Origin of the sequence: Bradyrhizobium sp. G127, from assembly GCF_021502575.1 — a bacterium.
GTDB lineage: Bacteria > Pseudomonadota > Alphaproteobacteria > Rhizobiales > Xanthobacteraceae > Afipia.
Window position 1 is genome coordinate 2,104,654 of sequence record NZ_JAKFGN010000001.1, and the last position, 56,135, is coordinate 2,160,788.

The following is a 56,135-nucleotide window of genomic DNA, read 5'->3' on the forward strand; positions in this document are numbered from 1 at the left end:
CGAAAACGATCAGAGGAGAGGATGTCATGCCGGATCGCTACCGGGCGCCGGGCGATCATGCAAGCACCAAGGCTGTGGGCATTTCATGTGTTTTTGGGGCAGTTTAGGCAGCAAAATGCGTATCCTTGGCCGCGGAATACGCGCTATATGCCTCGCGTTCCGGAGGTCCGGGCGTTGAGGGTAGTCATGTCGATGGACGATCTGAAAAGACAGGCGGCGGCGCGCGCTCTCGAACAGGTGCGCGACGGCATGAAACTCGGACTCGGTACGGGGTCCACGGCCAAGCATTTCGTTGAGCTGCTCGGCGAGCGCGTGCGCGGAGGATTGAAAGTCATCGGTGTGCCGACGTCTGAAGCGACGCGCGCCGATGCCGAGCGTTGCGGCGTGCCGCTGACGACGCTCGACCAGGTCGACCGGCTCGACCTCACGGTGGACGGCGCCGACGAAATCGATCCCAATCTCGAACTCATCAAGGGCGGGGGCGGGGCGCTGCTGCGCGAAAAGATTGTCGCGGCGGCTTCGGACCGGATGATCGTGATCGCCGACGAGACCAAGTGGGTTCAGACGCTGGGGCGTTTTCCACTTCCGATCGAAGTCATTCCGTTCGGTCTCGGCGCCACCCGCCGCGCCATTGAGATGGTCTTTGCGGAAAATGGCGTTTCCGGGCAAATGGATGTCCGCAAGGCCAAGGACGGCCATGCTTTTGTCACCGATGGCGGCCACTGGATTGTAGATGCTCACCTTGGGCAAATACCGGATTCCCCCAGACTGGCGGCGGCATTGAATTCAATTCCGGGCGTGGTGGAGCATGGCTTGTTTATCGGTCTGGCGCGCGCCGCTGTGCTGGCCGGACCGCAGGGTATTCGTGTTGTTGAGCGGCCATCGCGCCGCAATTGAGGAGAATTGAAATGAAGAAGCTCTTGAACGTGTTGCTGGCGGCCGGTGCGGCGCTGGGCCTGATGCTGGGCAGCGCCACCGCGCAGACGCCGGCTGCGAAACCGCCATCGGCGGCAGCCATCGGCTATGCCAAGGACATTCTGACATCCAAGAATGTCAGCACGATCTATCAGGGCGCAGTCCCGGGCCTCGTGCAACGGACCAAGGACGTGCTGTTGCAGTCCAACCTGAACTACCAGAAGGATCTCAATGAGGTCGCGGTGCAAGTTGCGAAGGATCTCGCCGGCCGCGAAAAGGAAATCGGCGAGGAAATGGCGCGGATTTACGCCACCGTCTTTACCGAGCAGGAGCTGAAGGAGCTTGCCGCGTTCTACAAGTCGCCGCTCGGCACCAAGGTCATTGCGCAGGAGCCGGTGGCATTCAACCAGGCGCGTCAATATATGGACCAGTGGGCGCAGAAGTTCGGCGAAGAAATCAACGGCAAGTTTCGCGCTGAAATGAAGAAGCGCGGCAAAGAGATTTGAGCATTAGCGGACATTCCTGATGGCGGAGCTGGATGTTGACCTGTTCGTGATTGGCGGTGGTTCGGGCGGCGTGCGCGCCGCCCGGATCGCAGCCGGATACGGCGCTAGCGTCCTCGTCGCCGAGGAATACCGGATGGGCGGCACTTGCGTGATCCGCGGGTGCGTTCCGAAGAAGCTGATGGTCTATGCGTCCCATGTTCGTCACGAACTGGACGATGCGGCAGGGTTCGGCTGGACCATTCCGGAAGCAACCTTCGACTGGGCGACCCTGATCGCGAACAAAGACAAGGAAATCGCGAGACTGGAAGCGGCCTACGCGTTCAATGTCGAGAAGGCTGGTGCGAAGATCGTCAAGACCCGCGCGGTGTTTGAGGATGCGCATACGCTGCGGCTTGGCACCGGCGAGACAGTCAAGGCGAAACATGTCCTGATCGCGACCGGCGGCGCGCCCAATCATGGCGATATGATTCCCGGCATCGAGCATGTCATCTCGTCCAACGAAGTGTTTCATCTGCCGCAGCTTCCAAAGCGGATCGTGATTCAGGGCGGCGGCTACATCGCGCTGGAATTCGCCTGCATCTTTGCCGGGCTCGGCTCCGATGTCACGGTGGTCTATCGCGGCGAGAATATCCTGCGCGGCTTCGACAACGATGTGCGCGCGCATGTGCGCAAGGAGATGGAGAAGTCCGGCATTACGGTGCTGACCGGCTGTATCGTCACCAAGGTCGAAAAGCACGGCGAGGCTTTCACGACGCATCTGTCGAGCGGATCGAGCATCGCGTCCGATCAGGTCATGTTTGCCGTCGGCCGGCACCCGAATATCAAGGGCCTTGGACTGGAACAGGCCGGTGTTGAGCTGAACCCGATGAATGGCGGTATCGCGGTTGATGGGTTCTCGCAGACCAATGTGCCGCACATCTACGCGGTGGGCGACGTCACGCATCGCCTGAATCTGACTCCCGTCGCCATCCGGGAGGGGCATGCCTTCGCCGACACCGTGTTCGGCAACCGCCCGACTCGGGTCGATCATGCCAATATTCCGACGGCGGTGTTCACGCAGCCCGAGGTCGGCACGGTCGGGCTGACCGAGGCGGAAGCGCGTGCGCAACATACCCATGTCGACATTTACAAGACCGATTTCCGGTCGCTGAAATCGACGATGTCGGGAAGCGAGTCCCGCGTCATGATGAAGCTGATCGTTGATGCAACCACGGATCGTATCCTCGGCTGCCATATCGTCGGGCCGGAGGCGGGCGAACTGATTCAGATTGTCGGCATCGCGGTGAAGATGAAGGCGACCAAGGCGGACTTCGACGCCACCATGGCGGTCCATCCGACCGCGGCGGAAGAGCTTGTGACGCTTCGCACTCCCAGCGCGCGCCACGTCCGGCAGGCGGCCGAATAGTGGCCTGCACGCCGGTCTGCGGACGGGCCGCGGCCAGCCCCGTCAAGGCCTTAGTCTCCTGAAGGCAGCGCGGAACGACCTCCGGCCGGCCAAGCCCCTGATCCGTCATACCGATTTGCAACTGGCAAGACCGGGACCACCTGTGTATAACCCCCGGCGCTATCACCAGATTGCCGTTTCCTAAGGAGTTTCAGTCATGTCCGAGCGGTGGACGCCCGACAGCTGGCGCAAGAAGCCAGTCCTGCAAGTGCCCGAATATCCCGATGCGAAAGCGTTGGCTGATGTCGAGGCGCAGCTTGCGACGTTTCCGCCGCTGGTTTTCGCAGGTGAAGCGCGCAACTTGAAGAAATCGCTGGCGCGGGTCGCGGCCGGTGAAGCCTTCCTGCTGCAGGGTGGCGATTGCGCCGAGAGCTTCGCCGAGCATGGCGCCAACAACATCCGCGATTTCTTCCGGGTGTTGCTGCAGATGGCCGTGGTGCTGACCTATGCCGGTGCATTGCCGGTGGTGAAGGTCGGCCGTATCGCGGGGCAGTTCGCCAAGCCGCGTTCGTCGCCGACGGAAAAGATCAACGGTGTCGAACTGCCGAGCTATCGCGGCGACATCGTCAACGACATCGCTTTCACGCCTGAAGCGCGCACGCCAGATCCGCAGCGCCAGTTGATGGCTTACCGGCAGTCGGCGGCGACGCTGAACCTGTTGCGGGCGTTCGCAACCGGCGGCTTCGCCAATCTCGGCAGTGTGCATCAGTGGATGCTCGGCTTCCTGAAGGATTCGCCGCAGTCGCGCCGTTACAAGGAACTGGCAGACCGCATTTCCGATGCGCTCAATTTCATGCGGGCTTGCGGTCTCGATCTGGAGAGTCATCCGGAACTGCGCGCGACGGATTTCTACACCAGCCACGAAGCGCTGCTGCTTGGCTATGAGCAGGCGCTTACCCGTGTCGATTCCACAACGGGCGACTGGTACGCGACCTCGGGCCACATGATCTGGATCGGCGATCGCACCCGGCAGCTCGATCACGGTCATGTCGAATATTTCCGTGGCATCAAGAATCCGATCGGCCTGAAGTGCGGCCCGTCGCTGAAGCCCGATGAACTGCTCAAGCTGATCGACGTGCTCAACCCCGACAACGAGCCGGGACGCCTTACGCTGATCAACCGCTTCGGTTCGGACAAGATCGACGCTCACCTGCCGCAATTGATCCGCGCTGTGCAGCGCGAGGGACGCGTGGTGGTCTGGTCGTGCGATCCGATGCACGGCAATACCATCACGTCCACGAGCGGCTACAAGACCCGGCCGTTCGACCGCGTGCTGTCCGAAGTCAAATCGTTCTTCACCATTCATGCGGCTGAAGGCACCCATGCCGGCGGTGTCCATCTGGAGATGACCGGGCAGGACGTCACCGAATGCATCGGCGGTGCGCGCGCGATCACCGACGAGGATCTCAATGACCGCTATCACACGGTCTGCGATCCGCGTCTGAACGCCGAGCAGTCGATCGACATGGCTTTCCTGATTGCCGAACTCCTCAAGCAGGATCGTTCCGGCAAGGTGAAGCCGATGCCGGCCGTCGCGGGGTTCTAATGGTCCGTGTGGTGCTGTCGCGGATGTGGCGCGCCACCATCAATAGCCGGAACGGATTGGCGTTTGCCTTCCGTTCCGAACAGGCTTTCCGCGAGGAGCTTGTCGCGCTGGTTCTGGCTGTGCCGCTGGCGTGGCTGATTGGCGTCACCGCGGCACGCACGATCGAGCTTGTCTTCGTCGTGCTGCTGCTGATGGTGGTCGAGTTGCTCAATACCGCTATCGAGAAGCTGGCGGATCGTCTGACGACGGACCACGATCCGCAGATTGGCCGCGTCAAGGATATGGGATCGGCCGCGGTTGGCGTGACACTGCTTATTGCCGGCGCCACTTGGCTGTTTGCCATCGCTGAACGCATGGGTCTCATTTGATTTATGCTCATATTGAGCAATTGCGAATGTCGCGTCAGCCGGGCTAAAAGCGAGCATGACCCAGTCCACTGAACTCACGATCACGCTCGCGCAGCTCAACCCGGTGGTCGGTGACGTGACCGGCAACGCCGCCAAGGCACGCGCTGCGCGTGCAAAGGCGACAGCCGAGGGTGCCGATCTGCTGGTGCTTCCGGAACTGTTCGTCGCCGGTTATCCCCCCGAAGACCTCGTGCTGAAGCCATCCTTTCAGGCGGCGTGCCGCGCGGAGGTCGAAACATTGGCGCGTGAGACCAGTGACGGCGGCCCCGCGGTGCTGATCGGGACGCCGTGGGTCGAGGACGGCAAGCTCTACAACGCCTGCGCCTTGCTTAACGCGGGTCGCATTGCCGCGCTACGTTTCAAGGTGAATCTTCCGAACTACGGCGTGTTCGACGAGAAGCGTGTGTTCGCGCGCGGGCCGGTGTCAGGACCCCTCACGATCCGCGGGGTGCGGGTCGGCGTTCCGATCTGCGAAGACACGTGGATGGAGGAATCGGCCGAGTACGAAAACGTGGTCGAATGCCTTGCGGAGACTGGGGCGGAAATCCTGATCGTGCCGAATGGCTCACCCTATACGCGCGAGAAGAACGACATGCGGCTGTCGGTCTCTGTCGCGCGGGTGGCGGAAAGCGGATTGCCGCTGATCTATCTCAATCAGGTCGGCGGACAGGACGAGCTGGTGTTCGACGGCTCGTCGTTTGCCTTGAATGCGGATCGTTCGCTGGCATTCCAGTTGCCAGGTTTCGTCGAGAACATCACCACCGTGCGTTGGACGAAAAGCGAGGGCGGCTGGACCTGTAAGGGGCCGGTCACACCGGTGCTCGACGGCGACAGGGGTGACTATGCGGCGTGTGTGCTGGGTCTGCGCGATTATGTGACCAAGACCGGTTTTCCGGGCGTGCTCCTTGGCGTCTCGGGCGGCATCGATTCAGCTCTCTGCGCGGCGATCGCCGTGGACGCGCTTGGCGCGGACAAGGTGCGCGGCATCATGCTGCCGTTCCGGTTCACGGCTCAGGAGTCGCTTGATGATGCCGCCAAGCTGACCGGGGCGCTTGGCATCAAGTACGACGTGCTGCCGATTGCGCCCGCCGTGCAAGGTCTTGAAGAGATATTGAAGCCGGCCTTCGCGGGGCGGGAACGCGACGTCACGGAAGAAAATCTGCAGGCCCGCACACGCGGCGTGCTGTTGATGGCTATTTCCAACAAGTTCGGCTCGATGCTGGTGACCACCGGCAACAAGTCGGAGATGTCGGTAGGATATGCCACCCTCTACGGCGACATGAACGGCGGCTACAATCCAATCAAGGACATCTACAAGACAGAGGTGTTCCGGTTGTCCACCTTGCGCAATTCATGGAAGCCGGACGGCGCGCTTGGACCTGCGGGCGAAGTCATTCCGCCGAACATCATCACGCGGCCGCCCACGGCGGAGTTGCGCGAGAACCAGACCGACCAGGACTCGCTGCCGCCTTACGATATGCTCGATGCCATTCTGGAACGGCTGGTGGAGCGTGAGGAGCCACTGGCGTCGATCGTGGCGGAAGGGTTCGACCGCGACATCGTTACGCGTATCGATCGGCTGCTGAACATTGCCGAATACAAACGCCGGCAGGCTGCGCCCGGCGTGAAGGTGACGCGCAAGAACTTCGGCCGCGACCGCCGCTATCCGATCGTCAACAAGTTCCGCGACACAGGAACGCCGCCGGCTCCGCCCGATCATTCGCTGGTGACGCGATCCGTCCGTGGATCGGCTGAGGCTTTCGAAGGCTGAAAATTATCTCGCCGGAATGAATGTCGGGCCGACCGAACGGATCGGTCTGTCGCCGGAGGCAGAGGCATCTGCCGCCGGTGCCGCAGGGGCTGCGCCGGTCGGCAACGGTTGTGCACCGGCAGGGGCTGTCACAGCGCCCTTCTTCTGTGCCGCCGCAGGCCCGCGGGCAGGCTGTGACATGCGTTTCGAACTCTCGTCGGTCACGATGATGTCGCCCTGCTGCGCGGCGGCGGCCTTGTCGTCGATGTTCTTCAGTGCGTCGGACCATGTCTGCCCGACCGCCTTGCAGCTGCACGACTTGTCGAAGCTCTGCCGATATTTGAATGCGTTGGGTGACTGTGAATAGGGCTGGCCGTTGATCGAGACCGCCTGATTCATGTCTTCGCCGGGATTACGATAGGTGAACAGCGTTGCATCCGAGGCCGGGCAGAGGCTCTTGCAGACCCGCTCGTCATCCGGAAAGCGGCTCGGCACGGTGGCGAAGGAAATCGGGAAGTAGAAACCGTCGCAGCTTCTCGCGCAGACGGTACGATAGGTGCCGGACGCGGCTCCGTTGTCGAGCGGTCCGCCGCCTTGGTTGCTGTTGCCGCCGAACAGGTTTTCGAGGAAACCGCCGCCGCTGTTGCGCAGCATGCCGGCATATTGCGGACCGCAATTGTTCTGCGCGAGGGCCATCAGAACCGAGCGGCGCTGGTTGTCACGATCGGGGCTGCCCGCACCGCCGCGCAGCCGCTCAAGATTGGTGGTGATCTGGTCGAGGTTCGAGCGCATCTGCTGGATTTGCGTGTTGATCGGACCGCACTGCGCCGACTGCCCGCTGAACAGCGAGAAAAATCCCGAGCTGTCGCAACCCTGGCGTTTGGCTTGTCCTTGCACACGCTCAAGCTCGGATTGCTGCCGGCCCTGGGCTTCTTCGTAACGCCGGATCTGGTCGGCCTTGGCGGGATCGCCACCGACGCCACCGGAATCGATCGCGGACAATTGCCCGACCAGCCGCTGGCAGATCGGATTGGCGCCGCCCGGCTGCTGACCCGGCGGAAATCCCTGTGCAACCGCGCCATGGCTCAGCGCAGCCGCGCTCACAAGCGCGGCGCTGGCAACGATCCATCGCAAATGAAAGAAATTCGGCAAGCTGTCACGATCCGGCTGGCTGACCGCGGCGCGGCCGACATCGCTCACATACTAGCTTCCGGCGGCGAGGTCACGTCGATTTACGGGCCGAGATAAGGCAGACAATCGTGACGAAAAGAAGCCTTGGTCTTGTCCGGGCAACGGGTCTTCGGGAACCGCTGCAGCTTCAACGCTGGCAGGTGATAGCGATGTATTCGCTGTTGCCATATGGACTGCCGGTCGATGCCGGGATTGCGCCGGTCACTTCATCCGGATCGACGCGGCGGTAGCCGGTGGCCTGTGCAAATTCGCGTGACTGGCAATAGGCCCGCGCAGCCGGCGCGCCGCAGCGTTCGCCCTTGGCAAGGCATTCATCGACGCCATAGCCATCCGGCTGGTTCGCCACAATGAACACGCGGCTGTCGGCGTAGCTTTCGGTTGCCAGGATCACAAAGACACAGGCGGTCAGCGTGGACACGAATCGCATGGATGCACCGGATCGGGGAGGGCGAGTGCTTACATCAATAAGCCCGAACGGTTAAGAATGATTAAGGACGGCAATTTCAGGGCGGCAAACGCTTAAGGACATCCCGAAAATAGCCGTCTGATCACCTTGACGCGGTCCCCCCGGCTGGACCATTGTGCGGCCCATGAACGGTTCTCGCTCCATTTTCGGCATCTGCCGCGAGATTATTAGCTAGCGATTCGCTGGCTGGAGCCGTCTTTTCTCAATCGAGATCATGGGACGACCCGGCCGCAAGGCAAGGGATTGTATTTTCCATGGAGCTGAAGCTCTACGACACGCTGACAAAGGACAAGCAGCCGTTCCGGCCGCTCGATTCGAACAATGTGCGCATGTATGTGTGCGGGCCGACGGTCTATGACTTCGCCCATATCGGCAATGCGCGACCTGTCATCGTGTTCGATGTGCTGTTCCGGCTGCTGCGCCATGTTTATGGCGAAAGCCACGTCAAATACGTGCGCAACATCACCGACGTGGACGACAAGATCAACGACCGCGCGCTGCGCGATTATCCTGGCCTGCCGCTGAACGAAGCCATTCGGAAGGTCACAGAGCAGACCGAGTGGCAGTTTCACGACGATGTAGATGCGCTGGGTTGTCTGCGACCGACGGTCGAGCCGCGCGCGACCGAGCATGTTGCGGAAATGCGCGCGATCATCGAGAAACTGATCAAAAACGGCAACGCCTATGTCGAGCAGGACCACGTCCTGTTCAAGGTGGCATCCGATCCGAACTACGGAAAGCTCGCGCGGCGCTCGCTCGACGAGATGCTGGCCGGTGCGCGCGTCGATGTCGCGCCCTACAAGCACGATGCAATGGACTTCGTGCTGTGGAAGCCATCGAAGCCGGGAGAGCCGTCATGGCCGTCGCCGGGCGGCATCAAGCCCGAAGGCCGTCCGGGCTGGCATATCGAATGCTCGGCGATGGCATGGAAGCATCTCGGCGAACAGTTTGACATTCACGGCGGCGGCATCGATCTGGTGTTTCCGCATCACGAGAATGAACTCGCGCAATCATGCTGCGCGTTTCACGAAGCGCGGATGGCGAATGTCTGGATGCACAACGGCTTCCTGCAGGTCGAAGGCGAGAAGATGTCGAAGAGCCTCGGCAACTTCGTCACGATCAGGGAGTTGCTGACAGGCTGGCGGGGGCGTTCATGGCCCGGCGACGCACTGCGGTTTGCGATGATGCAGACGCACTATCGTTCGCCGATCGACTGGTCACTCGTATTGTGCGACAACGCATTTAATACGCTGAAGGATTTTTTCAGCGTCGCTGCGGCAACGACGTCGGAAAATCCGCCTGCGTCCATTGTCGAAGCGCTGGCCGACGATCTGAATACACCCAAAGTCATCGCTGAACTACACGCGTTACGCAGGCAGGTCCGGAGCACCGGCGATGAGGCTTCGGTGGCGCTTGGCGATGCACTTGCATTTCTGGGGCTCGATGCGGAGCGTTTCTCCGCATGGGTGGCAAAGGCCGATGCCAGCGTTTTGTCCGGTGCAGGAAAGGTCGACGATCTAATCGCCGCACGTGCAGCCGCTCGCGCGCGAAAAGACTTCAAGGAGTCCGACCGGCTTCGCGACGAACTCGCGGCGAGAGGAATCGTGCTGAAAGACGGCAAGGATGTAGATGGAAACCCCGTCACCACATGGGAGATCGCGCGATGACAAAACCCGACACGCCGTTTCCGAAACACTGGCGTTATTACATCGTAGTGAAATGGCTTGTGATCGCGGCGGCCGTCGTGATCGCGCTCAGGCTGTTCGGAGTGTTTTGACGCGATGGGCCAATCCGTTCCCAAAGTCGGCCTGCGGCCGTTTCTCCCGGAGGATACGCCGGTGCTTGCGGCGATCTTCGTCGCCAGCATCGATGAATTGGCCGAGGAGGATTATTCGGACGCGCAGCGCGAGGCCTGGGCCAGCGCTGCGGAGGACGAGGGCAAATTCGGCAAGCGGCTCGCCGGCCAGCTTACGCTGGTAGCAACCATTGAAAGTTCACCCGTCGGATTCGCGTCGCTGAAAGGCAAGGATCACCTGGACCTGCTTTACGTGCATCCGGGTTTTGCGCGGCAGGGCGTCGCCACCGCACTGTGCGACGCACTGGAGAAGCTCGCGGCCGCGCGCGGTGCGACGGCGCTGACGGTCGAAGCGAGCGACACCGCCGAGCCGTTTTTCGTTCAGCGGGGTTACGCTGGCCAGCAGCGCAGCACGATAACGGTGGGCGACGAGTGGCTCGCCAACACCACAATGAAAAAATCCCTCGGCGGCGACGCGCCCCGAGGCGAGATGCCGGGAAGGCCATCATGAGTCGCGAGCGCCTTTATCTGTTCGATACCACGCTGCGCGATGGCGCGCAGACCAATGGCGTCGACTTTACGCTGCATGACAAGCAGATCATTGCCGATATGCTCGACGATCTCGGGATCGACTATATCGAGGGCGGCTATCCCGGCGCCAATCCGTCGGACACGGAATTCTTTGCGGCCAAGCCGAAGTTCGATCACGCGAAATTCACGGCGTTCGGCATGACGCGCCGTCCCGGCCGTTCCGCCTCGAACGACCCGGGGCTCGCGGCGCTGATCGAAGCCAAGGCGGACGCAATCTGCTTCGTGGCGAAATCCTCCGAGTATCAGGTGCGGGTGGCGCTCGAGACCACCAACGAGGAAAACCTTGCCTCGATCCGTGACAGCGTGGGGGCCGCGAAAGCCGCCGGTCGTGAAGTGATGCTCGACTGCGAGCATTTTTTCGACGGCTACAAGGAAAATCCGCAGTTCGCGCTATCGTGCGCGAAGGCAGCGTATGACTCCGGTGCGCGCTGGGTGGTGCTGTGCGACACCAACGGCGGCACCATGCCGAATGAGATCGAGGCCATCGTTGGTGACGTGGTCAAACACATCCCCGGTGACCACGTCGGCATCCACACACATAACGACACTGAGCAGGCGGTGGCGAATTCGCTGGCCGCGGTGCGCGCAGGCGCGCGGCAGATTCAGGGCGCGCTGAACGGTCTTGGTGAACGCTGCGGCAACGCCAACCTCTGTTCGCTGATTCCGACGCTGAAGCTGAAGGAGGAATTCGCTGACAGGTTCGAGATCGGTGTGTCGGAGGACAAGCTCGCGACCTTGGTTCATGCCTCGCGCGCGCTGGACAATATCCTTAATCGCGCGCCGGATCGTCACGCGCCGTATGTTGGCGAGAGCGCATTCGTCACCAAGACCGGCATTCACGCCTCCGCCGTGCTGAAAGACCCGCACACCTACGAGCACATCGCGCCGGAAGCGGTCGGCAATCACCGCAAGGTGCTGGTGTCCGATCAGGCCGGGCGTTCCAATGTGATTGCTGAACTCGAACGCGCAGGCATTCCGTTCGACAGGAACGATCCGAAGCTGACGCGGCTTGTTGAGGAGATGAAGGAAAGGGAAGCCGCCGGTTATGCCTACGAGTCGGCGGATGCGTCATTCGATCTGCTGGCGCGGCGCACGCTCGGCAAGGTGCCGGATTATTTCAAGGTCGTGCAGTTCGATGTCAATGTCGAGCAGCGTTACAACGCGCTGGCCCAGCGCGTCACGGTGGCGATGGCGGTCGTAAAGGTCGACGTCGATGGTGAGATGCTCATTTCGGCCGCGGAAGGCAATGGCCCTGTCAATGCGCTCGACGTTGCCCTGCGAAAGGATCTCGGCAAGTACCAGAAATATATTGAGGGCCTGAAGCTAGCCGACTACCGCGTGCGTATCCTGAATGGAGGTACTGAAGCGGTGACGCGGGTGCTGATTGAGAGCGAGGATGAGGCCGGCGAACGCTGGACCACGATTGGCGTCTCGCCCAATATCATCGATGCGTCGTTCCAGGCGCTGATGGATTCGGTGATCTACAAGCTGGTGAAGTCGAATGCGCCCGCGTAGCGCACGGTTTTCAGAGCAGGCCGTGCGCAGGTTGAGAGGGGAAGCTCGATGATCGATCACATATCCGTCGGTGTAGCCGATCTAGAACGATCCGCGCGTTTTTACGAAACGGTGTTCGCGCCGCTTGGATTGAAAAAGCTTGTCGCGCTGCCCGGAACGGTCGGGTTCGGAAAGGATTATCCGGAATTCTGGATCAACCTGCGCGAGGGTATGAAGCCCATGCCGCCAGAAAGCGGCTCGCACATCTGTTTTCGCGCAAGAACAACAGCCGATGTCGAGGCGTTTCATGCGGCCGCGTTGAAGACAGGCGGCGCCGACGACGGTCCGCCCGGTTTGCGTCCACATTACAGCGTGAAATACTTCGCGGCCTTTGTCGCCGATCCTGACGGCAACCGCATCGAGGTGGTGACGTTCCTGAAGGATGCTCCGCCGACGTGATGTGAGGCTGGCTGCCTACAATCGGCTCGCGACCTTCTCGTCCATCAGCTTGGCGGACTCGGAGATCTGCGCCGCCGCCTTCTGCAACGTCGGGAGAATATCCTCGACGCGATCGGCAGTCAGAACGTCCACCCACAGGTTGGCGCGAATGAACGCCGTCTGCTTCATGTGATCGATCAGCACGAGCAGGGGATTCCAGAATCCGTCGATGTTGGCGAGCAGGATTGGCTTACTGTGGCGGCCGAGCTGCGACCATGTCATCTGCTCGACCAGTTCTTCCAGCGTGCCGACGCCTCCCGGAAACGCCACGAAGGCGTCGGAATGTTCGAACATCAGTTGCTTGCGCTCGTGCATGTCCTTGGTGACGATCAGCTCCTGCGCTTCTTTCAGCACGTGCTCGCGTTTGGTCAGGAATGTCGGGATGATGCCGGTGACTTTTCCGCCGTTGTCGAGCGCGCCGGCCGCCACGGCACCCATCAAGCCAATCGAGCCGCCGCCGTAAACCAGGCCGATGCCGCTGTTGGCGAGGGTCTTGCCGAAGGCTGTCGCCGCCTTGACGAATTCGGGGTTGGTACCAGGGCCGGAACCGCAATAGACGCAGACGTTCTTGATTGTACTCATATGAGGCGATGTGGCATCGCAATGCGACATCGTCAAGACGACCTCTTGCGGTGCAAGGTCGATAGTTTCGCAGAACTGGCATTTCAGGAAAAGAATTGCCTTGGGGAAGGGTGCGAAAAGCACTGAAACCCTCTATATGACGGCGATGACCGCAATCGCAAAAACACGTCCGGCGCACCATTTGGCCGCGTGTGGCCTCAAGGTGACTGACGTTTAATGGCCGACCTCTATCCCGCCGATCCAGCCGAGGCATTGCACGACGCGCCGCCGCCGAGAGCCCCGGACGTCAATGCCGAGAAGGCGACGCTGTTCGGAACGCTTGCGCATCTGTGGCCTTACATCTGGCCGGGCGAGCGCGCCGACCTCAAGATGCGTGTCGTCTGGTCGATGGTGCTGCTGCTGGTCGCCAAGGCCGCGACGCTGTTCGTCCCTTTCACCTTCAAGTGGGCCGTCGATGCCCTGACCGGCGCTGACACCGCGCCGGTCCAGTCGTCGAACTGGGCATTGTGGCTGATCGCGTCGCCGTTGATCATGACGTTGAGCTACGGCGCCATTCGCATCCTCATGATGGTGCTGACGCAGTGGCGCGACGGCATCTTCGCCAGCGTCGCGATGCACGCGGTGCGCCGGCTCGCCTATCTCACCTTCGTCCACATGCATGAACTGTCGCTGCGCTTCCATCTCGAGCGCAAAACTGGCGGCCTGACCCGTGTGCTGGAGCGGGGTCGGACGGGCATCGAGACCATGGTGCGCATGGTGATCCTTCAGCTTGCGCCAACCATCGTCGAACTGGTGCTGATGATGGGTGTGCTGCTGTGGCAGTTCGACTGGCGCTATGTGTTGGTGACGTTCGTCACCGTCGTTATCTACATGCTCTTCACCTATTACGCGACGGAATGGCGGATCGAGATTCGGCGCCGGATGAACGATTCTGACACCGAGGCAAACACCAAGGCGATCGACTCGCTGCTCAACTATGAGACGGTGAAGTATTTCAGCGCCGAGGAGCGTGAAGCGGGGCGCTACGACAAATCCATGGCTCGCTATGAGCGCGCCAGCGTGAGCACCTATACCTCGCTCGCGCTGCTGAATACCGGGCAGGCGGTGATCTTCACCTTCGGTCTTACCGCGACGATGCTGATGTGCGCGATGGGCGTGCGCAACGGCACCAACACCGTGGGTGATTTCGTCATGGTCAACGCCATGATGATCCAGCTATACCAGCCGCTGAACTTCATGGGCATGGTCTACCGGGAAATCAAACAGGCCATCATCGACATCGAGAAGATGTTCGGAGTGCTGTCGAAAAATCCCGAAGTCAAGGACATCCCAGGCGCGCCGCCGCTGCAGGTGTCTGCCGGCACTGTGCGCTTTGAAGACGTGAAGTTTTCCTACGATCGCGAGCGGCCCATTCTGAAGGGGCTGAGCTTCGAAGTGCCCGCCGGCAAGACGGTCGCCATCGTCGGCCCGTCCGGTGCCGGCAAGTCCACGATTTCGCGGTTGCTGTTCCGGCTTTACGATGTCAGCGGCGGCAGGATCACCATCGACGGACAGAATATCCGCGATGTCACGCAGGCGTCGCTGCGCGCATCCATTGGCATGGTGCCGCAGGACACTGTGCTGTTCAACGACACCATCCGCTACAACATCCGCTACGGACGCTGGGACGCAAGCGATGCGGAAGTGGAGGCGGCTGCGGCAATGGCGCAGATCGACGGCTTCATCCGCATGTCGCCGCACGGCTACGAGACGGAAGTCGGCGAGCGCGGGTTGAAACTGTCGGGTGGAGAGAAGCAGCGCGTCGCGATTGCGCGCACGATATTGAAGGCGCCGCCTATCCTCGTGCTCGACGAGGCCACATCGGCGCTCGACAGCCACACTGAACAGGAAATCCAGGACGAACTGGAGAAGGTGTCGCGCGGCCGTACGTCGCTGGTGATTGCGCACCGGCTGTCCACCATTGTGGGCGCCGATGAAATCATCGTACTGGATCAGGGCCGCATTGCCGAGCGCGGCACCCATTCACAGCTTCTGACGGCGAACGGCCTTTACGCCAGCATGTGGAACAGGCAACGTGAGGCTCAGGAAGCGCGGGAAAAGCTGGCCATGATGGCCGACGAGAACATCGCGCCCAATCGCGTGCCGCCGCCGGTCGATGATCCGTTGGCAGCGCCGGAAGCCGCCGAATAATTTAGGTCACGTTTTAACCGCAGGTCTGAGAACTTATGTCTGTCGTGAAGTCCATCCGCGATCAAATTCCACCGATCCATCCGGAAGGCTACCCGTTCATCGGCGCCTTTGCCTTCGCCAGCCTGATCCTGTTCTGGATCTGGACACCGCTGGGCTGGATCGGATGCGGGCTGACAGTATGGTGCGCGCTGTTCTTCCGCGACCCCGTGCGCGTGACTCCGGTTCGCGAGGGCATTGTGGTGTCGCCGGCCGATGGCCGCGTATCGATGGTGGTGCAGGCCGTGCCGCCTGCAGAGCTCGGCCTCGGCGACACGCCGCTGCCGCGCATCTCGATTTTCATGAGCGTGTTCAACTGTCACGTGAACCGCAGCCCGGTGGCGGGCCGCGTCGATCGCATCGCCTATCGCCCCGGCAAGTTTCTCAATGCCGATCTCGACAAGGCGAGCGAGGACAACGAGCGCAACTCGCTGGTGATCTCGACTCCGGCCGGCCGGATCGGCGTTATCCAGATCGCGGGGCTTGTGGCCCGCCGCATCGTGTCGTTTGTGAAAGAGGGCCAGGTTCTGGGGGCGGGCGAGCGGTTCGGGCTGATCCGTTTCGGCTCGCGGCTCGACGTTTTCCTTCCGGAAGGTGCCAAGGCGCTGGTGTCGGAGGGCCAGACGGCAATTGCAGGCGAGACCGTACTGGCCGATTTCAAGCTCGGCGACGGTGGCCGCAGCTACCGGGTGGATTAACCACGCCCGAGATCATCCGGAAGGGCTTTTCGCCACAATGGCGGCGCAGGGTGGGGCCTGTTATATAAGGTCTTATGGACATGCTTCCCGACCCCCGAACGCCAGATTTGCGCCGCCGCCGGTTTCGCCAGATTCCGATCCGGATGCTGGTGCCCAACGTCATTACGCTGCTGGCAATCTGCGCCGGCCTGACCGCGATCAGGCTGTCCATCGAAGGCCGCAACGAACTGGCGCTGGCTGCGATCGTGTTCGCCGCGGTGCTCGACGGTATTGACGGCCGCGTCGCCCGCATGATCAAGGGTCAGTCCCGGTTTGGCGCCGAGCTCGACAGCCTAGCGGACTTCGTCAACTTCGGCGTCGCGCCTGCGCTGATCCTGTATTTCTGGCAATTGCACGACCTCAACAATGTCGGCTGGATCGCGGCGATGATCTTCGCGATCAGCGGTGGATTGCGGCTGGCGCGCTTCAACGCCACCATGGACGATCCGAACAAGCCGCCGTTCGCCGCGAATTATTTCACTGGCGTGCCGGCCCCGCTCGGCGCGATCTGCGTGCTGCTGCCGATGTACCTGGTGCTGATCGGCGCGCCGCAATTGCCGGCTCCGATCACGGCACTGTTCACGCTCTCCATTGCATTTCTGATGGTGTCCCGCCTTCCGGTGTTTTCGGGCAAGATGATCGGCGGCAAGATCGCGCCGGACATGGTGCTGCCGGTGGTCGTGTTGGTCGTCCTGTTTATTGCCGTCCTGATCAGCTATCCGTGGCATCTGTTGACCGGCGGCTCACTGCTCTATCTCCTGAGTTTGCCGATCGGGTGGGCGTCCTATCGAGAACACGAGCGCCGGGCGCGCGTCGCGGCGGCTGCGAGTGAAGCCGCCCCGCGTTACACTGCCGACGTCCCGGATTTTCCCGCGACTGTCGATCCCGCTGAGGATGATCGTCCGACGCGCCTGAACTAGCGCGTATTCGCGCGGGCGAATGGTTAAGGAATTCCTGACATTTGTCACGGTGACTTCTGCGCGGTAGCAGGATGCGCGTCAAATCCGGCTATGTGAGCCTGCTTTCGCAAGGCGCGCCACAAACGTGCCGCATACGCATCCAAATTCGATAACCTTTACGCGAATTTAATGGCCCCGACGCTAGGGTTCCGATGCGCGCCTCAGAACGAGCCGCGCTGTAGGGTTGCGTCGGAGTTTGACATGGATATCGCCACCGGGGCTGGCATTCTCATCGGCATCGCCGTTCTTACCACTCTCGTTCTGATGGGCGGCGATTTCCGGATTTTCTACGACAGCCACGCCATCATCATCATCTTCGGCGGTTCGTTCGCGGCAACGCTGATCCGATTTCCCTTTATCGCCATCATGCACGGCATGCCGCTGGGCCTGAAATACGCGTTCACTATGCGCCGCACGACGTCGCGCGAGTTAGTGGATGAATTGGCGCAGCTTGCGGAAATCGCGCGCAAGCAGGGGCCGGTCGGACTCGAGAAGGTTGAGACCGACGATCCCTTCCTCGCCAAAGGCATTCGCTACGTCGCCGACGGCTACGACATGGAGTTCATCCGCGACAATCTGGAGCGCGACCGCGACAACTTTCTGCTTCATCTCGACGAAGGTCAGAAGATCTATCGGGCCATCGGCGACTGTGCACCGGCCTTCGGCATGGTCGGCACGCTGATCGGTATGGTGCAGATGTTTTCCAACATGGCCGACCCGTCGAAGCTCGGTCCGTTCATGGCGATTTCGCTGCTGGCAACGCTTTACGGCGCTCTGGTCGCAAACCTGTTTTGTCTGCCGATCGCCGACAAGCTGCACGTCAAACTGACCGATGAGGACACCAACCGCACGCTGATCATCGACGGCATTCTGATGATCCGCGATGCGAAATCTCCGACGCTCGTTCGCGAAATGCTGCTGGCTTACCTGCCCGAAAAGCATCGCCATGAAGAGGGCGAGCCGGTTCCGGCTTGATCTTTCGCGTTTGATGTAGGGCGGCAAAAGGCCATGGCCAAGAAAAAGAAGGGTGGAGCTCACGCGGGAGGTCACGGCTGGTTCGTGACCTTCGCCGATCTCATGGCCCTTATGATGAGCTTCTTCGTGATGCTTGTCGCTTTCTCGACGCAGGATCAGCAGAAGCTAAAAATCGTCGCAGGCTCGATGCGCGATGCTTTCGGCGTCCAGAACGCCTCGCGCTTCTCAGGCCTTATCGAGTCCGACGGCTTGCCGACGCGTCCCAAGATGCGGAACGTCGCGCATATTCCGCCGGAGGAGGCCTCCAACACGCCGACCCCCGATCAGGAAGACAAGAACAAAACGGCCGGCGCGCGAATGAAGACCGACCGCGAATTTGCGCTGGCTTCAGCCTCGCTGCGTCAGGCGTTGCAGGATCTGCCGGAAATTACCGAACTGTCCAAGCACATCATGTTCGAGGAAAATAAGCAGGGGCTCAATCTCGAGATCGTCGATCAGGACGGCCGCTCGATGTTCGCCGACGGCTCGAAGCAGCCGCTGGAGCGGACGCGGCGCCTGATCCAGAAACTTGCTGGGCCGCTCAAGGCAACACCGTTGCCGATCGCCATCGTGGGGCATACCTCCGCAAACTTCATTCCGTCGCGATCCGGCTATGGCGGCTTCGACTTGTCGGCGGACCGGGCCAATGTCGTGCGCCAGATCCTCGAACAGGAAGGCCTGCCGACCTCTCACATTGCCTCCGTGACGGGCAAGGCCGACACCCAGCCGCTTTTCCCGGACGATCCCTCGCTTGCCGCAAACCGGCGGGTGACCATCACACTGTTGCGGGAAGATCCGCCGTTACCGCCCAATCTTAAACCTTAGTCTTGCTGTATCATAATACCTTTTCGCGGCTATGTTTCCGCGGCTTTCTTGATGCGCGGCAGTGGACATCAGATGGCAGTGATATAAGAAGCGCCACTCGAACGATTACCGGGCGTGCCGGGATCAAAGACACCGTCAGGGCGTTCCCTCGATCATGGCTGCCAGCGACACACCCGCCGATACGCCCCAAGAGGTGCCGGTAAGCACCGGCTTTTGGGCCCTTACACTTGGCAGCATCGGCGTGGTTTTCGGCGACATCGGCACCTCGCCGCTGTACGCCTTTCGCGAAGCCGTCCACAACGCCACACATGGCGGACCGGTCTCGCGCGACATCGTGCTCGGTGTGCTGTCGCTGATCCTGTGGTCCTTGATCATCGTCGTCACCATCAAATACGTGTTGCTGCTGCTGCGCGCCGACAACAACGGCGAAGGCGGCACGCTGTCGCTAATGGCGCTCGGGCAGCGGGCGCTGGGACGGCGAAGCTGGTTTTTGCTGGCGCTGGGCGTGATCGGCGGATCGATGTTCCTGGGCGATGCGATGATCACGCCGGCCATTTCCGTGCTCTCGGCAGTGGAGGGTTTGAAGATCGCCACACCGGCGCTGGAGCCCTATGTCGTACCGCTGGCGATCGTGATCCTTGTCTGCCTCTTTGCCGTGCAAAGCCGGGGCACGGCCATAGTCGCCAGAGCTTTTGGCCCCGTCATGATCATCTGGTTCCTGACGCTCGGCGTCATGGGGCTGATGCACATTAGCGACGATCCGGGAATCGTGCACGCCATCAACCCCATTTTTGCCGTCCGGTTCTTGCTGACGCATGGCGTGATCGGGCTGGTGATTCTCGGTGCGGTGTTTCTGGCGGTGACCGGTGGCGAGGCGCTGTACGCCGATCTTGGCCATTTCGGGCGCAAGCCGATCCAGGCGGCGTGGTTCTATTTTGTGCTGCCGTGCCTGTTGCTGAATTATTTCGGGCAGGGCGCTCTGGTCCTGTCGCATCCGGAAGCGATCGAAAACCCATTCTATCGCATGGTGCCGGACAATCTCCTGGTTCCGCTGATCTGTCTTGCGACCGCAGCGACCGTGATTGCAAGCCAAGCCGTTATCACCGGCGCCTTCTCGCTGGTGCGTCAAGCCATTCAACTCGGTTTGTTGCCGCGGTTCGAGGTCCGTTACACGTCCGAGTCGCACGCCGGACAGATTTATCTGCCGCGCGTCAATGTACTGCTGCTGATCGGCGTTCTGCTGCTTGTCGGCCTGTTCCGCACCTCAAGCGGTCTAGCCTCGGCCTACGGCATCGCGGTGTCCACCACGATGGTTTGCGACGGCATCATGTGCTTCGTCGTGATCTGGAAGCTCTGGAACTGGCGCGCCGCGACCGCGGCTACGCTGATCATCCCGCTGGTGATCGTCGATCTGACATTCCTGACGGCGAATCTGTTGAAGCTGCTTCAGGGCGCATGGGTGCCGGTGCTGTTCGGAATCCTGATGGCGGGCCTGATCTGGACGTGGCGGCGTGGCACTGCGATCCTCTTCAACAAGACCCGGCGCACGGAAGTGCCGCTGGTCGATCTCATCAAGAGCCTCGAAAAACGCCCGCCGCATATCGCGAAAGGCACCGCGGTATTTCTCACCAGCGACCCCGATTACGTTCCCACCGCATTGCTGCACAATCTCAAGCACAACAAGGTGCTCCACGAACACAACGTGATCCTGACCATCCGCACCGCAGAGACGCCGCGCGTCGATGTGGCCGACCGGGTGCGCATGGAAAACATCAGCGATAAGTTCTCGACGGTGCGGCTGACGTTCGGCTTCATGGAGTCACCCAATGTGCCGAAGGCGCTGGCGATCGCGCGCAAGCTCGGCTGGCAGTTCGACATCATGTCGACGTCGTTCTTTTTGTCCCGCCGTGCCCTGAAGCCCGCGGCTCACTCAGGAATGCCGCGCTGGCAGGATCATCTGTTTATCGCGCTCAGCCGGTCGGCGAACGACGCCACCGATTACTTCCAGATTCCGACCGGCCGTGTCGTGGAAGTGGGCACCCAGATCACGATCTAGGCGGTCGCGTTTCCGCTCTTATCGGGTCGCGAGGGATTTCTTCCCTTCCGCTTTGGGAATAGAGGGGAAAGCGTCTCCTGAACCTCCTTCAGCGGTCGTTACCCAATCGTGGCGGCTTGATTTTCTCCTTGTAAAAAGAGAGGTTGTGCGCCGTTTGCGTCTGATTTCTTCGTCGGGCGCGGGTCCTTGGGGCAGGCCTCGGGGGCATGCTTTTCCGAAGTCGATGCCAATCTGGAAATCTCCAAGGGCACGTTTCGGAGTTACGCCAGTGGAGGTCGATGTGTCGAAAGTTCACGATTTGACGGCGGAAGAGGTTGCCGCGGGAATTGCGCAAGGGCGTTATCTGCTGGTGGATGTGCGCGAGCCGAATGAGGTCGCGGCTGAAGCCTATCCGGACGCGGTAGTGGTGCCACTCTCAACCTTCGATCCGGCGCAAATTCCAGATCCGCAGGGCAAGACGGTCGTTTTTGCCTGCCGCTCCGGCAAGCGCTCGGTGACAGCGTCGCTTGCCGCGCAGGTTGCCGGCAAACCCTACGACTCGCACCTCGCGGGCGGAATGCTGGCGTGGAAGGCTGCCGGACTGCCATCCAAGACGGGCGGCTGATTCTTCCGATGAACAAGATTTTCGCGGACCTGCCCAACACCATCTTCGACGTGATGTCGCAGGCCGCGCGCGATCTCAATGCGATCAATCTCGGTCAAGGATTTCCGGACGATCCAGGACCGCTCGACATCCGGGAAAAGGCCGCCGACGCGGTCCTGAACGGCTACAACCAATACCCGTCGATGATGGGCATTCCAGAGTTGCGGCAGGCGATCGCTACCCACTACGGCCACTGGCATGGCGTGAAGCTCGATGCCATGAGCGAAGTGATGGTCACCTCGGGTGCCACGGAAGCGCTGACCGGCTCGATCCTCGGGCTGGTCGAGCCCGGCGACGAGGTGCTGGTGTTCCAGCCGATGTACGACTCCTATGTGCCGATCATCCGGTTGGCCGGAGGCACTCCCAAATTCCTCCGCCTGGAGCCGCCGCACTGGCGCCTGCCGGAAGAAGCGATCCGCGCGGCGATTACGCCGAAGACGCGTTATGTGATACTCAACAATCCGCTTAACCCGGCGGCGGTGGTCTATGCACGCGAAGATCTCGAAATGCTGGCGCGCATCTGTCAGGAGTTCGACCTGATCGCCATTTGCGACGAGGTCTGGGAGCACGTTGTATTCGACGGCCGCAAGCATATCCCGCTGATTTCGATTCCGGGCATGCGCGACCGTACGGTCAAGATCGGCTCGGCCGGAAAAATGTTCGGACTGACCGGCTGGAAAATCGGCTTCGTCTGCGCCGCGCCTCATATCCTGCGTGTGCTTGCGAAGGCGCATCAGTTTATCACGTTCACGACCGCCCCAAATCTTCAGGTTGCTGTCGCTTATGGCCTCGGCAAGCCCGACGAATATTTCCTCCAGATGCGGACCGAGCTGGCGCGCAGCCGCGACCGTTTGAGCAGGGGCCTGTCCGGAATCGGCTTTCCCGTTCTCGACTCGCAGGGCACGTATTTCCTCAATGTCGATCTGGCGCCGCTGGGGTTGAACGAAACCGACGAAGCCTTTTGCAAGCGTCTGGTGCATGAGCACAAGGTCGCGGCGATTCCGGTTTCGGCCTTTTATGAGGAAAACCACGTAACCTCGGTGGTGCGGTTCTGCTTTTCGAAAAAGGATGCGACGCTCGACACTGCACTCGAACGGCTGTCGTGCGTACTTCATCGCTGAGACGAGGCTGCTGATATGGGTACATTCGTGACGAACGTAATGCGTGCGGCAATGGTTGTCGCGGGATTGCTGTCGGCAGGGAGCGCCGCCCCGGCGCAGCAGCGCAGCGTGAATTTCTACAACTGGTCGAACTACATGGCGCCCGGCGTGCTCGAACAGTTCACCAAGGAGACCGGCATCAAGGTCACTTACGATACATTCGATGCCAACGAGACGCTGGAGACGCGCCTGCTGGCCGGAAAATCCGGTTACGATGTCGTGATGCCGACGGCGTATTTCCTGCAGCGCCAGATCGCGGCGAACATCTTCCAGAAGCTCGACAAGTCGAAGCTGCCCAATCTCGTCAATGCATGGCCGGAAGTGACGAAACGTCTCGCGGTCTACGATCCGGGCAATACCTTTGCCGCCAACTACATGTGGGGCACCACGGGGATCGGCTATAACATCAAGAAGCTGCAGGACATTCTCGGGCCGGATGCGAAGATCGACTCCTGGTCCATCGTGTTCAAGCCAGAGAACCTTGCCAAGTTCAAGGATTGCGGGATTCATATGCTGGATTCTGCCGACGACATCCTTCCCGCGGCGCTGAACTATCTTAGCATCGATCCCAATTCGACCAGGCAGGCTGATCTGGACAAGGCCGCCGATCTTGTCGGCAAGGTGCGGCCTTATGTGCGCAAATTTCACTCCTCCGAATATCTGAGCGCGCTGGCCACCGGGGAAATCTGCTTCGTGGTGGGTTGGTCCGGCGACATCAAGCAGGCGCAGAGCCGCGCTTCAGAGGCGAAGAACGGCGTGGAGATCGGCTACGCGATCCCTAAGGAGGGCGCGCAGATGTTCTTCGACAACTTCGCGATTCCGGCGGATGCGCAGAACGTTTCCGAGGCCTACGAACTGATCAATTATCTCTATCGGCCCGACGTCGCCGCGAAGAATTCAGACTTTCTGTCCTATGCAAACGGAAATCTGGCGAGTCAGAAGCTGATCGACCCGAAGATCATCAACGACAAGACGGTTTATCCCGACGAGGCGACATTGAATCGTCTGTTCGTCATCACGGCCCGCGACGCGGCCACCCAGCGTATCATCAACCGTCTGTGGACGCGGGTGAAGACAGGGCGGTAATCACCGCCAGCGGCGGTGCAGCCACAGCCATTGCTCGGGATGCTCGCGCACCCATCCCTCGATCACCGTGTTGATCGCCTGCGTGGTGCCCTGCACGTCGATCTTGCCCTCGGCATCGCGCACCGGATTCACTTCGTCCGACAGATCGATGCGGAAGCGATGATTGGGCAGCCGGATAATCCGCACGCCATGAATCGGACATTCCACCTGCCGCGCCAGACGGGCGAGCAGGGGATTGGCTTTTGCCGTGCGTCCGAAGAAGGTCACATCGACACCGCGGCTGAAATGCTGATCGACCAGCATGCCAACATGGACGCCTTTTTGCAGCGCCTGCGCCAGCCGCAGCGGTGCGTCGTGCGTGGTGGCGATCATCGTGCCCATGTTGACGGAGCGGATATCCTGAATTGCGCGATCGACCGCAGCAATGTTCGGGCGGCGGAACAGGATCGCTGACTCAAGGCCATAGGCAGGGGCAGCGAGGGCCGGTAACTCCCAGTTGCCGAGATGGCTGGCGAATATCAACGCGCCCTTGCCATCGTCGCGCAGCGCGATGAATTTTTCGATGGCACCGGGCGCGGGTTCGATGCGCCGGCTCTCCCAATGCTCAGGATCGAGATCCCACAGATGATCGAGATGGGCGAATTCCGCTCCGACGCGTCCGAGATTGTCCCATACGCCGGTCAGAATGGCGTCAATCTCGGCGGGGATTTTCTCGGGGAATGCGGCGGTCAGGTTGGCACGGCCGATCTTATGTTCCGGCAGCCAGGGGCCGATGACGCGCGTAACCGATGCGAAGAAGTTAGCCGTGCGGTCCGGATTGAAATAGCGGGTGCCCCGCAGCAGGCCGACCGCGATTGTGCCGAGAATAGCCCCCGTCACGGGCTTGAGCACGTCCCGCAGCACGGCCTTGGCGCGGAGAAACAGCCGGCGCATCAGAACGTGACGACGATCTTGCCGAACACTTGGCGGCTTTCCATTCTTTTCAGCGCCGCGGCGACGTCATCGATCGGCACTTCTGTATCGATCACAGGCTTCATGCCGGCAGCCATCTTGTCGAGGCTTTCGGCGATATTCTTCATCGTCGCGCCGAACGATCCAAAGATGCGGTACTGCTGCTGGAACAGTTGCATCAGGTTGATGGTGGTCGTCGGACCCGAGGTCGAACCGCAGGTCACCAGCCGTCCGCCGCGCTTGAGAACCAGCAGCGAGCCATTGAAGGTGTCTGCGCCGACGTGCTCGAACACGACGTCGACACCTTTCTTCTTGGTGATTTTGCGGGTCTCGTGTTCGAAACGATCCTTGCGATAGTTGATGACGTGATCCGCGCCGAGTGCCTTCACGCCCTCGATCTTGGAATCGTCGCCGACGGTGGTGATAACGGTACAGCCGATCGCCTTGGCCATCATGATCGCGACGGTGCCGATGCCCGAGCCGCCGGCATGCACCAGGATGGTTTCGCCGGGGAGCAGCTTGGCGTTGTCGAACAGCATGTGCTGCACGGTGGAGAACGCAATCGGTGCGCAGGCGGCGTCGCGATCCGAGACGCCATCCGGCACCGGAATGACAAGCCGCTCGTTGAGGTTCATCAACTCGCGCGCGAAGCCGTCGACATGAAAGCCCATGATGCCGGCGACATTCTCGCACAGGTTGTCGCGGCCCGCCTTGCAGGCGGGGCAGACACCACAGGTCAGCGCGCCATACATGACGACCTTCTGCCCCGGCTTGAAGCGTGTCACGCCTTCGCCGACGGAGGCGATCTCGCCGGAGGCTTCCGCGCCGACCACGAGCGGGAGCTTGCGCTTGGCGAAGGCCATGCCGCGATAACCCCAAACGTCGATATGGTTGAGCGCGACGGCGTTGACGCGGATCTGGACCTCGCCCGGTCCCGGCGGTGGGGGAGGCGGAACATCCGCGACCACGAGCTGGCGGTCGGCAACGAGGGAAAGCGCGCGCATGAAGGCGTCCTGAGAGACTGAATTTGCTTGCAGATTTGGAGGTGGGTATCGCCGGTTCAGGCGGCGGCGTCAACCGCGCCCGAAGCCCTCGCGCGGGTCCTCAGGCGGGCTCGCGGGTCAGGATCAGGGACGCATTCTGGCCGCCGAAACCGAACGAATTCGACATCACCGCGTTCACGCGCGCGTCGCGGGCCTTGTTCGGCACCACATCGAACGGGATCGCAGGATCGGGCACGTCGTAATTGATCGTCGGCGGGATCCTCTGATGTTCCAGCGTCAGCAGCGAGAACACGGCTTCCACCGCGCCGGCTGCCGACAGCGTATGGCCGACCATCGACTTGTTGGACGACACCGGAATTTGCTTGGCGCGTTCTCCGAACACCATCGAGATGCCGAGATATTCCATCTTGTCGTTCTCGGGCGTTCCGGTGCCGTGGGCGTTGATGTAATCGATCTGGTCTGTGCTCATGCCGGCGTCCGACAGCGCATTGTTCACGCATCCGACGATCGGCTTGCCGTCAGGGCTGGAACGGGTGCGATGGAACGAGTCGGCGAGTTCGCCGCAGCCCGCGACGACGCCGAGGATTTTCGCGCCGCGCGCGGTGGCCGCTTCCAGGCTTTCGAGCACCAGCGCGCCGGCGCCTTCCGCCATCACGAAGCCGTCGCGGTTCTTGGAGAACGGACGCACGGCAGCCTGGGGTGGGTCGTTGTTGGTTGACAGCGCTGAAAGCAGCGAGAACCGCACCAGCGCTTCGGCATTGACCGAGCCATCCGTCGCCACGCACAGCGCGGCATCGGTTTCGCCGCGGCGGATCGCCTCGACGCCGAGCTGGATCGCTGTGGCGCCGGATGCGCATGCGGTGGAGAGGGAAATTGGAGATCCCTTGGTGCCGAAAGTTTCGACCAGATGATCGGCGACCGAGCCGAACAGGAAGCGGCGATGCAGGCCGGTGAATCTGCCGCCGCCGCTGGCTTTGAGCAGCGCGTCGTAATCAATGCCGGACGTCATTCCGGTGGCGCGGGCGATGTCCTGCCGCGGCTGCCATTCGAGCTCGATCGGGGCGACTGCCAGAAACAGGGGACCGGGAAAGTCGCCCTTGCTGCCGATATTGGCCTGCGCGACGGCTTCCTCGGTGGCGATGTCCGCGAGTTTTTCCGACAGGGCCGTGGACGAGAAAGGTTCAAGGGGAACGAAATCGATCGTGCCGGCCATCGTGGTCTTGAGGCCTTCGGTCGGAAAGCGGGTGATGGTGCGAATGCCGGATTCGCCCGCCGTCAGCTTAGCCCAGTTGTCCGATTTGCCAGCGCCAAGGGACGTGACGACGCCCATGCCGGTGACCACAACGACCGGCCGTCCGAATTTATCGCGAGTGGATGTCATGGTGTTTTCATGCCCCGCTAAATGGCCTCGACCAGCGCCATGCCTTCGCCGCGCCAGTGACCGGTTCCAATCACCACAATTTGGGATGGTGGCTTCGCCATTTCAATCTCGACACCTGAATTATCGTGGGGCGGAAACAGTGCCCCGCGGGAGATCGACAGCGCCGCGAGCGCGAGGCCGAGCGGGAGCTGTGCCTCCATCACATGACCAAAGGCCGTACCGGTGCCGCGGGCGGGAATATCGTGATGCTTGCCGAGAAATACGCGCTCTTCGGCGGTCGCCGGTGCTGCCCCTGTTGCTCCGGTGATGATCGCTGCGCTCTTGCCGACCGTTCCGATCTTCGACCACAAACCGTCGAGCGCAGCGGTTACCTCGCCCGGAGATTTGCGCAGCGCGTGATCAGCAACGACTTTGGTTAGCCGGGCATAGGGTTTTGCGCCGCGTGCCATCGCATGGTCTTTCGACTCGATGACAAGAAACACCCCGCCCGCACCGAGGGCAAAACCATTGTCGCGCTCCCAGACCGGCAGGAACTTGTTCTTGAGATTGAAATCGCCGAACTCATAGAGCATCAGCATTTCCTTGCGCTCGCTATTCTGCGCGGCGCCGACCAGGGCGATGTCGCTTTGGCCGTTCAGGATGCGCGCAAGCGCGATGCGCGTGGCGTCGATGCCGGCAGATTCCTCGCCCATGAAGGTCCGCGACGATCCAGTGACGCCGTGTACGATGGAAATGTTGCCCGCGAGCAGGTTTGAAAGCTGCGCCAGAAACAGGGTGGGACGCAGATCGTTCATCAGCCGTTCGTTGAGAAAGCCCGGCGCGGCGTTGCCCTGAACGTCGGCATTGACGATCGCGGAATCGACCGCGAGATCACGCTCGCCGCCGCCGGCGGCGACGATCATGTCCATACGCGAGAGAATTTCGGTGTTGCCCTTCACCCCGGCGGAGTCGAGAGCGAGACCCGCGGCGTAGGTGCCGATCCGCTGCCAGGCTTCCATCTGGCGCTGATCGCCCTTCTTTGGAATCTGGGCGTCGAAACTCAGCTTCGTCATCGGATGAACGACGTAAGGGGCGAACGTCGTCTCGTCCACGTTCACTGTCTTGCTGTTCAGTGCATCCCAGTGAGCATCGAGACCTTCGCCGAGCGACGTGGCTAATCCGATGCCGGTGATCCAGGCTTCGCGCGTGCCGCCGGGCGATGAAGTTGTCTCAGCCATGAGCGATTGCCTGTTGGGGAAAGCCGATACGCGTTGCCATGGATTCCATGTGTCCGCGCAAATCGGGATTTGGGAACGGCGTGTGGCGGAACGTCAGCGTTGCGTTGCATTTCAGTTTGCCGCCAACGCGGACCTTGGCGTCGGTGATGGCGAAGCCGGAGCCGTCGTGCACGATGCTCGCGTCGATCGTCAGCAACTCGCCCGGCGTGACGAAGTCGCGCATCTTGGCTTCCTTGACGCTGGCCAGAAACGGCATGCGTTCGAACTTCAGAAGTGCGATCAAAAGCCAGCCCGAGGTCTGCGCCATGGCTTCGATCAGCAGCACGCCCGGCATCAGCGGATAGCCGGGGAAGTGTCCTTCGAAGATGGTGCTGGCCTGCGGGACCTGCGCCTCGACCGTAATCGTCCGTTTGCCGACGTCGAGATCGGTGATGCGGTCAATGAGCTGGAAGTATTCGAGATGCATGGCGGGCGCGTCAGGCGCCCTTGGCGGCGACCAATTCGTCGATGCGCGCGCTGAGGTTCTTCAGGACGAAGTACTGTTCGGTCGTGGCCTTGCCGTCGTTGACCTCCTGCGTCCATTTCTCGAGTGGCAGCTTGATGCCGAACGCCTTGTCGATCGCAAAGGCGATGTCGAGGAAGTCGAGGCTGTCGATCCCCAGATCGTCGATGGCGTGGCTTTCCGGGGTGATCGTGTCACGAGGAATGTCGCACGTTTCCGCAATGATCGTGGCGACCTGATCGAATGTAGACGACATGCTAAACCTTTGAGATTTTTGAGCTAAATGCCATTTCTTGGGGTGGGGCGCGGCGTCTTGCAGTGCCGCGATCCCCGTTGACGGGTTGAATCCCCGTATATCGGAGCGGTGCCTCGAGTTCAATGGCGCAACAGGACCCAAACCGGGCCGGTTTTCAAGGCTAATTGTGGCGAATCACATCGCTGGTCTGCGCCGAGATATGCGCGCAATCCCGCCGCCCCATCAACACGCAATCCTGAGTATTACGCAGGTCCGCGAGGGTCACGGCAAGCCAGATGCCGATCCCTGTAAGCGCTGCCGTAAATGCAATCGCGGCGATATTGGCAATCATCCGGTGGCGATATTCATCCGGGTTTTCACCCTCGCGCTCAAACCGTGACAGGTCGGGCGCAAGGGGACCAGGCGCACTGGCCACTGGCGGCCGTGCATGCGTGCGCGGACGAAATTTAAGCACACGATGTTCGCCGTCAGTCATCAAGAGAGCTTCCAGATCGATCTACGCATATTAGTCCGCAGGACAAACATGTCTCCAGGAAACAAGGTATTCCTGTGATGCCGAAAAGGATAGGTGGGAACGTGTGTCGCGGATCGGTACGAAAATATGCCGTGTGCAGCGCACGCTATCCAACATGTGATGCCTTGAAGGTGATGCGAAGGGCTGCGGGATCAATTCGGTTGCGTGTCGTCCGGTGGCTTGCCTCCGAAAAGGCCATGCAACGTCCGCTCCAGCGGGCCGCCGAACATCAGCAGCAATAGCGCAATCACGAGTGCGATGCCGACCAGCCGCCAATGCCCGAGGCCGCACACGACTCCAATGCACGCGGTGAACCAGACGCAAGCGGCGCTCGTCAGTCCCTTCACCTTGTGTTGGTCGCCATGAACGATGACACCGGCGCCAAGAAAGCCGATGCCGGTGAGGATGCCCTGCACGACACGGCTCGTTGCGTCCGATAACTGACCCGCTTCGAGCGACGCCGGGCTGGCGATCAGGACGACGAGCGAAGTCGCAAGGCCGACCATGCCTAGCGTGCGTAGGCCGATCGGTTTGCCATGCAGGTCACGGTTGAGGCCGATCGCACCCGACGTCAGCGTGGCGACACCCAGTCGGAGCACAATGTCCCACCATTCGAGCAAATCGAAGTCCTCTTGAACCGTAGCGTTACGACTTCGGCACGCGGCCCATCATATAGAATTCGTCGTTCGGGCGCATGTCGGTGACGCTTGCCATGCGGTTGGACAGGGCGAAGAAGGCTGCGATGGAGGCGATGTCCCAAATGTCATCGTCGCTGAATCCGTGGCTGTGCAGCATTTCGAAATCCTGCGCCGATGTCTTTTGCGACTCCAGGCAGACTTTGACCGCGAAATCGAGCATGGCGCGCTGCCGCGGCGTGATGTCGGCCTTACGGTAATTGTTGGCGATCTGGTCCGCGATCAGCGGATTCTTGGCGCGGATGCGCAACACAGCTCCGTGCGAGATGACACAGTAGTGGCACTGATTGGCCGCACTGGTCGCAACTACGATCATTTCGCGCTCGGCCTTGCTCAGGCCGCCGTCTTTTTCCATCACCGCGTCATTGTAGGCGAAAAATGCCCGGAATTCGTCTGGTCGATAGGCCAGCGCCAGAAAGACGTTGGGCACGAAGCCGGATTTCTCCTGTACGCCGAGAATTCGTGTACGGATGTCGTCCGGCAGCGAATTTAACGCAGGGACGGGAAAGCGGCTGATAGGAGGCGTGGTCATGCTGATGATCCGATGCAGTCAAGAAATCTGATCCGGACCATAAAGGAGGACGATGCCGCCGCAAAGCATGCGCTTGCGCGCGGCAGTCCTGCGATGAACTGCAATCAGCGCAACGGCTTTTTCAGCAACGAGAACCGGTCCGGATCGAGGCCGAGCGAGGGTTGCAGCATGGGGGCTTCCGGCGCGCGGGGAATGGGACGTTCCGCCACGCCTCGATCGAACGTTGGGTCGTTCGGTGTTTCACGATGCGACGTCGCGCCGCGCCAGCGCTCCAGCACGGAGCTGACGAAACTGATGTCGTGACCGCTTAAAGCCGACGGTGTCGTTGCGATGGTCGCTTCGCTGCGCGGCAACTGGTGTGCCGGGACTTCCTTGAAGCGGAGCCTTGTCGGCAGTGCGACGCCTTCACCGAAGGCCAACACTTCACGCGTTCCGAGCGACGGCACGAATGACAGGAGATTCGCCGCGGCATCCGAGACCGCAGAGCGCAGCAGCATTTGGTCGCGTTCGTTGGCAAGCCGCATCGCGAACAGCGTGTTGCATTGGGAAATGATGGTCGCGTCGAGTTCGGCCGGACGCTGCGTCACCAGCGCGAGATAGACACCATATTTGCGGCCTTCCTTGGCGATGCGCGACACAGCCTTGCGCGTCGGTCCGAAGCCTACGCCGCGGTCGGCGGAGGCGTAGCGATGCGCTTCCTCGCAAACGAACAACATCGGCGATGCGCCGTCGCTCCACAATCCGAAATCGAATGCCATGCGGCACAGCACAGACACCACCGAGTCCACGACTTCGGCGGGAAAGCCGGCAAGCTGCATGACCGTCATGGGCCGGCCGTTTGCGGGCATGCGGAACAGATGGCTGATCACCTCGGCCATCGTGTCGCCACCGACGTTGGCGTTCTCGAACATGAAGGCGTAGCGCGGATCGTTCTTCACAGTTTCGATACGCGTAATCAGCTTGTGATAGACGATGCGCGAGGAGCGGTTTTCCAGCTTGCCCATGCGCTCGTCGATCAGCGAAATCAGATCGACAAGCCGGTACGGCACGGGCGTGTCGGCGGTATAGCCGATGGTCTTGGGATCAACGCGCTTCAGGCCGAGGCGATCCGTGTTCTGGTATTGCGTATAGGTCGCCTTCGCCACCGGGATGAGTTCGATAAGAACTTCGAGCTCCTCCGGAACGCCGGGGCGTCCGCCGAAAATCACATCGACGAATTCCTCGAAATTGAAAAGCCAGAATGGCAGCTTAAGATTTCGTGGATTGAGAACGAGCGCCTTGTCGCCGAAGCAGCGGCCGTATTCGTTATGCACGTCGAGCAGAAAGACACGCAGGTTGGGCCGTACCTGCAGAATTTCGTTCAGCAGCAGCGAAACGCCGCTGGATTTGCCGACGCCGGTGGAGCCCAGCACCGCGAAGTGCTTGCTCAGCATGTCCTCGACATCGACATAAGCTGTGACGGACGGGTCCTGTTGCAGCGTGCCGATATTGATCTGCTCGGCTTTCGAAGGAGCGTACACCGTCCGCAGTTGCTGGTTGGTCAGCACGTCCACCAGATCACCGATGGTCGGATAGCTGGTGACGCCGCGCTGGAAGCGGCCGGACGGACCGGCTGCGATCTCGCCCAGCAGATCGACGGACGCAATCGCAATGTAGTTATCGGTGGGTGGCAGATTCTCGCGGCTGACCTCGGTGATCATCGCGACAATGATGGTGGTTGCCGTCCGGATCCCGAAAAATTGGCCGACGGTGGCACGCACATTGGCGTCGTTGATCTGGCTCGTTGCCATGAGTCCGACGCGGGCTTGCGACCCGCGAACCGAAATGACCCGCCCGAGAGCCGCTGGCTGCGGTGAATTCAACATGCAGTGGATTAGCCTGTGTTAACGCTCGAATTTCCCCAACTGTACAAAGACTTGCCACAAGAATTGTTAAACGGCCCGGCTGCGCGCGCCGGGGGCGCAGGGGCGAGCTTCAACAGGCCAAGCGCCGGGACTGCCGCCAGTTTCGCTAAGTCTCGGGAGACATGAGGTATTTTTATCTAAGCGGGCTGGTTTGCAAAATGGTCTCCAAGATTCAATTAAGCCTTTGTTTACCTTGGATTAATGGAGCTTCCAGCGGGATGTCGGGATGAAATGCTCACGGCTTTCTGACGTCTGGGTAGAGATGGTGCAAGGCAGGGGTAGACCGCAGCGCAACCGCGCTTTATATCGAGCGCGCAATATCGATTTGCTGATTTGGATAGCGATCCGTCCGGCGTGCTTCAACACACGCCAGTCTCGTCCGCAATCGATTGGGGAATGGTGTAACGGTAGCACAACAGACTCTGACTCTGTTTGTCTAGGTTCGAATCCTAGTTCCCCAGCCAGCCAGTCTGCCCCTGTGCGTCACCTGACTTATGCAACATGAACACGGAAGCGTGGGCATTGAAACGCGCAGCCTTAGTCCCGGCATAGCGCACGTTCTGCACTTCTACCTCGAGCGGCGGCCTTAACTCCTTGCGGACGCCGCTGCAGAACTTCGACCGTGTCAGGGATTAATAAGCAGCGAGATCGCATCTGATCGCGCCGTCCGCCGTGGTCAGTCACATTGCTTATAGCTTGATGACGCGCACTTCTGAGCTTTTGCCCGCGCTTCCGCGATCTGCTGGGGGGTCAATTCGTTTGATACAGTAGCGAGTTCTTTCTTGGCGTCGGCATTTCCCTGCGTCGCAGCAATGTCGTACCACATGTACGCGCGCGCGATGTCGTCAGACTCGCCGCCTTCTCCCTTGTAGTAGAGGCTTCCAAGAAGAACCTGCGCGTCGGTGTTGCCCTGTTTCGCAGCGAGGCGGCTCCATTTCTGAGCCAGCTTGCGGTCTTTCGAAACGCCCAATCCCATTTTATGCATCAACGCAATTCGATACTGCGCTACCGCGTTCCCCTTTTCTGCGAGAGGCCGGAAGAATTTTGCGGCGGCGGCGTATTCCTTTCGTGCAAAAGCCTTGAGTCCGTCTTCCCACTTTCCCGCATGAGCGAGGGGAGCGTTGAGCGTTAATCCCAAGGCAAGCACAGATACGATACACCCAAGGCGTTTGATCATTTGTCTCGTTCCCGTATCTTTAAAAAATTCATATAGATTATGAGACTTTCTTATCCGGAACACCGGATATTCGCAACACCGCGCGTCTTTCCTGCACAGGCTGCTGTTCACTGTTTTGTGGCCCGCGCGAGAAATCTCACCAGTGCCTGTCGGTCCTCGCCCGAACTGATGAGTTGCTCAGGCATTTTTGTGCCGGGCGTATAGGCGGTGGGGCCGATCTCGAAAAGCTTAGACACGGTTTCCGGGGTCCAGACGATATCGAGCTTCTTCAGCGGCTCTGAAAAATTGTAGCCCGGCAAGGTCGCAATCCTGCGTCCGAAAATTCCCGAGAGTGTGGGGCCGGCCTTGTTGCCCTGATCTGGCGTGAGCGTGTGACAGGCGACGCAAGCACGAAAAATTTCTGCACCGCGGTCACCCGCATAAGCGGAAAGCGGGTCGTTCGGGCTTTCTTGAATGGTCGTTCCTATCGGCTCTCCCGTGCGCGCATTCCAGCGGCGGATCATACTGTCCGCGCCGCCCGTCAGCAGGGTGCCATTGTCCGGCATAAACGCGACAGACCACACAGGAAGCCCCGGTCCGACCAGCCTGCGCGTTACCGTGCGTGCTTTGGGATCGATGATGGCGACCGCTCCGCGAATATCGGCGGCCGCAAGCAGGGCGCCGTCCTTCGACATCGCCATCGCAATCAATGGGACAGGCCCCACCGCGGTCTCGCCCTTATATTTGCCCGCGCGATCGAGAAAATAGACTTTGCCGTCTGTGCCGGCGGTGACGATCTGCCCGTCATTGGAGACAACAACTGAATTGAGCGGTGCGGGCAGGGTAACGACAGATGGAGCAGCTGTGCTGTCGAGAGGCCAGACGCGGACAGTTAGGTCATAACTGACGCTCACGAGAGTTTTGCCGTCAGCGCTAAACGCGATTCCGTTGACGTTCTGAGAATGGCCTTCCAGCACCCGTGTCACGCCGCCGGAGAGGGGCCAAAGTCGCACGGTGTGATCCCATGCCGCCGAGGCGAGTGTTAAGCCGTCGGGCGACAGCGCAAGCGCAGCAATTGGGGCGGTGTGGCCTTCGAGCACGACGTCAGGCTGCGTCTTTCCGGAACTCCAGATTGCGATGCGGCTGTCAGCGCCCGCGGTGGCGGCGCGGCCGTCGTGGAGCAGGGCCGTTGCGTTGACAGCATCGGCGTGAAATCGGAGGACCTGTTCGGCGGTGTCGCGGTCGAGCGACCAGTGGATCGCACTGCCGTCGAAACTTCCTGAAAGAAGCGTCCGGCCATCGGATGAAACCGACAGCGCCCGCACCGGACCGCCGTGGCCGCGCAATTGAGCGAGCGAAGGAGCCGCACCCAGTGCGGCAATGAGTGCGCCAATCAGGAGTGGCACACCAGCTCGATACCTTCTGACGTGACGGTCGGCGTCCCGCACCGGTGATCCCTTGAAACCAGATATCTCCACATCGAAGCATGAAATCCATGCGCGATAAACCGGGCGTGATAATGGTCATGTAGCGGAGTGGCCGCGGGGATAATCCTGACGGCAAACAAGTCATCACGCGAAGATTGTGTCAGGCGAAATAGCGGATTTTGCCGGCCGGTGCAGTGTCGTAGCCCGTGAGGTCGTTGGCGCGTTGCTTGAGGGCCGGCTGGACAATGAAATTCACCAGCGCTTGCAGCGCCGGTTTGAAGTATGAGCGCTGACGCATCATCAGGTCGAAATTTTCCCAAAGCAACGGCACAAAGTCCAGACCGGCAGTCTTGGCCGCTGCACGCGTTGCGATGCCGCAATCCGCTTTGCCGGCGCGAATTGCAGTCGCCAGATCAGGCCCGGTCAGGCACGGCGAATCCAGCCGACGCAGATCCTTCGGCTTTGCGCCATGCTGTTTCAAGAGGGCATCGAGCAGCATTTGCGCGCCGGCGCCAGGTTGCCTGACAGCCATCGTCGCGCCCGAGCTGAGAACGTCGGCGAGGCTGGTGAGATTTTTCGGGTTTCCCTGTTGGAGCAGCAGGCCCTGTTCGCGCCTCACGAAGCCGACCAGCACGGCGTCGTGCAAACTGGCGATCGTCCGCACTGCAGCGACATTGGCATCCTCGCCAGAATCCTGCACATCATGTTCAGTATGGAAATGGATCGCTGCGGCGATCGCTTCGCCGCGCAGCACACGGCCGACGCCGCTCTCGGTCCCTTCAGCAAGCGTTGCAAGACCAGAGCCGGACTCGCGCAGGCTCCACTCGAGCAGCCCATCCTGACTACCGCCAACGATCAAAGGTGGATTGGAAGGACCCATGCCGATCGGTAGGATCAGTTCTGATAACACCCATCTATCAAGCTCTTCACGCGGGAAAAGCCATTTACCCGTCACCTTGGTGCAAGGGATCGCCCCGTCGGCCACCAGCTCGTAAAGCTTGCGCTCCCCCAGCCGCAGGTACTCCGATGCTTCGCTCGTGGTCAGCAAGTCCATCCTGCATCTATATGCATATTCATGTTTCTTTTCAATTCATTGACAGACTAGAAAAATATGCAGGACAAGGCATGACGGAGGGAAGTCATGCTGGACGGGGCGAATGCTTGGCAATTAATCGTCGGTTGTGACCCGGCGCTTTTCGCCATCGTCAAACTGTCGCTGGCCGTCAGTCTTTCCGCTGTTGTGCTTGCAGCCATTGTTGGTCTGCCGCTCGGTGCATTGCTTGCGCTGATGCGCTTCCCGGGTCGGAGCGCGATTGTTGTGCTGGTCAACGCGTTCATGGGACTACCGCCCGTCGTGGTTGGCTTGGCGGTTTATCTCCTGCTGTCGCGCTCGGGGCCGCTCGGCGATCTCGGAATCCTGTTTACGCCGACGGCGATGATCATCGCTCAGGCGGTGTTGATTGTGCCGATCATCGCGGCTCTGACACGTCAAACCATTGAAGACCTCTGGATTGAGTATCGCGACGAACTGTCGGCGATGGATGTCGGTCCGCTCGGTCGCGTCACGACGCTGCTTTGGGATGCGCGCTTCAGTCTGCTGACCGCGCTGCTTGCGGGTTTTGGACGCGCGGCGGCGGAAGTTGGCGCGGTCATGATTGTTGGCGGCAATATAGATGGCTTCACCCGCACCATGACCACGGCAATTGCGCTTGAGACGTCGAAGGGCAATCTGCCGCTTGCCCTCGGTCTTGGCGTGGTCCTCGTGGTGATCGTTCTTGCGATCAATGCGGCGGCATGGGGCGCGCGGGTCTGGTCCGAACGGCAGGCGGGATGACGATGCGGGCACCGCTGACCGATCTGCCAGTTCTGTTCGACCGCGTAACGCTGCGTGCCGGCGCCACAACGATCATCGATCGCCTCACGCTGACGCTGACACCGGGTGCGCCGACGCTTGTGGTTGGGCCGAACGGTGCGGGGAAAAGCACCCTGTTGCGCCTGTGCATGGGGCTAGCGACGCCAACCGAAGGCAGCGTCACGTGGGGTGGTCGCAGCGACGCGAAGCCAACGCGCCGCGCATTCGTGTTTCAGCGTCCCGTGATGTTGCGCCGAACGGCGGCGGCCAACATCGCCTATGGGCTGGCCCATGCGGATTACCCGCGCGAGCAATTGGCTGCACGCACGGCCGAATTGCTCGAACGCGTCGGTCTGCTGCATCTTGCCACACGTCCCGCTCGTCGCTTGTCCGGCGGCGAACAGCAGCGGTTGGCGCTGGCGCGTGCATTGGCTCGCGATCCGGAACTGCTTCTGCTCGATGAGCCGACCGCGAGTCTCGATCCCGCGGCTACGCGCAGCGTCGAAGAGATCATTCGCCACGCCGCGCAGTCCGGTATCAAGATCGTTATGTCATCGCACGATCTCGGACAGGTCCGGCGTCTCGCCGGCGATGTTGTTTTCATGGTGCGCGGGACAGTGCGTGAGCAGGCCGCCGCCGAAAATTTTCTAAAGAACCCGTCGACGCCGGAGGCCGGGGCCTTCGTGCGCGGCGATCTGGTCATTTGAACTGAGGAGAACACGTCATGAAACGTCAGTACGCTTCTTTTGCCTTCGCGCTCTCGCTGTTCGCGGCGGGGTTAGCAACGCCGGCGTCCGCGCAGGACAAGTCCATCGTCGTGGCTTCCACCACATCCACGCAGGATTCAGGCCTGTTCAATCACATCCTGCCGTTGTTCAAGGCCAAAACCGGCGTCGAGGTGAAGGTCATCGCGCAGGGCACCGGACAGGCGCTTGATACCGCGCGACGCGGCGATGCCGACGTCGTCTTCGTACATGCCAAACCGCAGGAAGAAAAATTCATCGCCGAAGGGCAGGGCGTGAAACGCTTCGATGTGATGTACAATGACTTCGTGCTGATCGGGCCGAAAAGCGATCCGGCCGGCGTCAGCGGATCGAAGGATATCGTCGCGGCCCTGAAAACAATTCAGGGGAAGGCGCTCCCGTTCGTTTCGCGCGGCGACAAATCCGGGACGCATTCCGCTGAACTTGCGCTGTGGAAGCAAGCTGGCGTCGATCTCGAGACAGCGAAGGGACCGTGGTATCGCGAGATCGGTCAGGGCATGGGTGCTGCGCTCAATACGGCGGGCGCAATGAACGCCTATGTGATTTCCGATAGAGGCACGTGGCTTTCCTTCAAGAACCCCGGCGATCTCGTGATCGCGGTCGAAGGTGACAAGCGGCTGTTCAACCAGTACGGCGTGATTCTGGTGAATCCGGAGAAGCATCCCTCAGTGAAGAAAGACTTGGGGCAGAGTTTCATCGATTGGCTGCTCTCATCCGAAGGTCAAGCCGCCATCGCGGCCTATCAGGTCAACGGCAAGCAACTCTTCTTTCCTAATGCCGAAAGGAAGGCATCCTGAGAGAGCTTGGGCGTACAAAGCAAAAGCCGTCTTACTTCTTGGTTTCAGGCGGGCAATCGGGCCGGACTTCCATCGGTTTTCCGTCGCTCTGCACCGTCGGAGCGGCGGAATTTGCGTGTCCACCGGCAGATGGTAGGATGGCGCTCTTTTCGACTCCCATCGACGTGTCAGCGGTCTTGGCGTTTCCGGAGGTCGTGCCTGGCGACGTCGCTGCCGTGTTGCAACTCGTCTCAGGCTTTTCACCTGCGGTCCCGGCTGTCTGGGCCAGTGATGGCGTGACTGCGAACAGCGCCGCGCAGGCAGCGGCAATGAACTGAGTGCGCATGAGAGGCCTTTGTGCAAGAGTAAGCAATGCATGAATTGTCCTCATCAACTCCTCGCCTCTAAGATGGTTCCGGGGTTCGGATTGCCAGTGTTTTGCACGACCCTCCCGCGTTTGGCGTCAAGATGACGCAGCGTTTGCCAACCGCGCTCACGCCGCTCGATGCCGCCCTGCGCCTTCTGCTGGAGGGTGTTGAGCCGGTAGAACCCATCGATGTATCGCTAGAAGACTCTGTGGGCGGCGTCGCGGCCGCGGTCATAGTCGAGGCGCCACATCCGGCCTTTAACGTTGCGGTCTTCGATGGTTGGGCACTACGGGCCCGCGATATCGTTGGCGCATCGTCCTACTCCCCATTGCCGCTGCCTGCTCCGCCGGTTTGGGTAGAAGCGGGCGATCGTGTGCCGGGCGATTGTGACTGTGTGCTCGATGCCGATTTGGTCGACGAAACCGGACCGATCTTTCAGGTTCTCGCGGAGTCCTTTCCTGGCCTTGGCATTCGCAGGGCTGGAGACGATATTGCTGCTGGCTGTTCGATTGTCGCGCCGGGAACGCGCGTGAATGCATTTAATATGCTTGTCGCCCGCGCCGCCGGGTTCGACCGTATTCCGGTTCGATCTCCACGCGTGGGCGTGATCGATGTCCCTTCCGCTGATCGCAATACTGCATCCTCGCAATTCATGCTGAAATTTGCACAAGCTGCCGGTGCACAAGCCGTCGGCTTGCAGGCAAAGGGACGCGATGCGGCCAGCATTTCCGCCGCCTTGGAAGGAGACGCTTACGACCTGCTCATAACGGTCGGCGGCACAGGGATGGGCCGCACCGATACGACGATCGCCGCGCTGGCAGAACGCGGAGCCCGTCTGATTCATGGACTTGCGGTGCAGCCGGGGCGCACGGCAGCAGTCGGAAAGATTGGTAGAGTACCGATCATCGCGGCTCCCGGCGCCCCCGAGCAGGCCTTGGCGGCATGTTTGATGCTGCTTCAACCGGCGTTGGACCGGTTCACGGCAAGGTCGCCACGGCGTGAGATGGTTCGCCCCCTCGCGCGCAAAATTTCTTCGTCTATCGGTGTCGCCGAGATTGTATTGCTCGAAACGTTAGATGAGACCTGGATGCCGATTGCCGCTGGACAACTGTCGCTCGGTGCCATCGCCGGCGCTGATGCATGGCTGGCCGTGCCGGGGGACAGCGAAGGTTACGCAGCCGGAACAACGGTTGGCGGGCTTTCTCTTCGCGATATGATGTGAGACTTAGTATGATCAAGCCGAAGGCATCGCCAAACAACGGAAACGTCGATCAAGGTCAGTTCCTGACCATCCTGTCGCGTGAAGAAGCGCTTGCGCGCTTCGAGGCAGCCCTCTTTCCGCGCGATCTGGCGGCCGAGGACCGCGCGCTGGCCGACGCGCTGGGTCTCGTTGTGGCAAACGATGTTGTTGCTGTTGTCGACGTTCCACCGTTCGATCGCTCCAATGTCGATGGCTTTGCCGTGCGTTCGGCCGATCTTGCCATGGCGGGCGAAGCATTGCCGATCCGCCTGAATCTGAACGGCGAAGTGATTGCGTGCGGCACCGTGCCGCAATTGCCGGTGACACAGAGCACGGCGACGCCGATTGCGACGGGAGGTCCCATTCCGCGCGGCGCGGACGCCATCGTCATGGTCGAGCACACGCAGCCGGCGGGCGCGGCTGCGATCAATATCAGGCGCGCGACGTCTCCCGGACAATTTGTGTCTTATGCAGGCTCCGACATTGCGCGGGGCGAGGTTGTGCTGCGCGCAGGAACGCTGATCGGCTCACGCGAAATCGGCATGCTTGCGGCATCTGGTGTCGCACGCGTGTCCGTAGCGCAAAGGCCGCGCGTGGCGGTCATTTCCACAGGCGACGAGTTGGTTCAGCCCGGCCAGCCGCTACGCCCCGCCGCAATCTTCGATACCAATGGCGCGATCGTAACGGCTGCCGTGTCCGAGAATGGCGGCGAAGTCCATTTCCTGGGCGCGTTTCCCGATGACGAGGACAAACTCGAAGCCGTGATGCGCGAAGCATTGGCAAGCAGCGACATGCTCATTCTGTCCGGCGGCACGTCGAAAGGCGAGGGTGATGTTTCTCATCGTATCGTCGCGCGGCTCGGCAAACCCGGCATCATTGCGCACGGGGTCGCACTGAAGCCCGGCAAGCCGCTGTGCCTTGCGGTATGCGACGGCAAACCGGTTGTCGTCCTGCCGGGTTTTCCGACGTCGGCGATGTTCACGTTCCACGACATGATCGTGCCGGTGCTGCGCCGTCTTGCGGGGTTACCGCCGCGCAATGATGCGCGGGTGACTGCGAAGGTACCGGTGCGAATTGCTTCAGAGCTTGGTCGGACGGAATTCGTGATGGTGTCGCTGGTCGAAGGCGATGACGGACTGATTGCTTATCCGACCGGCAAGGGCTCCGGCGCGATCACGTCGTTCGCACAGGCTGATGGCTTTCTGAAGATCGATGCACTGGCCGAGCAGATGCCGGCGGGCGCCGAGGTGGAGGTCACGCTGTTTACACCGCATGTGCGCGTGCCCGATCTCGTGATCGTCGGCAGCCATTGCACAGGGCTCGATATCGTTACGGCGCCTTTGGCGCACGACGGTCTGTCGGTGCGGTCGATTTCAGTCGGAAGTCTGGGCGGATTGTCGGCGGCGCGGCGCGGGGAATGCGACCTCGCACCGATCCATCTGCTCGACGAAAAAACCGACACATACAATACGCCTTTTCTTGTTGAAGGTCTTGAACTCGCGCCTGGCTATAGGCGTATGCAGGGCATTGTGTTCCGCACGGGCGACAAGCGGTTTGAAGGTCTCGGCGCGGAGGAGGCGGTGCGATCTGCGCTGAAGGACCCGTCATGCCTGATGGTCAATCGCAACCAGGGTGCGGGTACGCGCATTCTGATCGATCGCCTGTTGGGGGAGGCCCGGCCCGACGGCTACTGGAATCAGCCGCGCTCCCACAACGCGGTGGCCGCTGCGGTGGCGCAAAATCGCGCCGACTGGGGCATGACCATCGCGCCGGTCGCGCGCGCGGCAGGTCTTGGATTTATTCCGTTCGCCGAGGAGCATTACGACTTCGCGCTTGTGACGTCGCGCAAGCAGCGCTCTGCTGTTCAGGCGTTTCTCGACGCGCTCCGCTCGGCGGAGGTTCGAAAGGCACTGGAGCAGGCGGGGTTCCGTCCGGCGTAGCTCGTCCCGATTACGCGCCGTCTAAAGCCGCGAGCCGCTCCGCCTCGGCGATATCCTCGACCGTATTGGCATTGAAGAAGGGATCGAGCAGTTCGGTCGGCCATGTGACTGTCGCCAGTTTGTAACGTGCCGTCCAGCGGTCGATCTTGCGGATGTCTTCCACCACCAGCGCGTGACGCAGTTCGCCTCGTAGCGCGACGTTCCAGAGTCCGATGACCGGATGGGTTTGTTCGCCGGAGGCGGCGACGGCAAGTTGCGCGCCTTGCTCGATTCGTGCGTGTTGAAGTCGCGCTACGAGATCCCGAGGCAGGAAGGGACAGTCTGTCGCGGCACTGAGCACCCATTCGACATCAGGCCTGTGCGCCGCAGCCCAGTCGAGGGCTGTGAGAACGCCAGCGAGAGGCCCGGCAAATCCCTCAACGGTGTCAGCGACGACAGGCAGCCCGAACGACGCGAAGCGCGCCGGATCGCCATTGGCATTGAGAATGAGCCCGTCGCATTGCGGCGCAAGCCGCGCGATGACACGCTCGAGGATGGTGTGGCCGCCGATGGTTTTCATCGGCTTGTCGCCGCCACCCATGCGCCGCGCAAGGCCGCCAGCGAGCAGTACACCAAGGGTCGAAGGCTGGTCGTCAGTCATCGTCGCTGCCCTTGCGGCGATGACGCGCGGATTCTTCTGCGACGAATTCGAGGTTCTGGTCGAACACAATCCGCTCCTGTCCGGAAAGCGCGATGAATCGCTTGCCCTTTGTGCGTCCGACCAGGGTCAGCCCCACTTGCCGCGCAAGCTGAACGCCCCAGGCGGTAAAGCCGGACCGCGAGACCAGAATGGGGATGCCCATGCGCACCGTCTTGATCACCATTTCGGAGGTGAGGCGGCCTGTCGTATACATGATCTTGTCGGCGACATCGATTTTGTGACGCCAGGCCCAGCCCGCGATTTTGTCGACCGCATTGTGCCGGCCGACGTCCTCCATGTAGCAAACCGGCTCGCCTTCCTTGCACAGCACGCAGCCATGAATGGCGCCCGCTTCGAGATAGAGCGAGGGCGCAGTGTTGACCGCGTGGGTCATCTGATACAGCCATGACGTGCGTAACTCGGCATAAGGCAGCGACGCACCTTCGATCGCTTCCATCAGATCGCCGAAAGCGGTGCCCTGTGCGCAGCCGGAGGTCAGCGTTTTCTTCTTCAGCTTTTCCTCGAAGTTCGTGCCGCGTTCGGTGTAGACGACAACCACTTGCAAATCATCGTCGTAGACCACTTCTGTTACAACATCGTCGGGCTTGAGCATGTTCTGGTTGAGCAGATAGCCGAGCGCCAGATATTCTGGATAATCGTTGATCGTCATCATGGTGACGATCTCCTGGGAATTCAGATAGAGCGTCAGCGCGCGCTCTACCGGCACATTGATCTCGATAGGCGCGCCGGTCTGATCGATACCAGTGACGCGCTCGGTCAGTCGCGGGTTCTTCGGATCCGGCATCACGCGCGGGGTGGGCATGCCTCCCGGCTCCGCCTTCTGCGACTTCGCACTCTCCGATGTGATCCGTGTGACGTCGGCCATGGCTTACTCGATCACGATACGCGGTGCCGGCTTCGTCGCAGCGCCGGTGGTGATGGATGTCCAAAGCTGGCGTGCGATGTCGATATAGTGCTTCGCGTGAACGCCCTCAGGGTCGGTCGCGACGATCGGGCGTCCGTCGTCCGACGTCTGGCGGATCGCCATGTCGAGCGGAATTTCGCCCAGATAAGGAATGCCACGCTTCTCGGCTTCATGCCGTGCGCCACCGTGGCCGAAGATCGGCGTGACATGGTTACAGGTCGGACAGCAAAAGCTGGACATGTTTTCGATCAGTCCGAGCAGCGGCACATTGACCTTCTTGAACATCTCGATCCCGCGCCGCGCGTCGATTAGTGCGATGTCCTGGGGTGTTGAGACGATCACCGCGCCGGCCAGCGGCGTCTGCTGTGCCATGGTCAGTTGCGCATCGCCAGTGCCCGGCGGCAGATCGACTACCAAAATGTCGAGATCGTTCCACGCGATCTCGCGCAGCATCTGCGTAATCGCCGAAATCACCATCGGACCGCGCCAGATCATGGCGTTGTCTTCCTCGACCAGAAAGCCGATCGACATCACCTTGACACCGAAGCGCTCCATCGGCTCCAGCATGCGCGGACCTACAAGGCGCGGTTTTCCACGCAAGCCGAACAATCTTGGCTGCGACGGTCCGTAGATGTCGGCATCGAGCAGGCCGACTTTCAATCCCATCGCGGCGAAGCCCAAGGCGAGATTGCACGAGGTCGTCGACTTGCCCACACCACCTTTGCCGGAGGCAACAGCGATGACGTGCTGGACGCCGGGAATTCCCGCAGCCTTTGTTGTCGCAGGCGCGCCGGGATGGGCATGAGTGACGGACAAATAGAATCTCCCGCTCGGCGAGCAGCGCCGATGCCTAAGTTTACCGCGATCCGAATGGATCGTTCTTTTTGACTTCCCGCTCGCGCAGATAGTCCTCGGTCGACATCACGGGCGGACGCTGCGGTCCGGCGTGCGGATCGAAACTCTCGTTGACGACAGCCTCGACGCGACAATCCGCGCACATCTTGATGACATCGAGCCGTCGCGCATTGGCCCCCTCGAACATCCAATGCTTCTCTTGCAGCTTTGACAGCACGCGTTCGATTGAGCTTCGGGTGCCGAACGGCGCTCCGCAGGCGATGCAATGGAAAGGCTCTTCTTCCTTCAGGATACGCAGCGGCGCATTCCATGCCTGAAAATCGAGCCGCGGCTCCAGCGTGATGACATCCTCCGGGCATGTCGACTCGCAGAGCCCGCACTGAACGCAGAGACTTTCGGTAAAGCGCAGCATGGCGCGGTCAGGATTGTCCGACAGCGCGTGGGTGGGGCAAGCAGTCACGCAGGCATGGCATAGCGTGCAGCCTTCGACGTTCAAATGCACGCCACCGAACGGCGCACCTTGCGCGAGCGGCACGACATCGACCGGCGCGGGGGCTGCAAGATGCAACTCGCGGAATGTCGTTTCCAGCACGCCGCGTTTTGCACCGCGCGGGACGAAGCTCGCCGGGTTTTCGGACGCCACTCCCGCGGGCATGGCATCAAGCATCGTGCGCAACTGATCGGGATCGTCGGTCTGTATAATACGGACGACCTCTGCGCCGAATCCGAGAGCGGCCACGATCGTTGCCGACATGTCTGCCGTGCGTTGCAGTCCGGCTGTCTCATGGCGGGGCTGCGCACGTGTCAGCAAAGCTGCCCCGGTCCCTCCGTAAGCGAAGATGGCGGCGACCGCTTCGGACCCGAGCTGTGTGACTTCATTGACGCGAACCGGCAGCACATTCGCCGGCAGCCCGTCGCCAAACCGGGCGAGGGCGTCGATCAACGGCTCCCCATGGTCGCCGTCGTGAAACAACACGATGGCGTTCTCTCCGCCCGCCTTGCGATAGGTGTGCAGCAGCGTCCGCAACCGCCGCATCAATGCGTCGACGCTGGGTAGCGAATAGGACGCCGCGCCGGTTGGACACGCTGACGCGCATGACCCGCAGCCGGCGCACACGTTCGGATCGATAGCGACGGCATTGCCGTTCGGGGTGATAGCGCCGGTCGGGCACAGATCGAGACAGCGCGTGCAGCCGGTGATGTTGGAGCGAGAATGCGCGCAGAGCGAATCTTCGAAATGAATGAAGCGCGGCTTGTCGAAGGTCCCGACGAGGTTGCTTGCATCCGAAATTGCTCTTTCGACCGCGGCGCGGTCGCGCGGATCAGCGCGCAAATAACCGGGGCGCAACTCATGAGCCGGAAACAGCGGCAGGCCGCCGCTAAGGTCCAGGACAAGATCGCAGGTCGAGGTCGCGCCGTTGCGCGCGGTTCCGAACAGCAGCTTGTCGCGAGAGGAGGGCGAGGGGAGTGCGTAGTCGTCGATGTCGAGTTCGAATTTTCCGAGATAACCGCGCGCGTTGCGGATCGTGCCCTTGAGCACCGGAAATTCGTTGACCGCACGCGGTGTCAGATCGTGCGGCTTGGTGAGAATGACGGTGATGTCGAGATGATCGGCGAGACGTTTGGCCGCATCGATGGCGACTTCGTCACGGCCATAGATCAGGGCGATGCCGCCGCTTTCAAGCGTCACCAAGGAGATTGGCGGCATCTCTTCCGACGCGGCTGCGATAAGAGCTGCGGCTTTCGGCCCTGCCGCTGCGGCATCCTTCGACCAGCCGCCGGTCTCGCGAATGTTAACGAAGGTGAGAGGAACTTGCGGAAAGTCCTCGGCGACCTCCTTGAACAGCGGAGCTTCCTGGGTACAGGCGACTGTGATCTGTTCCCCTTCGGCGAGGGCGGCCTTGAACTGTCCGACGTCCCGGCCGCAGAGCTGGTTTGCCTGCGTTAAGTTTGCCGCACAGCCGCGCCCGATCGCCTGCGCGTCAAGCGGAATGGTCTTCTCGCAAGTGCAAATCAGAAGGCGGGATTTTGCACCATTCATGCTCTACGACCTTGAATCCTTCCCAGCGGCACAACTATCTCGCAATTATCATATGGTGCTGGGCCTGCCGATTGCACGGGCTCGGCCACCGCCTTGACCGAGATAGCATAGACTGCCCAAATACAAAGGGCTTAGGGAAAATTTCTCGGATGATGAATTCGCGTGCCACATACGCAGAGCAGCCACTCGACCTGCCTCCGGGCTATACGCTTGTCTCCCTCCGTGAATACGGCGACGCGTTCGCGCATGGCTGCGGCATTGCCGCCGATGCTGGCGCTGGAACACTGGTGTGGGTCCGGCGCTACGATCTGGTCGAATTCGCTGTCGTCCTTGAGCCCAATGAGCCGCTCGTCTCCGCACGTCGCGCATTCTTTGCGGGCATGAATGCGACGGCGGATGCCATCGCGGTCCATTGCCCGCCGGAGCGACAGGTAAGTTTTACCTGGCCGGATACGATCCTGTTCGACGGCGGCGTGCTGGGCGGTGCGCGGCTCGGTTGGCCCGCGGATTGTGACGAGACGGATGTGCCTGAGTGGCTGGTGTTCGGTGTCATCCTGCGCGCGGCGGATATGGCTCATATCGGGGAAACCGAGGCGGCGAGCGGAGTGGCCCTGTTGAATGAAGGATTCGAGATGGTCGATACCGAAGCGATCATCGGAAGTTTCGCCCGCCATCTCATGACCGCATTCGATCAATGGAATGAGCGCGGCTTCGATCCCGTAGCGCGCGATTATCTGGAGCGGCTGTCGAGAGAGAATGCCGACGAGCGGCGAGGAATCGACGTCAATGGCGACCTCCTTATCAAGGCGCATGCTTCAGAAAAGGCGCCGGCTCGGATTGGTCTCGTCGATGGGCTGGCCGCAGCGGCGTGGTATGATCCGGAGTATCGCGCTCCGAAACTGGGGTGAGGCGGATGCTGAAACTCCCGCGCACGATCAGACTCGATCCCTCAGATACGTTTGTGTTCGAGCATGCCGCTGAGCCCGGAGAGTGGGCCATGTCGGGCGCATTCGTGTTCTGGGACCGTGATTTTGAGTCGCTTGGGCAGAAACAGCGGGTCGCACTTCGATCTGGCTTTCTCGGCGTGGACAGCCTCGGCTGGTCAACGCTGGCCGTTGTCACGGAAGCAACGGATGCTGAATTCCGGGCGGTCATTGAGCGGCTCGCGGCGCAGCTCATGGACAAATTTGGGGCGCCGGATATGGCAGCCGCGCGCGTTGCCGCCGAAGAGGAAGTCGCGTTCGCGTCCTCTCTATGCGATCATCCACCGCAGACGATTTTGGCCGTACAACGAACCGTCGAGAACGGTGAAATCCGCGAGCGGTTCCGCACGCTGAGGCCCCGGCAGTCGGAGCCGGGCGCGGACCGATTGCACAGCCATGCACCCGCCTTTACCTTTCATGAGGTTGAGGGCGAGGAGCCCACCGAGGAGATCGACCTTCTCGAACTGAATAAGACCGATCGTATCAAGGCGGATCGTACATGAGAGAATTCTGGGTCGCCTCGGGTCATCATCTCACCCGCCGGGCGGATCACGGCGGACTGGTTGCGACGCCTGAGTTGGTTATGGCGTATCTGGCGCGTCCTGAGTTAATGCCACCTGACGACGCCTGCGATGCCGAGCGCGGTCTGCATACTGCTCTGCTTGCCGATCCGTTTCGCCCGGTCACGAAAGCCGATATTGCCGCACTCGCAGATGCCGACGCGCGAGAGAACTGGACGTTTATGATCGCGTTCCGCGACAGGCTTCTCGCGGCCCCTTCGCTTGAGGCGGTGTATGTGTCGTTGGCACGCAAGGGCGCGAGCGATCTGCCGCCGATCTTTCTTTCGCAATTGTGCCACCTGATCCTGCGCAACGCGCTCGATGGCTGCGACGATCCTTATGTGCTTCGCGCTGCGGAGTTGTTTTACCGCAGCCAGAAAGCCACGATTCATGAAGGTTCGCTGCTGCTGGCCGATGCCGAAGTCGTCGAGGCACAGCACCAGGCGCAACATGACCTTCATTCGTCGCCGTTGACCGCGATGCTTCAGCCACAGGCCATTGGAGAGATGGACGTCATGGATGACGACAACGCATGGACCTATTGGTCGCGGTCGGATGCCCATGCGATGGCCATGAATCTCGGCGGCAATCCCCAGGCGCGTGACGGACTCTGCCGCGTCATCGAACGCTGGATCGGTCATCTTCTGGGCGTCACCGTGAAGGTTGAGACCGTTGCATCGATCGAGGACCGCGATTGGCGCTGGTTTGTCGGCCTCGACAGTGAAGGCACCAGAATCGGCAATGCGCTTTGGAATGGTGCTGCACCGGGAGCGGATGCAGCCGAGCGGATCGCCGCTCTGATGCGCCTGACCTTTGATGATGTCCGTTTTGTGGATGAGCGCGTCGGGACCAGGCCGATCTATCTCATTCTGGCGATGGACGCGGAGAAGGTGGTGCGCCTGAAACCGCAGAATCTTATCGTGGGTTTGCCGCTCACGTCGGCGGCGAACGTCGCGTGATTCACGTTCAACGGGAGGTTCATCCATGACTGAGACGTCCCGTGAGGTTGGAGTAGTGCTGCGCCGACGCGTGATTGATAATCCCTGGATCGACCACATGTGGTCGCCGGTAACGGTTCTCGACGATGTGCCGGCAACCGCGCCCTGGACGGTGTTGTCACAGGACGCCGATGCGACGTTGTATTATGCCGGTCGTGCGACGATTGATCTGTTTAGCGCTGACACGGCCAACTATCGCGACAATCTCGCTGACGGCACGCCCCTTATCTGGGTCGCGCTTCGGCGTCAGGATGGCGGTGCGGAACTCGAATTGACGAAAGTGACCGCAGACCCGACCGAAGGCGAGGCGATGTTCGAAAGCGGCACCGACGTCATCGGCACAGTTCCAATGCCGCCGGATATTGCGTCGTGGGTCGCCGCATTCGTCGATGAATTCCATGTCGAGCAGGTGTTCCACAAACGCAAGCGCGATCGGGCGAATGTCGATCGCAGACGCGGTGATGATCCATCCGGCAGTCGGAAGGACGGCGCATGAGCCAGGACGGGAAGGATGGCGACAAGAATTTTCTGTCGCGCTGGTCGCAGCGAAAGCGGGAGGCGAAACTGCCCGAGGCCGACAGCGCGCCTGCAAAGTCGGCCGACGAGACGCAAGCTAGGCCGGCCTCGGCTGCCGAAGGCGGCGCAGAGGAAGCATTCGATCTTTCCAGCCTGCCAAAGCTGGAAGACGTCACCGAAACCACCGATATCACAGGCTTCTTGCGCAAGGGCGTGCCTGAGAGCTTGCGCAACGCGGCCCTGCGAAAGTCGTGGGCGCTGGATCCAGCGATCCGCAACTATGTCAATCCTGCGCTCGATTATGCATACGACTGGAATACGCCCGGCGGTGTGCCCGGAAACAGCGAACTCGCTGCCGGTACTGATATCGCGAAAATGGTTCTACAGATCATGGGGAGCGATCGGGCAACACCCGGACCGGACGAATCGAACGGGCCGCGGCAGGACGGTGCGAAAGCTGCTACCGGTGGTGAAACTGAGGTTGATGCAGTGCAAAATCCTCCGCCGGAGTTGCCGCTTCAGCAAGTGAGACTGTCTCTCCCGACCGATGGTTCCATGCCCGTGCCGGCTGAATACGCCCCGTCGGATCACGTCCAGGTTGAAGACAAGCAAAGTGCAGAATCCGATGAGTCCGGTGCACCGCAACAAGAGGTGCGACGACATGGTTCTGCAAAACCAAGGATTTAGACAAAAGTTTTTGAGACATAGGGCGAGCCTATGATACATATTTAGAACTAGAACAGTTCTAGCGAACAAGATGCCTTGTTTGAAGGCACGGATGGGAGAAGTCGGTTCGTACCATGCGGGACGCCGGTTTAGAGCAGGCAATCAAAGCAGCAGGCGGTGTCGCGTCACTGGCGAGAGCCGTTGGCATTTCGCAGCCTTCGGTATCAGCGTGGTCGCACATTCCAGCAGAACGAGTCCTGACTATCGAGGCGCTGACCCGCGTTCCGCGTTTCATCCTTCGTCCCGATCTCTACGGATCAGCGGGGGCTGACGTGGCATCATCCAACATTGACGAAATAGATCAGCTTCGCGCCGCCGAATACGGCATGCTTTCCCTGCTGCTCGGCAAGGCGCCGGATGCGCAGACGCTGTCGCGGATTGCAACGTTCAAAGGCGATGCCTCGGATCTTGGCTTGGCCCATATTGAACTCGCCTCAGTGGCAGAGATGGATGGGCGCGACGTCAACAGGGAATTCTTCGATCTGTTCATCGGTTTGGGACGCGGCGAATTGCTGCCCTATGCGTCGTATTACCTGACCGGCTTCCTTCACGAGCGTCCGCTCGCGCGTGTTCGTGAAGATTTCGATTTGCTCGGAATCGAGCGGGCGGGGCCGTCACGCGAGCCCGAAGATCACATCGCGACCCTGCTTGAAGTTATGGCCGGTCTCGCGCGCGGCGAGTTCGATACAGACTTTGCCACGCAGGCGAGATTTTTCGAACGGCACCTCAAGCCTTGGGCAGCGCGGATGTTCGCCGATCTTGAGATGTCGCAATCGGCCAAATTCTACCGTGCGGTGGGCCGTGTCGGGCGCGTGTTTATCGAACTGGAATCAGAGGCTTTCACGTTGTCTGAGTGATGCGGACAGCAAAACGGAATCGACTGGAAGGAGATCGCGATGAGCAAGCCGTCCAAGAGCAAGGCACCCGCTGGCGAAAGCAAAGTGCGGGACGCTAAGGGCCTCGATCGCCGGCGCTTTTTCATGATGGGCGGATCGGCGGTCGCTGCCGCCGCGATTGTGCCGGTCGCGAGCAGCGAGGCTGAAGCTGACGAGTCGCAGGCCGAGCGCGTCAAGGCGCGTTACAAGGCGGATTCGCCGGACGTCAAAAATTACTATCGCGTCAACCGTTACTGATGGAAGCACGCACATGTTGATCAGGCGAAAAGAAGGATCGGCCGGCAGGGCGCGGTTGCAAGGCATCGCGGCTGGCTTGGCTTCAGGCATTCTCGATCGACGAACATTCCTGCGCCGCTCGGGTCTGGTGGCGGGTGCGGGGGCTGCTATCGGATTGTCGTCGCTTGGATCGGTGCGCAAGGCGCAGGCCGGTCCGAAGATTGTCGGCGCGCCTACCGAAGTTAAAAAGAACATCTGTACGCATTGCTCGGTTGGCTGCACGGTCATCGCCGAAGTTCAGAACGGCGTTTGGGTTGGCCAGGAGCCGGCATGGGATAGCCCGATCAATCGCGGTTCTCACTGCGCCAAAGGCGCGTCCGTGCGCGAGCTGGTACACGGCGACCGCCGGCTGAAGTACCCGATGAAACTGGTCAATGGCGAGTGGCAGAAGATCGCCTGGGATCAGGCGATCAATGAGATCGGCGACAAGATGCTCGAGATCCGCGCCAAGTCGGGTGCGGACTCCGTCTACCTTCTCGGGTCGGCGAAATTTTCCAACGAAGGCGGCTATCTGTTCCGCAAGTTCGCCGCGTTTTGGGGCACCAATTCGATCGACCATCAGGCGCGTATCTGTCACTCGACGACGGTCGCCGGCGTAGCCAACACATGGGGCTACGGCGCCATGACCAACTCCTATAACGACATTCGTAATTCGAAGACGATTGTCTTCATGGGATCGAACGCGGCCGAAGCGCATCCGGTGTCGTTGCAGCACATTCTCACCGGCAAGGAAATCAATCGCGCCAACGTGTTCGTTCTGGACCCCCGGTTCACGCGCACGGCCGCCCATGCGACGGAGTATGTCCGGTTCCGCAGCGGCACCGACATCGCGGTGATATGGGGCATGCTGCACCATATCTTCGCCAACGGCTGGGAAGACAAGGAATTCATTGCGCAACGCGTTTACGGCATGGATCAGATCCGAGCCGAAGTCGCGAAATGGACGCCGGAGGAAGTCGAGCGGGTCACCGGCATTCCCGGCGAACAGGTCAAGAAGGTCGCCGAGACCTTCGCGAAGGTGCGGCCCGCCACGTTCATCTGGTGTATGGGCGGTACGCAGCACACTGTCGGGACCGCGAACGTTCGCGCCTATTGCAACCTGCTTCTCGCCACCGGCAACGTCGGCGTGTTCGGAGGCGGGGCCAACATTTTCCGCGGCCACTGCAACGTGCAGGGCGCAACCGATATCGGTCTCGATATTACGTCGCTGCCGCTCTACTACGGCCTGGTCGAAGGTGCCTGGAAGCACTGGGCCCGCGTCTGGGAGGTCGACTACGATTATCTGCAATCGCGTTTTGATGAGGTGCCTGCGAAGGCCGGTCGTCCCGCCCGCACGCGCAAGCAGAATATGGAACTGCCGGGCATTCCGTGGACGCGCTGGTTTGATGCGACGCTTGCCAGCCCGGACGATGTCGATCAGCGCGACACCGTGAAGGGCGTGTTCATCATGGGCCACGGTGGCAACACTGTGCCGCGCATGACCGAAATGGTGAAGGGGATCGAGAAGCTCGAACTGTTGGTGGTCGCCGATCCGCACCCGACGACGTTTGCCGCGATCTCTGACCGCAAGAATGGCACCTATTTGTTGCCTGCCTGCACACAATTCGAGACATCTGGTTCACGCACCGCCTCCAACCGGTCACTTCAGTGGGGTGAGCAGATCGTCAAGCCGATTTTCGAATCGAAGGACGATTACGAAATCATCTACAGAATGGCCACGAAGCTCGGTTTCGCCGAGCCGATGTTCAAGAACATCAAGGTGGAAAACAATCGTCCCGTTCCGGAAGACGTGCTGCGAGAGATCAATCGCGGTGGCTTCTCGACGGGCTATTCAGGCCAGTCGCCGGAGCGCCTGAAGACGCACATGAAGAACCAGGGCAAGTTCGACCTGGTGACACTGCGTGCGAAGGCCGACGAGCCGGAGATTGGCGGCGACTACTACGGCCTGCCATGGCCGTGCTGGGGCACGCCGCAGATCAAACATCCGGGAACGCATACGCTATACAACACCAATCTTCATGCCAAGGACGGCGGCGGCACATTCCGCGCGCGCTTCGGTGTTGTGTACGAAGAGAAGCAGCCGGACGGTTCGGTGAAGAACGTCAATCTTCTGGCGGAAGGCTCCTACAGCAAGGGCTCTGAACTGACCGACGGCTATCCGGAGTTTACCTATGGCGTGTTGAAGAAGCTCGGCTGGGACAAGGATCTCACCGAAGCTGAACTCGCCACCATCAACAAGATTGGTGGCAACAATCCTGACGGTGTTGGCTGGGCGGTCGATCTGTCCGGCGGCATCATCCGGGTCACGCTGGAGCATGGTGTGATGGCTTACGGCAACGGCAAGGCGCGCGCGGTGGCGTGGAATCTTCCGGATCCCGTCCCGGTTCATCGTGAGCCGATTTACACGGCGCGTCCGGAACTGGTCTCCAAGTATCCGACCCGTCCAGACGGACGTCAGTTCCGCATGGCCAATCTCGGCTTCTCGATTCAGAAGGCGGCGGTGGACAAGGGGCTTGCGAAGCAATTCCCGATCATCCTGACCTCCGGCCGTCTGGTTGAATACGAGGGCGGCGGCGAAGAAACACGTTCGAACCGATGGCTTGCCGAATTGCAGCAGGACATGTTCGTCGAGGTCAATACGTCCGACGCCGCCGAGCGCGGCATCAAGGATGGCGGCTGGGTGTGGGTGACCGGCCCGGAAAACGGCTCGAAGGCGCGGGTCAAGGCGCTTGTCACAGATCGCGTGGGCAAGGGCGTGGCGTTTATGCCCTTCCATTTCGCGGGCTGGTTCCAGGGTGTCGATCAGCGCGGCAACTATCCGAAGGGGGCCGATCCGATCGTGCTTGGCGAAAGCGTGAACACGATCACGTCCTATGGCTACGATCCGGTCACAGGTATGCACGAGGGTAAAGTCACCCTCTGCCAGATCCAGACGGCGTGAGGGGAGAATAGAGATGGCTCGCGTCAAATTTCTTTGTGATGCCGACCGTTGCATTGAGTGCAACGCCTGTGTGACGGCCTGCAAGAACGAACATGAAGTGCCGTGGGGCATCAATCGCCGCCGCGTCGTCACGATCAATGACGGCAAACCCGGCGAACGCTCGGTGTCGATGGCCTGCATGCACTGTACGGATGCGCCGTGCGCGGCGGTTTGCCCGGTGTCTTGTTTCTACACCACGGCAGACGGCGTTGTTCTTCATTCGAAGGATCTCTGTATCGGTTGCGGATATTGCTTCTATGCGTGTCCGTTCGGTGCGCCTCAGTATCCAAAGGTCGGAAATTTTGGTTCGCGCGGCAAGATGGACAAATGCACCTATTGCGCGGGCGGTCCGGAAGCGGACTCCACGCCGGCCGAGTATGCCAAGTACGGCGCTAACCGTCTTGCCGAAGGCAAGCTGCCGATCTGCGCCGAGATGTGTTCGACAAAATCGCTGCTTGCAGGTGACGGCGCCATCATCGCCGAAATCTACAAGGAGCGAGTGATGAAGCGTGGTTACGGTTCGGGCATGTGGGGCTGGAAGACGGCCTACAGCGATTCACCGACCGGCTAAGCGAGCGTCGGGAGCCGCTCGCGGTCTTCGACAGCATGCTCGTGTCATTCTTGAATGGAAACTGGAAGGTCGTGCCGATGTCGATCTCGCTCTCAACCCTTAGGGCTGTATGTGCCGTCATTGCGCTATTGTTTGTCGCACAACCGGCATTCGCGCAGCTGTCCTTTAAACCCACCGCCGATGCCGTGCATGAAGATCAGCTTCTTAAGGCGCTCAAGGAAGGTGACAAGATCACGGGCCGGATCACGATTCCGGATCCGATGGCGTCGAGCCTGATCCAGCCCGCGGGAAAAGACTGGCGTGATTTTCAGCGCAGCAAGCTCCCTATCATTGGTGGTGTCGTCATCATCGGAATGCTTGCGCTGCTCGCTATCTTCCTGATGATAAGAGGCCGCATTCGGGTCGAGCAGGGTTTGTCCGGCGCCAAGATTCTCCGCTTCGCCAGCTTCGAGCGGTTTACGCATTGGTTGACAGCGAGTTGTTTCATCCTGCTCGCGCTGTCGGGGCTTAACATCAGTTTCGGACGCGCACTGATCCTGCCGATTTTTGGCGCGCAATCATTCTCTACGCTGACCGCGTGGGGGAAGATGGCGCACAACTACCTCGCGTTCCCGTTCATGCTGGGCCTCGTGATTATGTTCCTGATCTGGGTCAAGGATAACATTCCCGGGAAGCTCGATCTCGTATGGATCAGGAAGGGCGGCGGCCTTCTGAAGCACGGCGAACATCCGCCGGCCAAGCGCTTCAATGCAGGTCAGA

At 60.9% G+C, this 56,135-nt stretch carries 55 protein-coding genes, 1 tRNA gene and 1 pseudogene (2 of these 57 only partly in view); 36 read left to right on the forward strand and 21 right to left on the reverse strand.

What is annotated here, in order from left to right:
- Positions 1-28, reverse strand: the beginning of a protein-coding gene (locus LVY71_RS09910; RefSeq protein WP_235099624.1) for an HAD-IA family hydrolase. The gene continues 656 nt to the left of window position 1, outside the view; only the first 28 of its 684 coding nucleotides appear in the window; the start codon lies at positions 26-28; its stop codon lies beyond the left edge, outside the window.
- A gap of 158 nt (positions 29-186) precedes the next feature.
- Here LVY71_RS09910 and rpiA point away from each other — a divergent pair, with 158 nt between their 5' ends.
- The 6 genes from rpiA (at position 187) to LVY71_RS09940 (ending at position 6,589) form a co-directional block, all read left to right on the forward strand.
- A complete protein-coding gene (rpiA, locus tag LVY71_RS09915; protein WP_235099625.1) occupies positions 187-897 on the forward strand; it encodes a ribose-5-phosphate isomerase RpiA in 711 nt (236 codons plus the stop codon).
- An 11-nt stretch (positions 898-908) separates the two neighbouring features.
- Complete coding sequence (locus LVY71_RS09920) at positions 909-1,421, forward strand: DUF2059 domain-containing protein (RefSeq protein ID WP_235099626.1); 513 nt, start codon at positions 909-911, stop codon at positions 1,419-1,421.
- 19 nt (positions 1,422-1,440) lie between these two features.
- Entirely contained in the window at positions 1,441-2,826 is a 1,386-nt protein-coding gene (gor, locus tag LVY71_RS09925) for a glutathione-disulfide reductase (protein WP_235099627.1), read from the forward strand.
- Between the two features lie 196 nt (positions 2,827-3,022).
- Entirely contained in the window at positions 3,023-4,411 is a 1,389-nt protein-coding gene (locus tag LVY71_RS09930) for a class II 3-deoxy-7-phosphoheptulonate synthase (RefSeq protein ID WP_235099628.1), read from the forward strand.
- Positions 4,411-4,779 (forward strand): diacylglycerol kinase, encoded by a 369-nt coding sequence (locus LVY71_RS09935; RefSeq protein ID WP_235099629.1) that lies wholly within the window; start codon positions 4,411-4,413, stop codon positions 4,777-4,779. Before LVY71_RS09930 ends, LVY71_RS09935 begins: the two co-directional genes overlap by 1 nt.
- A 55-nt stretch (positions 4,780-4,834) precedes the next feature.
- Entirely contained in the window at positions 4,835-6,589 is a 1,755-nt protein-coding gene (locus LVY71_RS09940) for an NAD+ synthase (RefSeq protein ID WP_235099630.1), read from the forward strand.
- 3 nt (positions 6,590-6,592) lie between these two features.
- Here the strand turns inward: LVY71_RS09940 and LVY71_RS09945 are convergent, their stop codons facing one another.
- Both LVY71_RS09945 and LVY71_RS09950 read right to left on the reverse strand, forming a co-directional pair.
- Complete coding sequence (locus tag LVY71_RS09945; protein WP_235100075.1) at positions 6,593-7,720, reverse strand: DUF2865 domain-containing protein; 1,128 nt, start codon at positions 7,718-7,720, stop codon at positions 6,593-6,595.
- Between the two features lie 166 nt (positions 7,721-7,886).
- Positions 7,887-8,186 carry a hypothetical protein gene (locus LVY71_RS09950; RefSeq protein WP_235099631.1) on the reverse strand — a complete coding sequence of 100 codons (300 nt, stop codon included), beginning with the start codon at positions 8,184-8,186 and terminating at the stop codon, positions 7,887-7,889.
- A 293-nt stretch (positions 8,187-8,479) separates the two neighbouring features.
- Here LVY71_RS09950 and cysS point away from each other — a divergent pair, with 293 nt between their 5' ends.
- The 4 genes from cysS to LVY71_RS09970 all read left to right on the forward strand — a co-directional run bounded on the left by cysS (position 8,480) and on the right by LVY71_RS09970 (position 12,564).
- Positions 8,480-9,892 carry a cysteine--tRNA ligase gene (gene cysS / locus LVY71_RS09955; protein ID WP_235099632.1) on the forward strand — a complete coding sequence of 471 codons (1,413 nt, stop codon included), beginning with the start codon at positions 8,480-8,482 and terminating at the stop codon, positions 9,890-9,892.
- A gap of 114 nt (positions 9,893-10,006) precedes the next feature.
- A complete protein-coding gene (locus tag LVY71_RS09960) occupies positions 10,007-10,531 on the forward strand; it encodes a GNAT family N-acetyltransferase (protein ID WP_235099633.1) in 525 nt (174 codons plus the stop codon).
- Complete coding sequence (gene cimA / locus LVY71_RS09965; RefSeq protein WP_235099634.1) at positions 10,528-12,126, forward strand: citramalate synthase; 1,599 nt, start codon at positions 10,528-10,530, stop codon at positions 12,124-12,126. The genes LVY71_RS09960 and cimA overlap by 4 nt, the downstream gene beginning before the upstream one ends.
- Before the next feature lie 48 nt (positions 12,127-12,174).
- The gene (locus LVY71_RS09970) at positions 12,175-12,564 is read left to right on the forward strand and encodes a VOC family protein (protein ID WP_235099635.1); all 390 of its coding nucleotides are present in this window, start codon (positions 12,175-12,177) and stop codon (positions 12,562-12,564) included.
- A 15-nt stretch (positions 12,565-12,579) separates the two neighbouring features.
- Here LVY71_RS09970 and LVY71_RS09975 read toward each other — a convergent pair whose 3' ends face one another.
- The gene (locus LVY71_RS09975) at positions 12,580-13,185 is read right to left on the reverse strand and encodes an LOG family protein (RefSeq protein ID WP_235099636.1); all 606 of its coding nucleotides are present in this window, start codon (positions 13,183-13,185) and stop codon (positions 12,580-12,582) included.
- A gap of 216 nt (positions 13,186-13,401) precedes the next feature.
- Between LVY71_RS09975 and LVY71_RS09980 the strand changes: the two genes are divergently transcribed.
- The 9 genes from LVY71_RS09980 (at position 13,402) to LVY71_RS10020 (ending at position 23,891) form a co-directional block, all read left to right on the forward strand.
- Complete coding sequence (locus tag LVY71_RS09980; RefSeq protein WP_235099637.1) at positions 13,402-15,375, forward strand: ABCB family ABC transporter ATP-binding protein/permease; 1,974 nt, start codon at positions 13,402-13,404, stop codon at positions 15,373-15,375.
- A gap of 35 nt (positions 15,376-15,410) precedes the next feature.
- A complete protein-coding gene (locus tag LVY71_RS09985; RefSeq protein ID WP_235099638.1) occupies positions 15,411-16,109 on the forward strand; it encodes a phosphatidylserine decarboxylase in 699 nt (232 codons plus the stop codon).
- A 74-nt stretch (positions 16,110-16,183) separates the two neighbouring features.
- The gene (gene pssA, locus LVY71_RS09990; RefSeq protein WP_502797550.1) at positions 16,184-17,068 is read left to right on the forward strand and encodes a CDP-diacylglycerol--serine O-phosphatidyltransferase; all 885 of its coding nucleotides are present in this window, start codon (positions 16,184-16,186) and stop codon (positions 17,066-17,068) included.
- A gap of 240 nt (positions 17,069-17,308) precedes the next feature.
- The gene (locus tag LVY71_RS09995; protein WP_235099640.1) at positions 17,309-18,082 is read left to right on the forward strand and encodes a motility protein A; all 774 of its coding nucleotides are present in this window, start codon (positions 17,309-17,311) and stop codon (positions 18,080-18,082) included.
- A gap of 33 nt (positions 18,083-18,115) precedes the next feature.
- Positions 18,116-18,946, forward strand: coding sequence for an OmpA/MotB family protein (locus tag LVY71_RS10000; RefSeq protein WP_235099641.1), 831 nt, complete (start codon positions 18,116-18,118; stop codon positions 18,944-18,946).
- A 154-nt stretch (positions 18,947-19,100) separates the two neighbouring features.
- The gene (locus LVY71_RS10005; protein ID WP_235099642.1) at positions 19,101-21,002 is read left to right on the forward strand and encodes a potassium transporter Kup; all 1,902 of its coding nucleotides are present in this window, start codon (positions 19,101-19,103) and stop codon (positions 21,000-21,002) included.
- 223 nt (positions 21,003-21,225) lie between these two features.
- Positions 21,226-21,606, forward strand: coding sequence for a rhodanese-like domain-containing protein (locus tag LVY71_RS10010; RefSeq protein WP_235099643.1), 381 nt, complete (start codon positions 21,226-21,228; stop codon positions 21,604-21,606).
- 8 nt (positions 21,607-21,614) lie between these two features.
- Positions 21,615-22,766, forward strand: coding sequence for an aminotransferase (locus LVY71_RS10015; RefSeq protein WP_235099644.1), 1,152 nt, complete (start codon positions 21,615-21,617; stop codon positions 22,764-22,766).
- Between the two features lie 39 nt (positions 22,767-22,805).
- The gene (locus LVY71_RS10020) at positions 22,806-23,891 is read left to right on the forward strand and encodes a polyamine ABC transporter substrate-binding protein (RefSeq protein WP_235100076.1); all 1,086 of its coding nucleotides are present in this window, start codon (positions 22,806-22,808) and stop codon (positions 23,889-23,891) included.
- On the opposite strand, the gene LVY71_RS10025 is transcribed toward LVY71_RS10020, so the two are convergent.
- The 10 genes from LVY71_RS10025 to LVY71_RS10070 form a co-directional block, all read right to left on the reverse strand.
- The gene (locus LVY71_RS10025; protein ID WP_235099645.1) at positions 23,892-24,824 is read right to left on the reverse strand and encodes a lipid A biosynthesis lauroyl acyltransferase; all 933 of its coding nucleotides are present in this window, start codon (positions 24,822-24,824) and stop codon (positions 23,892-23,894) included. It abuts the gene before it with no gap.
- Positions 24,824-25,846, reverse strand: coding sequence for a zinc-binding dehydrogenase (locus tag LVY71_RS10030; protein ID WP_235099646.1), 1,023 nt, complete (start codon positions 25,844-25,846; stop codon positions 24,824-24,826). Before LVY71_RS10030 ends, LVY71_RS10025 begins: the two co-directional genes overlap by 1 nt.
- Before the next feature lie 100 nt (positions 25,847-25,946).
- Positions 25,947-27,227: a beta-ketoacyl-ACP synthase gene (locus LVY71_RS10035; RefSeq protein ID WP_235099647.1), complete on the reverse strand. Its 1,281-nt coding sequence runs from the start codon at positions 27,225-27,227 to the stop codon at positions 25,947-25,949.
- A 17-nt stretch (positions 27,228-27,244) separates the two neighbouring features.
- On the reverse strand, positions 27,245-28,444 hold the full coding sequence (locus LVY71_RS10040; RefSeq protein ID WP_235099648.1) for a beta-ketoacyl-ACP synthase: 1,200 nt from the start codon (positions 28,442-28,444) through the stop codon (positions 27,245-27,247).
- Positions 28,437-28,910 (reverse strand): 3-hydroxyacyl-ACP dehydratase FabZ family protein, encoded by a 474-nt coding sequence (locus LVY71_RS10045; RefSeq protein WP_235099649.1) that lies wholly within the window; start codon positions 28,908-28,910, stop codon positions 28,437-28,439. Before LVY71_RS10045 ends, LVY71_RS10040 begins: the two co-directional genes overlap by 8 nt.
- A 10-nt stretch (positions 28,911-28,920) precedes the next feature.
- Positions 28,921-29,202, reverse strand: a complete 282-nt coding sequence (locus tag LVY71_RS10050) for an acyl carrier protein (RefSeq protein ID WP_002711294.1) — start codon at positions 29,200-29,202, stop codon at positions 28,921-28,923.
- 160 nt (positions 29,203-29,362) lie between these two features.
- Positions 29,363-29,677, reverse strand: coding sequence for a hypothetical protein (locus LVY71_RS10055; protein WP_235099650.1), 315 nt, complete (start codon positions 29,675-29,677; stop codon positions 29,363-29,365).
- A gap of 191 nt (positions 29,678-29,868) precedes the next feature.
- A complete protein-coding gene (locus LVY71_RS10060) occupies positions 29,869-30,336 on the reverse strand; it encodes an MgtC/SapB family protein (RefSeq protein WP_235099651.1) in 468 nt (155 codons plus the stop codon).
- A 25-nt stretch (positions 30,337-30,361) separates the two neighbouring features.
- On the reverse strand, positions 30,362-30,943 hold the full coding sequence (locus LVY71_RS10065; protein WP_235099652.1) for a peroxidase-related enzyme: 582 nt from the start codon (positions 30,941-30,943) through the stop codon (positions 30,362-30,364).
- A 104-nt stretch (positions 30,944-31,047) separates the two neighbouring features.
- Complete coding sequence (locus tag LVY71_RS10070) at positions 31,048-32,808, reverse strand: ATP-binding protein (protein WP_235099653.1); 1,761 nt, start codon at positions 32,806-32,808, stop codon at positions 31,048-31,050.
- A 429-nt stretch (positions 32,809-33,237) separates the two neighbouring features.
- On the opposite strand from LVY71_RS10070, the gene LVY71_RS10075 reads away from it, so the two are divergent.
- Positions 33,238-33,311 (forward strand) — tRNA-Gln (locus LVY71_RS10075).
- 212 nt (positions 33,312-33,523) lie between these two features.
- Here LVY71_RS10075 and LVY71_RS10080 read toward each other — a convergent pair.
- The 3 genes from LVY71_RS10080 to LVY71_RS10090 form a co-directional block, all read right to left on the reverse strand.
- The gene (locus LVY71_RS10080; protein WP_235099654.1) at positions 33,524-34,024 is read right to left on the reverse strand and encodes a tetratricopeptide repeat protein; all 501 of its coding nucleotides are present in this window, start codon (positions 34,022-34,024) and stop codon (positions 33,524-33,526) included.
- A gap of 107 nt (positions 34,025-34,131) precedes the next feature.
- Positions 34,132-35,409 (reverse strand): c-type cytochrome, encoded by a 1,278-nt coding sequence (locus tag LVY71_RS10085; protein ID WP_235099655.1) that lies wholly within the window; start codon positions 35,407-35,409, stop codon positions 34,132-34,134.
- A gap of 181 nt (positions 35,410-35,590) precedes the next feature.
- The gene (locus tag LVY71_RS10090; protein ID WP_235099656.1) at positions 35,591-36,484 is read right to left on the reverse strand and encodes a substrate-binding domain-containing protein; all 894 of its coding nucleotides are present in this window, start codon (positions 36,482-36,484) and stop codon (positions 35,591-35,593) included.
- Between the two features lie 87 nt (positions 36,485-36,571).
- On the opposite strand from LVY71_RS10090, the gene LVY71_RS10095 reads away from it, so the two are divergent.
- From LVY71_RS10095 to LVY71_RS10120, 6 genes are all read left to right on the forward strand, one after another.
- Positions 36,572-37,264, forward strand: coding sequence for an ABC transporter permease (locus LVY71_RS10095; RefSeq protein ID WP_235099657.1), 693 nt, complete (start codon positions 36,572-36,574; stop codon positions 37,262-37,264).
- 2 nt (positions 37,265-37,266) lie between these two features.
- On the forward strand, positions 37,267-37,989 hold the full coding sequence (locus LVY71_RS10100; RefSeq protein ID WP_235100077.1) for an energy-coupling factor ABC transporter ATP-binding protein: 723 nt from the start codon (positions 37,267-37,269) through the stop codon (positions 37,987-37,989).
- Between the two features lie 17 nt (positions 37,990-38,006).
- Positions 38,007-38,843 carry an ABC transporter substrate-binding protein gene (locus LVY71_RS10105; RefSeq protein ID WP_235099658.1) on the forward strand — a complete coding sequence of 279 codons (837 nt, stop codon included), beginning with the start codon at positions 38,007-38,009 and terminating at the stop codon, positions 38,841-38,843.
- A 137-nt stretch (positions 38,844-38,980) separates the two neighbouring features.
- Positions 38,981-39,160, forward strand: a complete 180-nt coding sequence (locus LVY71_RS10110; protein ID WP_235099659.1) for a hypothetical protein — start codon at positions 38,981-38,983, stop codon at positions 39,158-39,160.
- A gap of 130 nt (positions 39,161-39,290) precedes the next feature.
- A complete protein-coding gene (locus LVY71_RS10115; protein WP_235099660.1) occupies positions 39,291-40,412 on the forward strand; it encodes a molybdopterin-binding protein in 1,122 nt (373 codons plus the stop codon).
- An 8-nt stretch (positions 40,413-40,420) separates the two neighbouring features.
- Entirely contained in the window at positions 40,421-42,370 is a 1,950-nt protein-coding gene (locus LVY71_RS10120) for a molybdopterin biosynthesis protein (RefSeq protein WP_235099661.1), read from the forward strand.
- A gap of 10 nt (positions 42,371-42,380) precedes the next feature.
- Here the strand turns inward: LVY71_RS10120 and mobA are convergent, their stop codons facing one another.
- The 4 genes and pseudogenes from mobA to LVY71_RS10140 form a co-directional block, all read right to left on the reverse strand.
- On the reverse strand, positions 42,381-43,010 hold the full coding sequence (gene mobA, locus LVY71_RS10125) for a molybdenum cofactor guanylyltransferase MobA (RefSeq protein ID WP_235099662.1): 630 nt from the start codon (positions 43,008-43,010) through the stop codon (positions 42,381-42,383).
- Positions 43,003-43,872, reverse strand: coding sequence for a formate dehydrogenase accessory sulfurtransferase FdhD (locus tag LVY71_RS10130; protein ID WP_235100078.1), 870 nt, complete (start codon positions 43,870-43,872; stop codon positions 43,003-43,005). The genes mobA and LVY71_RS10130 overlap by 8 nt, the downstream gene beginning before the upstream one ends.
- Positions 43,873-43,938: 66 nt before the next feature.
- A pseudogene (locus LVY71_RS10135) lies at positions 43,939-44,772 on the reverse strand (Mrp/NBP35 family ATP-binding protein); the annotation flags it as partial.
- Positions 44,773-44,830: 58 nt separating this feature from the next.
- Positions 44,831-46,870, reverse strand: coding sequence for a 4Fe-4S binding protein (locus tag LVY71_RS10140; RefSeq protein WP_235099664.1), 2,040 nt, complete (start codon positions 46,868-46,870; stop codon positions 44,831-44,833).
- A gap of 149 nt (positions 46,871-47,019) precedes the next feature.
- Here LVY71_RS10140 and LVY71_RS10145 point away from each other — a divergent pair, with 149 nt between their 5' ends.
- The 10 genes from LVY71_RS10145 to LVY71_RS10190 form a co-directional block, all read left to right on the forward strand.
- Positions 47,020-47,778 carry a biotin/lipoate--protein ligase family protein gene (locus LVY71_RS10145; protein WP_235099665.1) on the forward strand — a complete coding sequence of 253 codons (759 nt, stop codon included), beginning with the start codon at positions 47,020-47,022 and terminating at the stop codon, positions 47,776-47,778.
- 5 nt (positions 47,779-47,783) lie between these two features.
- Positions 47,784-48,356 (forward strand): DUF6505 family protein, encoded by a 573-nt coding sequence (locus LVY71_RS10150; protein ID WP_235099666.1) that lies wholly within the window; start codon positions 47,784-47,786, stop codon positions 48,354-48,356.
- Entirely contained in the window at positions 48,353-49,372 is a 1,020-nt protein-coding gene (locus LVY71_RS10155; protein ID WP_235099667.1) for a DUF6352 family protein, read from the forward strand. The genes LVY71_RS10150 and LVY71_RS10155 overlap by 4 nt, the downstream gene beginning before the upstream one ends.
- A 25-nt stretch (positions 49,373-49,397) precedes the next feature.
- A complete protein-coding gene (locus tag LVY71_RS10160; protein WP_235099668.1) occupies positions 49,398-49,907 on the forward strand; it encodes a DUF3305 domain-containing protein in 510 nt (169 codons plus the stop codon).
- Positions 49,904-50,614, forward strand: a complete 711-nt coding sequence (locus LVY71_RS10165; RefSeq protein WP_235099669.1) for a DUF3306 domain-containing protein — start codon at positions 49,904-49,906, stop codon at positions 50,612-50,614. The genes LVY71_RS10160 and LVY71_RS10165 overlap by 4 nt, the downstream gene beginning before the upstream one ends.
- 113 nt (positions 50,615-50,727) lie before the next feature.
- The gene (locus LVY71_RS10170) at positions 50,728-51,510 is read left to right on the forward strand and encodes a Cro/CI family transcriptional regulator (protein WP_235099670.1); all 783 of its coding nucleotides are present in this window, start codon (positions 50,728-50,730) and stop codon (positions 51,508-51,510) included.
- 39 nt (positions 51,511-51,549) lie between these two features.
- The gene (locus tag LVY71_RS10175; protein ID WP_235099671.1) at positions 51,550-51,786 is read left to right on the forward strand and encodes a hypothetical protein; all 237 of its coding nucleotides are present in this window, start codon (positions 51,550-51,552) and stop codon (positions 51,784-51,786) included.
- A 13-nt stretch (positions 51,787-51,799) separates the two neighbouring features.
- On the forward strand, positions 51,800-54,766 hold the full coding sequence (locus LVY71_RS10180; protein WP_235099672.1) for a formate dehydrogenase subunit alpha: 2,967 nt from the start codon (positions 51,800-51,802) through the stop codon (positions 54,764-54,766).
- Positions 54,767-54,779: 13 nt separating this feature from the next.
- Complete coding sequence (fdh3B, locus tag LVY71_RS10185) at positions 54,780-55,376, forward strand: formate dehydrogenase FDH3 subunit beta (RefSeq protein ID WP_028348819.1); 597 nt, start codon at positions 54,780-54,782, stop codon at positions 55,374-55,376.
- Between the two features lie 77 nt (positions 55,377-55,453).
- Positions 55,454-56,135, forward strand: the 5' portion of a protein-coding gene (locus tag LVY71_RS10190) for a formate dehydrogenase subunit gamma (protein WP_235100079.1). 323 nt of this gene lie beyond the right edge of the window; the window shows 682 of its 1,005 coding nt (coding positions 1-682); it begins with the start codon at positions 55,454-55,456; its stop codon lies beyond the right edge, outside the window.

What these genes read in the sequence shown, in the direction of transcription:
- rpiA (WP_235099625.1), top strand. Translation starts at nt 187, where the DNA reads ATGTCGATGGACGATCTGAAAAGACAGGCGGCGGCGCGCGCTCTCGAA.
- LVY71_RS09920 (WP_235099626.1), top strand. Translation starts at nt 909, where the DNA reads ATGAAGAAGCTCTTGAACGTGTTGCTGGCGGCCGGTGCGGCGCTGGGC.
- gor (WP_235099627.1), top strand. Translation starts at nt 1,441, where the DNA reads ATGGCGGAGCTGGATGTTGACCTGTTCGTGATTGGCGGTGGTTCGGGC.
- LVY71_RS09930 (WP_235099628.1), top strand. Translation starts at nt 3,023, where the DNA reads ATGTCCGAGCGGTGGACGCCCGACAGCTGGCGCAAGAAGCCAGTCCTG.
- LVY71_RS09935 (WP_235099629.1), top strand. Translation starts at nt 4,411, where the DNA reads ATGGTCCGTGTGGTGCTGTCGCGGATGTGGCGCGCCACCATCAATAGC.
- LVY71_RS09940 (WP_235099630.1), top strand. Translation starts at nt 4,835, where the DNA reads ATGACCCAGTCCACTGAACTCACGATCACGCTCGCGCAGCTCAACCCG.
- LVY71_RS09950 (WP_235099631.1), bottom strand. Translation starts at nt 8,186, where the DNA reads ATGCGATTCGTGTCCACGCTGACCGCCTGTGTCTTTGTGATCCTGGCA.
- cysS (WP_235099632.1), top strand. Translation starts at nt 8,480, where the DNA reads ATGGAGCTGAAGCTCTACGACACGCTGACAAAGGACAAGCAGCCGTTC.
- LVY71_RS09960 (WP_235099633.1), top strand. Translation starts at nt 10,007, where the DNA reads ATGGGCCAATCCGTTCCCAAAGTCGGCCTGCGGCCGTTTCTCCCGGAG.
- cimA (WP_235099634.1), top strand. Translation starts at nt 10,528, where the DNA reads ATGAGTCGCGAGCGCCTTTATCTGTTCGATACCACGCTGCGCGATGGC.
- LVY71_RS09970 (WP_235099635.1), top strand. Translation starts at nt 12,175, where the DNA reads ATGATCGATCACATATCCGTCGGTGTAGCCGATCTAGAACGATCCGCG.
- LVY71_RS09975 (WP_235099636.1), bottom strand. Translation starts at nt 13,185, where the DNA reads ATGAGTACAATCAAGAACGTCTGCGTCTATTGCGGTTCCGGCCCTGGT.
- LVY71_RS09980 (WP_235099637.1), top strand. Translation starts at nt 13,402, where the DNA reads ATGGCCGACCTCTATCCCGCCGATCCAGCCGAGGCATTGCACGACGCG.
- LVY71_RS09985 (WP_235099638.1), top strand. Translation starts at nt 15,411, where the DNA reads ATGTCTGTCGTGAAGTCCATCCGCGATCAAATTCCACCGATCCATCCG.
- pssA (WP_502797550.1), top strand. Translation starts at nt 16,184, where the DNA reads ATGGACATGCTTCCCGACCCCCGAACGCCAGATTTGCGCCGCCGCCGG.
- LVY71_RS09995 (WP_235099640.1), top strand. Translation starts at nt 17,309, where the DNA reads ATGGATATCGCCACCGGGGCTGGCATTCTCATCGGCATCGCCGTTCTT.
- LVY71_RS10000 (WP_235099641.1), top strand. Translation starts at nt 18,116, where the DNA reads ATGGCCAAGAAAAAGAAGGGTGGAGCTCACGCGGGAGGTCACGGCTGG.
- LVY71_RS10005 (WP_235099642.1), top strand. Translation starts at nt 19,101, where the DNA reads ATGGCTGCCAGCGACACACCCGCCGATACGCCCCAAGAGGTGCCGGTA.
- LVY71_RS10010 (WP_235099643.1), top strand. Translation starts at nt 21,226, where the DNA reads ATGCCAATCTGGAAATCTCCAAGGGCACGTTTCGGAGTTACGCCAGTG.
- LVY71_RS10015 (WP_235099644.1), top strand. Translation starts at nt 21,615, where the DNA reads ATGAACAAGATTTTCGCGGACCTGCCCAACACCATCTTCGACGTGATG.
- LVY71_RS10020 (WP_235100076.1), top strand. Translation starts at nt 22,806, where the DNA reads ATGCGTGCGGCAATGGTTGTCGCGGGATTGCTGTCGGCAGGGAGCGCC.
- LVY71_RS10025 (WP_235099645.1), bottom strand. Translation starts at nt 24,824, where the DNA reads ATGCGCCGGCTGTTTCTCCGCGCCAAGGCCGTGCTGCGGGACGTGCTC.
- LVY71_RS10030 (WP_235099646.1), bottom strand. Translation starts at nt 25,846, where the DNA reads ATGCGCGCGCTTTCCCTCGTTGCCGACCGCCAGCTCGTGGTCGCGGAT.
- LVY71_RS10035 (WP_235099647.1), bottom strand. Translation starts at nt 27,227, where the DNA reads ATGACATCCACTCGCGATAAATTCGGACGGCCGGTCGTTGTGGTCACC.
- LVY71_RS10040 (WP_235099648.1), bottom strand. Translation starts at nt 28,444, where the DNA reads ATGGCTGAGACAACTTCATCGCCCGGCGGCACGCGCGAAGCCTGGATC.
- LVY71_RS10045 (WP_235099649.1), bottom strand. Translation starts at nt 28,910, where the DNA reads ATGCATCTCGAATACTTCCAGCTCATTGACCGCATCACCGATCTCGAC.
- LVY71_RS10050 (WP_002711294.1), bottom strand. Translation starts at nt 29,202, where the DNA reads ATGTCGTCTACATTCGATCAGGTCGCCACGATCATTGCGGAAACGTGC.
- LVY71_RS10055 (WP_235099650.1), bottom strand. Translation starts at nt 29,677, where the DNA reads ATGACTGACGGCGAACATCGTGTGCTTAAATTTCGTCCGCGCACGCAT.
- LVY71_RS10065 (WP_235099652.1), bottom strand. Translation starts at nt 30,943, where the DNA reads ATGACCACGCCTCCTATCAGCCGCTTTCCCGTCCCTGCGTTAAATTCG.
- LVY71_RS10070 (WP_235099653.1), bottom strand. Translation starts at nt 32,808, where the DNA reads ATGTTGAATTCACCGCAGCCAGCGGCTCTCGGGCGGGTCATTTCGGTT.
- LVY71_RS10080 (WP_235099654.1), bottom strand. Translation starts at nt 34,024, where the DNA reads ATGATCAAACGCCTTGGGTGTATCGTATCTGTGCTTGCCTTGGGATTA.
- LVY71_RS10090 (WP_235099656.1), bottom strand. Translation starts at nt 36,484, where the DNA reads ATGGACTTGCTGACCACGAGCGAAGCATCGGAGTACCTGCGGCTGGGG.
- LVY71_RS10095 (WP_235099657.1), top strand. Translation starts at nt 36,572, where the DNA reads ATGCTGGACGGGGCGAATGCTTGGCAATTAATCGTCGGTTGTGACCCG.
- LVY71_RS10100 (WP_235100077.1), top strand. Translation starts at nt 37,267, where the DNA reads ATGCGGGCACCGCTGACCGATCTGCCAGTTCTGTTCGACCGCGTAACG.
- LVY71_RS10105 (WP_235099658.1), top strand. Translation starts at nt 38,007, where the DNA reads ATGAAACGTCAGTACGCTTCTTTTGCCTTCGCGCTCTCGCTGTTCGCG.
- LVY71_RS10110 (WP_235099659.1), top strand. Translation starts at nt 38,981, where the DNA reads ATGGCGCTCTTTTCGACTCCCATCGACGTGTCAGCGGTCTTGGCGTTT.
- LVY71_RS10115 (WP_235099660.1), top strand. Translation starts at nt 39,291, where the DNA reads ATGACGCAGCGTTTGCCAACCGCGCTCACGCCGCTCGATGCCGCCCTG.
- LVY71_RS10120 (WP_235099661.1), top strand. Translation starts at nt 40,421, where the DNA reads ATGATCAAGCCGAAGGCATCGCCAAACAACGGAAACGTCGATCAAGGT.
- mobA (WP_235099662.1), bottom strand. Translation starts at nt 43,010, where the DNA reads ATGACTGACGACCAGCCTTCGACCCTTGGTGTACTGCTCGCTGGCGGC.
- LVY71_RS10130 (WP_235100078.1), bottom strand. Translation starts at nt 43,872, where the DNA reads ATGCCCACCCCGCGCGTGATGCCGGATCCGAAGAACCCGCGACTGACC.
- LVY71_RS10140 (WP_235099664.1), bottom strand. Translation starts at nt 46,870, where the DNA reads ATGAATGGTGCAAAATCCCGCCTTCTGATTTGCACTTGCGAGAAGACC.
- LVY71_RS10145 (WP_235099665.1), top strand. Translation starts at nt 47,020, where the DNA reads ATGATGAATTCGCGTGCCACATACGCAGAGCAGCCACTCGACCTGCCT.
- LVY71_RS10150 (WP_235099666.1), top strand. Translation starts at nt 47,784, where the DNA reads ATGCTGAAACTCCCGCGCACGATCAGACTCGATCCCTCAGATACGTTT.
- LVY71_RS10155 (WP_235099667.1), top strand. Translation starts at nt 48,353, where the DNA reads ATGAGAGAATTCTGGGTCGCCTCGGGTCATCATCTCACCCGCCGGGCG.
- LVY71_RS10160 (WP_235099668.1), top strand. Translation starts at nt 49,398, where the DNA reads ATGACTGAGACGTCCCGTGAGGTTGGAGTAGTGCTGCGCCGACGCGTG.
- LVY71_RS10165 (WP_235099669.1), top strand. Translation starts at nt 49,904, where the DNA reads ATGAGCCAGGACGGGAAGGATGGCGACAAGAATTTTCTGTCGCGCTGG.
- LVY71_RS10170 (WP_235099670.1), top strand. Translation starts at nt 50,728, where the DNA reads ATGCGGGACGCCGGTTTAGAGCAGGCAATCAAAGCAGCAGGCGGTGTC.
- LVY71_RS10175 (WP_235099671.1), top strand. Translation starts at nt 51,550, where the DNA reads ATGAGCAAGCCGTCCAAGAGCAAGGCACCCGCTGGCGAAAGCAAAGTG.
- LVY71_RS10180 (WP_235099672.1), top strand. Translation starts at nt 51,800, where the DNA reads ATGTTGATCAGGCGAAAAGAAGGATCGGCCGGCAGGGCGCGGTTGCAA.
- fdh3B (WP_028348819.1), top strand. Translation starts at nt 54,780, where the DNA reads ATGGCTCGCGTCAAATTTCTTTGTGATGCCGACCGTTGCATTGAGTGC.